The 57,671-nt window shown below is 38.1% G+C and carries 54 protein-coding genes, 1 tRNA gene, 1 riboswitch and 1 other annotated feature (2 of these 57 cut by a window edge); of the genes, 45 read left to right on the top strand and 10 right to left on the bottom strand.

Annotated features, from left to right (window positions below; all coding sequences use genetic code 11):
- Together ACIQZA_RS08450 and ACIQZA_RS08445 are read left to right on the top strand one after the other, a co-directional pair.
- Positions 1-607, top strand: the 3' portion of a protein-coding gene (locus ACIQZA_RS08450; protein ID WP_400932518.1) for a FecCD family ABC transporter permease. 395 nt of this gene lie to the left of the window's left edge; 607 of the gene's 1,002 nt are visible here — the last part of the coding sequence; its start codon lies off the left edge, out of view; the stop codon is at positions 605-607.
- Positions 604-1,425, top strand: a complete 822-nt coding sequence (locus tag ACIQZA_RS08445; protein ID WP_402883100.1) for an ABC transporter ATP-binding protein — start codon at positions 604-606, stop codon at positions 1,423-1,425. The genes ACIQZA_RS08450 and ACIQZA_RS08445 overlap by 4 nt, the downstream gene beginning before the upstream one ends.
- Before the next feature lie 55 nt (positions 1,426-1,480).
- Here ACIQZA_RS08445 and ACIQZA_RS08440 read toward each other — a convergent pair whose 3' ends face one another.
- Together ACIQZA_RS08440 and sspI are read right to left on the bottom strand one after the other, a co-directional pair.
- The gene (locus tag ACIQZA_RS08440) at positions 1,481-2,860 is read right to left on the bottom strand and encodes an FAD-binding oxidoreductase (protein ID WP_402883097.1); all 1,380 of its coding nucleotides are present in this window, start codon (positions 2,858-2,860) and stop codon (positions 1,481-1,483) included.
- 78 nt (positions 2,861-2,938) lie between these two features.
- Positions 2,939-3,148, bottom strand: coding sequence for a small acid-soluble spore protein SspI (sspI, locus tag ACIQZA_RS08435; RefSeq protein WP_132357157.1), 210 nt, complete (start codon positions 3,146-3,148; stop codon positions 2,939-2,941).
- 613 nt (positions 3,149-3,761) lie between these two features.
- Here sspI and ACIQZA_RS08430 point away from each other — a divergent pair.
- The 3 genes from ACIQZA_RS08430 (at position 3,762) to ACIQZA_RS08420 (ending at position 7,030) form a co-directional block, all read left to right on the top strand.
- Complete coding sequence (locus ACIQZA_RS08430) at positions 3,762-4,271, top strand: sigma-70 family RNA polymerase sigma factor (protein WP_400932522.1); 510 nt, start codon at positions 3,762-3,764, stop codon at positions 4,269-4,271.
- 194 nt (positions 4,272-4,465) lie between these two features.
- A complete protein-coding gene (locus ACIQZA_RS08425; RefSeq protein WP_402883095.1) occupies positions 4,466-6,628 on the top strand; it encodes a bifunctional diguanylate cyclase/phosphodiesterase in 2,163 nt (720 codons plus the stop codon).
- Positions 6,629-6,721: 93 nt separating this feature from the next.
- Entirely contained in the window at positions 6,722-7,030 is a 309-nt protein-coding gene (locus ACIQZA_RS08420; protein WP_402883093.1) for a hypothetical protein, read from the top strand.
- A 192-nt stretch (positions 7,031-7,222) separates the two neighbouring features.
- Here the strand turns inward: ACIQZA_RS08420 and ACIQZA_RS08415 are convergent, their stop codons facing one another.
- The 3 genes from ACIQZA_RS08415 to ACIQZA_RS08405 form a co-directional block, all read right to left on the bottom strand.
- Positions 7,223-7,414 (bottom strand): H-type small acid-soluble spore protein, encoded by a 192-nt coding sequence (locus ACIQZA_RS08415; RefSeq protein ID WP_142508842.1) that lies wholly within the window; start codon positions 7,412-7,414, stop codon positions 7,223-7,225.
- A 12-nt stretch (positions 7,415-7,426) separates the two neighbouring features.
- The gene (locus tag ACIQZA_RS08410; protein WP_142508843.1) at positions 7,427-7,588 is read right to left on the bottom strand and encodes a YfhD family protein; all 162 of its coding nucleotides are present in this window, start codon (positions 7,586-7,588) and stop codon (positions 7,427-7,429) included.
- Positions 7,589-7,854: 266 nt separating this feature from the next.
- Positions 7,855-9,270 (bottom strand): LysM peptidoglycan-binding domain-containing protein, encoded by a 1,416-nt coding sequence (locus ACIQZA_RS08405; protein WP_142508844.1) that lies wholly within the window; start codon positions 9,268-9,270, stop codon positions 7,855-7,857.
- A 168-nt stretch (positions 9,271-9,438) separates the two neighbouring features.
- On the opposite strand from ACIQZA_RS08405, the gene ACIQZA_RS08400 reads away from it, so the two are divergent.
- Positions 9,439-10,788 carry an FAD-binding oxidoreductase gene (locus tag ACIQZA_RS08400; protein ID WP_402883149.1) on the top strand — a complete coding sequence of 450 codons (1,350 nt, stop codon included), beginning with the start codon at positions 9,439-9,441 and terminating at the stop codon, positions 10,786-10,788.
- Between the two features lie 98 nt (positions 10,789-10,886).
- Here the strand turns inward: ACIQZA_RS08400 and ACIQZA_RS08395 are convergent, their stop codons facing one another.
- Positions 10,887-11,282, bottom strand: coding sequence for a (deoxy)nucleoside triphosphate pyrophosphohydrolase (locus ACIQZA_RS08395; protein ID WP_142508845.1), 396 nt, complete (start codon positions 11,280-11,282; stop codon positions 10,887-10,889).
- Positions 11,283-11,554: 272 nt separating this feature from the next.
- Between ACIQZA_RS08395 and ACIQZA_RS08390 the strand changes: the two genes are divergently transcribed.
- The 4 genes from ACIQZA_RS08390 to ACIQZA_RS08375 all read left to right on the top strand — a co-directional run bounded on the left by ACIQZA_RS08390 (position 11,555) and on the right by ACIQZA_RS08375 (position 18,920).
- Positions 11,555-12,319, top strand: coding sequence for a TrmH family RNA methyltransferase (locus ACIQZA_RS08390; RefSeq protein ID WP_142508846.1), 765 nt, complete (start codon positions 11,555-11,557; stop codon positions 12,317-12,319).
- Between the two features lie 820 nt (positions 12,320-13,139).
- On the top strand, positions 13,140-14,177 hold the full coding sequence (gene pheS / locus ACIQZA_RS08385; protein WP_402883090.1) for a phenylalanine--tRNA ligase subunit alpha: 1,038 nt from the start codon (positions 13,140-13,142) through the stop codon (positions 14,175-14,177).
- A gap of 12 nt (positions 14,178-14,189) precedes the next feature.
- Positions 14,190-16,607: a phenylalanine--tRNA ligase subunit beta gene (gene pheT, locus ACIQZA_RS08380; RefSeq protein ID WP_402883087.1), complete on the top strand. Its 2,418-nt coding sequence runs from the start codon at positions 14,190-14,192 to the stop codon at positions 16,605-16,607.
- Positions 16,608-16,952: 345 nt separating this feature from the next.
- Positions 16,953-18,920, top strand: a complete 1,968-nt coding sequence (locus ACIQZA_RS08375; protein ID WP_402883085.1) for a methyl-accepting chemotaxis protein — start codon at positions 16,953-16,955, stop codon at positions 18,918-18,920.
- A 129-nt stretch (positions 18,921-19,049) separates the two neighbouring features.
- Here ACIQZA_RS08375 and rnhC read toward each other — a convergent pair whose 3' ends face one another.
- Positions 19,050-19,976, bottom strand: coding sequence for a ribonuclease HIII (gene rnhC / locus ACIQZA_RS08370; RefSeq protein WP_400932535.1), 927 nt, complete (start codon positions 19,974-19,976; stop codon positions 19,050-19,052).
- A 134-nt stretch (positions 19,977-20,110) separates the two neighbouring features.
- Between rnhC and zapA the strand changes: the two genes are divergently transcribed.
- From zapA to ACIQZA_RS08295, 15 genes are all read left to right on the top strand, one after another.
- The gene (gene zapA, locus ACIQZA_RS08365; RefSeq protein WP_132357145.1) at positions 20,111-20,371 is read left to right on the top strand and encodes a cell division protein ZapA; all 261 of its coding nucleotides are present in this window, start codon (positions 20,111-20,113) and stop codon (positions 20,369-20,371) included.
- A 5-nt stretch (positions 20,372-20,376) separates the two neighbouring features.
- Positions 20,377-20,916: a CvpA family protein gene (locus ACIQZA_RS08360; protein ID WP_323653177.1), complete on the top strand. Its 540-nt coding sequence runs from the start codon at positions 20,377-20,379 to the stop codon at positions 20,914-20,916.
- Between the two features lie 59 nt (positions 20,917-20,975).
- The gene (polX, locus tag ACIQZA_RS08355; RefSeq protein ID WP_402883082.1) at positions 20,976-22,685 is read left to right on the top strand and encodes a DNA polymerase/3'-5' exonuclease PolX; all 1,710 of its coding nucleotides are present in this window, start codon (positions 20,976-20,978) and stop codon (positions 22,683-22,685) included.
- An 18-nt stretch (positions 22,686-22,703) separates the two neighbouring features.
- On the top strand, positions 22,704-25,070 hold the full coding sequence (locus ACIQZA_RS08350; RefSeq protein ID WP_402883079.1) for an endonuclease MutS2: 2,367 nt from the start codon (positions 22,704-22,706) through the stop codon (positions 25,068-25,070).
- A gap of 22 nt (positions 25,071-25,092) precedes the next feature.
- Positions 25,093-25,506 carry a DUF350 domain-containing protein gene (locus ACIQZA_RS08345; RefSeq protein ID WP_132357141.1) on the top strand — a complete coding sequence of 138 codons (414 nt, stop codon included), beginning with the start codon at positions 25,093-25,095 and terminating at the stop codon, positions 25,504-25,506.
- 559 nt (positions 25,507-26,065) lie between these two features.
- Positions 26,066-27,757, top strand: coding sequence for an AMP-binding protein (locus tag ACIQZA_RS08340; RefSeq protein ID WP_402883076.1), 1,692 nt, complete (start codon positions 26,066-26,068; stop codon positions 27,755-27,757).
- Positions 27,758-27,960: 203 nt separating this feature from the next.
- A complete protein-coding gene (locus tag ACIQZA_RS08335) occupies positions 27,961-28,542 on the top strand; it encodes a fatty acid metabolism transcriptional regulator FadR (RefSeq protein ID WP_402883074.1) in 582 nt (193 codons plus the stop codon).
- Between the two features lie 14 nt (positions 28,543-28,556).
- On the top strand, positions 28,557-29,330 hold the full coding sequence (locus ACIQZA_RS08330; protein ID WP_400932545.1) for an enoyl-CoA hydratase: 774 nt from the start codon (positions 28,557-28,559) through the stop codon (positions 29,328-29,330).
- A 117-nt stretch (positions 29,331-29,447) separates the two neighbouring features.
- Positions 29,448-30,221: an electron transfer flavoprotein subunit beta/FixA family protein gene (locus tag ACIQZA_RS08325; RefSeq protein ID WP_132357138.1), complete on the top strand. Its 774-nt coding sequence runs from the start codon at positions 29,448-29,450 to the stop codon at positions 30,219-30,221.
- Positions 30,222-30,272: 51 nt separating this feature from the next.
- On the top strand, positions 30,273-31,250 hold the full coding sequence (locus tag ACIQZA_RS08320) for an electron transfer flavoprotein subunit alpha/FixB family protein (RefSeq protein ID WP_402883070.1): 978 nt from the start codon (positions 30,273-30,275) through the stop codon (positions 31,248-31,250).
- 400 nt (positions 31,251-31,650) lie between these two features.
- Positions 31,651-31,884 (top strand) — a binding site (T-box leader).
- A 58-nt stretch (positions 31,885-31,942) separates the two neighbouring features.
- Positions 31,943-33,292 carry an amino acid permease gene (locus ACIQZA_RS08315; protein WP_402883069.1) on the top strand — a complete coding sequence of 450 codons (1,350 nt, stop codon included), beginning with the start codon at positions 31,943-31,945 and terminating at the stop codon, positions 33,290-33,292.
- A gap of 133 nt (positions 33,293-33,425) precedes the next feature.
- Complete coding sequence (trxA, locus tag ACIQZA_RS08310) at positions 33,426-33,737, top strand: thioredoxin (protein WP_400932551.1); 312 nt, start codon at positions 33,426-33,428, stop codon at positions 33,735-33,737.
- Between the two features lie 282 nt (positions 33,738-34,019).
- A complete protein-coding gene (uvrC, locus tag ACIQZA_RS08305) occupies positions 34,020-35,810 on the top strand; it encodes an excinuclease ABC subunit UvrC (RefSeq protein ID WP_402883067.1) in 1,791 nt (596 codons plus the stop codon).
- A gap of 399 nt (positions 35,811-36,209) precedes the next feature.
- A riboswitch (Lysine riboswitch) is annotated at positions 36,210-36,388 on the top strand.
- A 199-nt stretch (positions 36,389-36,587) separates the two neighbouring features.
- Positions 36,588-37,826 carry an aspartate kinase gene (locus tag ACIQZA_RS08300; protein ID WP_402883064.1) on the top strand — a complete coding sequence of 413 codons (1,239 nt, stop codon included), beginning with the start codon at positions 36,588-36,590 and terminating at the stop codon, positions 37,824-37,826.
- Positions 37,827-38,096: 270 nt separating this feature from the next.
- Complete coding sequence (locus ACIQZA_RS08295) at positions 38,097-39,362, top strand: methyl-accepting chemotaxis protein (RefSeq protein WP_402883062.1); 1,266 nt, start codon at positions 38,097-38,099, stop codon at positions 39,360-39,362.
- 197 nt (positions 39,363-39,559) lie between these two features.
- On the opposite strand, the gene ACIQZA_RS08290 is transcribed toward ACIQZA_RS08295, so the two are convergent.
- Complete coding sequence (locus ACIQZA_RS08290) at positions 39,560-39,994, bottom strand: YslB family protein (protein WP_132357132.1); 435 nt, start codon at positions 39,992-39,994, stop codon at positions 39,560-39,562.
- 272 nt (positions 39,995-40,266) lie between these two features.
- Here ACIQZA_RS08290 and ACIQZA_RS08285 point away from each other — a divergent pair, with 272 nt between their 5' ends.
- The 13 genes from ACIQZA_RS08285 to ACIQZA_RS08225 all read left to right on the top strand — a co-directional run bounded on the left by ACIQZA_RS08285 (position 40,267) and on the right by ACIQZA_RS08225 (position 51,724).
- Positions 40,267-40,875 (top strand): succinate dehydrogenase cytochrome b558 subunit, encoded by a 609-nt coding sequence (locus ACIQZA_RS08285; RefSeq protein ID WP_132357131.1) that lies wholly within the window; start codon positions 40,267-40,269, stop codon positions 40,873-40,875.
- A 67-nt stretch (positions 40,876-40,942) separates the two neighbouring features.
- Positions 40,943-42,697: a succinate dehydrogenase flavoprotein subunit gene (gene sdhA, locus ACIQZA_RS08280; protein ID WP_142508863.1), complete on the top strand. Its 1,755-nt coding sequence runs from the start codon at positions 40,943-40,945 to the stop codon at positions 42,695-42,697.
- A 5-nt stretch (positions 42,698-42,702) separates the two neighbouring features.
- On the top strand, positions 42,703-43,482 hold the full coding sequence (gene sdhB / locus ACIQZA_RS08275; RefSeq protein ID WP_142508864.1) for a succinate dehydrogenase iron-sulfur subunit: 780 nt from the start codon (positions 42,703-42,705) through the stop codon (positions 43,480-43,482).
- 370 nt (positions 43,483-43,852) lie between these two features.
- Positions 43,853-44,311, top strand: a complete 459-nt coding sequence (locus ACIQZA_RS08270) for an acyl-CoA thioesterase (RefSeq protein WP_400932563.1) — start codon at positions 43,853-43,855, stop codon at positions 44,309-44,311.
- Between the two features lie 394 nt (positions 44,312-44,705).
- Entirely contained in the window at positions 44,706-44,927 is a 222-nt protein-coding gene (locus ACIQZA_RS08265; protein ID WP_004226437.1) for a helix-turn-helix domain-containing protein, read from the top strand.
- Between the two features lie 75 nt (positions 44,928-45,002).
- Positions 45,003-45,455 carry a MarR family winged helix-turn-helix transcriptional regulator gene (locus tag ACIQZA_RS08260; RefSeq protein WP_323653188.1) on the top strand — a complete coding sequence of 151 codons (453 nt, stop codon included), beginning with the start codon at positions 45,003-45,005 and terminating at the stop codon, positions 45,453-45,455.
- 10 nt (positions 45,456-45,465) lie between these two features.
- Positions 45,466-46,263, top strand: coding sequence for a glutamate racemase (racE, locus tag ACIQZA_RS08255; RefSeq protein WP_142508867.1), 798 nt, complete (start codon positions 45,466-45,468; stop codon positions 46,261-46,263).
- Between the two features lie 132 nt (positions 46,264-46,395).
- Positions 46,396-47,145, top strand: coding sequence for a ribonuclease PH (rph, locus tag ACIQZA_RS08250; protein ID WP_132357125.1), 750 nt, complete (start codon positions 46,396-46,398; stop codon positions 47,143-47,145).
- Between the two features lies 1 nt (position 47,146).
- Positions 47,147-47,740, top strand: a complete 594-nt coding sequence (locus tag ACIQZA_RS08245; protein ID WP_402883057.1) for an XTP/dITP diphosphatase — start codon at positions 47,147-47,149, stop codon at positions 47,738-47,740.
- Between the two features lie 12 nt (positions 47,741-47,752).
- Entirely contained in the window at positions 47,753-48,256 is a 504-nt protein-coding gene (locus ACIQZA_RS08240; protein ID WP_402883054.1) for a metallophosphoesterase, read from the top strand.
- A 590-nt stretch (positions 48,257-48,846) separates the two neighbouring features.
- Positions 48,847-50,307, top strand: coding sequence for a protein adenylyltransferase SelO (locus tag ACIQZA_RS08235; protein ID WP_402883052.1), 1,461 nt, complete (start codon positions 48,847-48,849; stop codon positions 50,305-50,307).
- A 483-nt stretch (positions 50,308-50,790) separates the two neighbouring features.
- On the top strand, positions 50,791-50,964 hold the full coding sequence (locus ACIQZA_RS08230) for a DUF2639 domain-containing protein (protein WP_402883050.1): 174 nt from the start codon (positions 50,791-50,793) through the stop codon (positions 50,962-50,964).
- A gap of 61 nt (positions 50,965-51,025) precedes the next feature.
- The gene (locus ACIQZA_RS08225; protein ID WP_402883047.1) at positions 51,026-51,724 is read left to right on the top strand and encodes a YqjF family protein; all 699 of its coding nucleotides are present in this window, start codon (positions 51,026-51,028) and stop codon (positions 51,722-51,724) included.
- Positions 51,725-51,726: 2 nt separating this feature from the next.
- Here ACIQZA_RS08225 and ACIQZA_RS08220 read toward each other — a convergent pair whose 3' ends face one another.
- Positions 51,727-52,392, bottom strand: a complete 666-nt coding sequence (locus ACIQZA_RS08220) for a hypothetical protein (protein WP_402883044.1) — start codon at positions 52,390-52,392, stop codon at positions 51,727-51,729.
- Between the two features lie 724 nt (positions 52,393-53,116).
- Here ACIQZA_RS08220 and ACIQZA_RS08215 point away from each other — a divergent pair.
- The 6 genes from ACIQZA_RS08215 (at position 53,117) to ACIQZA_RS08190 (ending at position 56,873) form a co-directional block, all read left to right on the top strand.
- Positions 53,117-53,190, top strand: a tRNA-Arg gene (locus ACIQZA_RS08215).
- A gap of 123 nt (positions 53,191-53,313) precedes the next feature.
- Positions 53,314-54,306 (top strand): tyrosine-type recombinase/integrase, encoded by a 993-nt coding sequence (locus tag ACIQZA_RS08210; RefSeq protein WP_402883043.1) that lies wholly within the window; start codon positions 53,314-53,316, stop codon positions 54,304-54,306.
- Positions 54,307-55,030: 724 nt separating this feature from the next.
- Positions 55,031-55,450, top strand: a complete 420-nt coding sequence (locus ACIQZA_RS08205) for a hypothetical protein (RefSeq protein WP_402883041.1) — start codon at positions 55,031-55,033, stop codon at positions 55,448-55,450.
- A gap of 118 nt (positions 55,451-55,568) precedes the next feature.
- Complete coding sequence (locus ACIQZA_RS08200; protein WP_402883039.1) at positions 55,569-55,757, top strand: hypothetical protein; 189 nt, start codon at positions 55,569-55,571, stop codon at positions 55,755-55,757.
- Positions 55,754-56,287 carry a hypothetical protein gene (locus ACIQZA_RS08195; protein WP_402883037.1) on the top strand — a complete coding sequence of 178 codons (534 nt, stop codon included), beginning with the start codon at positions 55,754-55,756 and terminating at the stop codon, positions 56,285-56,287. Before ACIQZA_RS08200 ends, ACIQZA_RS08195 begins: the two co-directional genes overlap by 4 nt.
- Positions 56,288-56,450: 163 nt before the next feature.
- Complete coding sequence (locus tag ACIQZA_RS08190) at positions 56,451-56,873, top strand: hypothetical protein (RefSeq protein WP_402883035.1); 423 nt, start codon at positions 56,451-56,453, stop codon at positions 56,871-56,873.
- Positions 56,874-56,900: 27 nt separating this feature from the next.
- Here the strand turns inward: ACIQZA_RS08190 and ACIQZA_RS08185 are convergent, their stop codons facing one another.
- Entirely contained in the window at positions 56,901-57,251 is a 351-nt protein-coding gene (locus ACIQZA_RS08185; protein ID WP_402883033.1) for a helix-turn-helix domain-containing protein, read from the bottom strand.
- A 168-nt stretch (positions 57,252-57,419) separates the two neighbouring features.
- On the opposite strand from ACIQZA_RS08185, the gene ACIQZA_RS08180 reads away from it, so the two are divergent.
- A protein-coding gene (locus ACIQZA_RS08180) for a hypothetical protein (protein WP_402883032.1) crosses the window boundary here: on the top strand, positions 57,420-57,671 show its 5' portion. 168 nt of this gene lie beyond the right edge of the window; the window shows 252 of its 420 coding nt (coding positions 1-252); the start codon lies at positions 57,420-57,422; its stop codon lies beyond the right edge, outside the window.

Here is a 57,671-nt window from a genome sequence, read left to right as displayed (position 1 = left end):
TACGTATTTAATTGCAGGGGCAAAGAAAAATGCACCTATTTTTATGTTTGTCTTAGCTGGTGTTGTTACGTCAGCACTTTTTAATGCATTAATTTCCTTAACAAAATTTGTAGCCGATCCAGAGGAAAAACTTCCAGCCATCACTTATTGGTTAATGGGGAGTCTTGGTACAGCAACCTATAAGGAGTTGTATATTGGTGGTCCACTCATATTAATTGGAATTTTACTATTGTACTTACTACGATGGCGATTGAATATTTTAACATTGCCGGAGGACGAGGCAGAATCAATGGGAATTCCCGTTACACGTTTAAAGTGGTTCGTCATTTTCGGAGCAACTTTAATTACAGCTGCATCCGTAGCTGTTGCTGGAATTGTTGGTTGGGTTGGTTTAATTATTCCGCATGTTGCACGAATGCTAGTCGGTAATAATAATCAGTTTGTATTACCAGTATCTGTGGCTATAGGTAGTATTTATTTATTAATAATTGATGATTTAGCTCGTTCATTAACAGCAACGGAGATACCTTTATCTATTTTAACAGCAATTATTGGAGCGCCGTTCTTTGCTTATTTATTACGCCGTTCAGGAGGAGGCTGGGCATGAAAATTGAAGTGATAAACGGAAATTATCATTATGAAAAAAGACAAAAAAAATTACCTGATTTATATGCAAAAGACATCAATTTCTCATTGGAGCCTGGTGAAATAATGGCGATTCTAGGTCCGAACGGAGCAGGGAAAACGACGATGTTAAAATGTATAACGGGGTTACTTGAATGGAAAAAAGGCGAGACTTTAATAGATAGCAAACCACTTGCAGCATTAAATCGGAAAGAACTATGGAAACGCGTTGGTTATGTGCCCCAAGCGCATAAAATGGTATTTGGATTTTCTGTAGAAGAGCTTGTCGTTATGGGGAGAGCCCCGTATATTAGTACCTTAGCGCAGCCATCTGCGAAGGATTTGGAAGCGGCTCATCAAGCACTGAAGACGGTTGACATTTTACATCTTGCTAAAAAATCATGCAATGAAATTAGTGGTGGTGAGTTGCAGTTAGCTTTAATTGCAAGAACTCTTGTTTCTGAACCAGAAGTTTTGATTTTAGATGAACCAGAGTCGCATTTGGATATTCAAAAACAAATAGTTATTTTACAAACGATTAAGCGTTTATCGAAGGAACGCGGTATTTCATGCATAATCAATACCCATTACCCAAATCATGCGTTTTATCTAGCAGATCGAATCATGATGACTGCAAAAGAAAAAGGCGTCATCTATGGTAAAGTACAGGAGGTAATGACTGAAGCAAGGATGAAGGAATTTTTCGGTATTGAGTTGAAAAAAATAATATTTGAAGAAGGAGATTACCTTGTTGAAACGATGATACCAAGCGCATTAGGGACGGAGCGTAACAGTCGATAATCTCAAATGAAAAACACGGTCTCACCTTTCGTGGCGAGATCGTGTTTTATCTACATTACATGTTGAAAATTTTCCCTGGATTCATAATATTATGTGGATCAAGTGTTGCCTTGATGCTTTTCATCACTAATAGAGATGTTCCGTGCTCTGTAGATTGATATTTCATTTTTCCAATACCAACCCCATGTTCACCGGTACATGTGCCACCACGTAGTAAAGCAAATTGGACAATATGTTCATTGAAGCGGTCTGCTTTTGCCTGCTCCTCAGCATCGTTTGGATCTAACATTAACAAGGCATGGAAGTTACCGTCTCCAACATGACCTACAATTCCACCTGCAAGACCAACTTCCTCAAGCTGTTCACGAGCATATAAAACGGATTCAGCAAGCATAGATATTGGCACACAAACATCAGTCGACATAAGCTTTTTCCCTGGATATGCATGGATATATGCATAGGCCAATGAATGGCGCGCCTCCCAGAGCTTATTCCGTGCTGAATTGTCTTGTTCAAATTCAACAGAAAGACAGCCATAGTCCTCAAAAACTTCACTAGCAAAATCTATATCGGCATGCATACCTTCTTTATTTCCGTGAAATTCTAGAAATAGTGTCGGTTTTTCTTCATAGGATGTTTCATTATAAATATTTGCTTGTTTGATAGAGGCTTTATCGACCAGTTCAACACGGCCAATTGAAATGCCCGCTTGCAACAATGCGGTTACTGCACAGACAGCATCGCCAACTGTCGTAAAAACTGCACGTCCCGCCGTTACAAATTCGGGTATTCCATAGACTTGTAAAGTTAATTCTGTAAAGCAACCTAGCGTACCCTCAGAGCCAATGAAAAGGCCATTCAAGTGATAACCAGAAGAGGATTTTGCTGCTAAGCTACCGGTATGAATGACTGAACCGTCTGCAAGTACAACCTCTAAATCTCGTACTTGATCGCGCATAACACCATACCGCACTGCTGTTGTCCCGCTGGCATTCGTTGCTGCCATTCCACCAAGTGTAGCGTCAGCACCAGGGTCAACTGTGAATTGAAGTCCATGTTTTTTTAATTCTTTATTCAATTGAGCACGTGTTACACCCGGTTGTACTTTCACAAGCAGGTCATCTGGTCGAATTTCTAAAATAGCATTCATTTCAGAGAAATCGATAGAAATGCCATTTGCAATGGGAATTGCATTACCTTCCAAGCTTGAGCCAACACCAAAAGGTACGACTGGTACACGTTCCGCATGCGCAATTTTTAAGATGGCACTGACATCGGCCGTGGAACGAGGAAAGACAACGATATCTGGTAAGCTCATTGTATGATGAGATTCGTCCCTTCCATGTAGCTGCCGCACCGTTTCGTTTGTTGACACCTGTTCTTCAGATAAAATCTTTTTTAGTTGATTTACTATTAATTCTACAGCAACAGTCATTCCAATTCCTCCTAATTTTCTGATAAGTTAAACTTTATCATGCATTTATTGGAAAAGGAATGAACTGTCTATAAAAAGTTAGTGAGCAAAGGCTTTTTCAAGTTTTTGAACAAAAGCATCCTGCTCAGTGGGACTAGATTGCTGCCACCATTTTTCAAAAAACACACCAAGCCCTGGAAGTAAATGCTCTTCACCACGGCTAATTGCATCTTCGACAATATCCTTAAATTCGGCCGCTGATTGACCATGTACATTTGTCGTAATCGCATCTCTTATTTGAAAATTCATCTATTTCGCCTCCTTAGTAGTAATTTTGTCCAACCTTTTAAGAAATATGTATAGTGTGACAAATCAATTATGCCTCGGCATAATTCCGCTGTCGCTTAGATAAACAATGCGTCCGGAATCAGCTTTGTGCTTGCACGAAGATTTCCTTTCCGATTCTGTGACATCCGCCGGAGCTTTAGGCCAACAGATGTTTTTTTGCGCGAAAGCGTAATGCTACCGCATGATGTTGATCACTCAGTCGTTGTTGTTGCTGTCGCTCCGCTTTCGCACAGATAAAACCGTGTTGCTGTCGCTCCGCTTTCGCACAGATAAATTGCCGCAGGATGTGGTGCTCTTAGACTGGGTTCCTCTATCGGATGTCAGGACACCTGTTGAAAAGGAACTTAAACCAGCATTCATTTCACCACTTATAGAGGTAGGAGATGAATGCTGAAAGAAGTTAAAACATATGATTTTTGAAATATTATACTGTTGTTATGTATAAATATTAAAAAGGACTTATAAAAACTTTCTGATCATATTGACAAATGAGCGGTTCGACACCTCCTTGTATAGTAACTAAGATGAAGGTACCTAGGAATAATGGACTGTGCACAGTCGACAGGACAATAGGATGACAACACAGCATAATAAGCAAAAGTTATCACCTGAACAATCATTTGAGGAAGTATTAGAATTAGTCCAACCAATGATAACGTCGATTTTGTTAAGGTGCCGTATTTATAAAGATTTTGAGTATTATCGTCATATAGCATCCATAGCCGTGTGGGAGGCTTGGCGTAAAGCGGATCAATCAAAAGGGCTGTTTTCTGCTTATATTTATACAACCGTAAAAGGAGAAATTTTAAAAGAGCTTTCAAAGGAAAAGAGTTTTGAAAATATTCATACACCTATGGAAAATGACACGATAAATTATATTCGAGATCATGAAATGAATGAAAGCAGTCCAGTTTTTATAGAACGCATTATGTCTCATTTAAAATTTGAAGAAAGAAAAATATTACTACTTTTATATGTAGAAGGTTTTAGTTACTTTGAAATAGCAAAAGAACTAGGTATATCTGTGGACGCAGTTAAAAAAAGACGTACAAGAATAATGATTAAGCTTCGTGAGTTATTATAAATAGTACGATAAGCATCAAAGGTATGCTAATTTCATAACTGAACATTGGCATACTTTTTATATTTGCATACAAATTCCAATAAAAATGCTATGATTTGTAAGAAGTCAAAGAAAAATACAATTTTTAATGTTATTTTTCCTTTGGGTAGATCATATTACCTATCTAATTTGATTATTGGTATGGAGGGTTTCTGTTGGAGAATTGGTTGAAACAATTAGAGATAGAAAAGAAAGAGATTTGGTATATAGTATTGCCACTATTGCTAGTGTTGCCACTATTAGGTTTAAGTAATCAGGTATTTGGTTCTTTTGAGGAAGAAAGTTATATTTGTTTGAATTTGATTATACAAATACTAATTATTGTTTTTACAATGGCAATCGCTATTCAATCTTGGCTCGTTTTTTCACACTTATTATCGAGTCAAACATTATACATAGGTAATTTATTTTTTATCATCGCCTTGTTTGAATTAGTGAGCGTGGTTATCGCTCAATATCCAATGGCTGATACACTATATTTGGAAATATGGTTGGATTTAATCATGCGTTTATGCTTATCAATCGGTTTTGTTTTTATTATTTTAAAGCCAAAAAAACGCTTAACGATGAATGATCGTAATTATACATATTGCAGTTCCTTATTATTTGTCCTACTGAGCCTTTTTCTAGTGTATCTCTCTTCAAAATATTTTTTACTTGAAGAACAATTGTTGCTGAAAGCAAGCGCTATTGCTCATTTAATGTCTGCGGTCTTACAAGGTGTAACGATAGTGATTTTGAGTAAATATATAAAAAAGTTGCCAAAACGAGTTATATGGCTTATTAGCGCAGCAACTTATTTAATTATTAGTGATATTTTCTTTGCGTTCATCAAAGACTTGAAATCAATTTGGGGCTTTCCTGCATTAATTTATCAATTTTTTGCATTCTTCTTTTTCCTAAAAGCTATTTATTATACAACTGTTGAAAAACCATATACACAACTTTTAAAAATAAAGCGAGATCTTGAGCATTCGCAGCAGGAGCTTCATTTTCAAGCTTATCATGATGATATTACTAAGCTTCCAAATGAACATTTGTTATTGAAAACTTTAAAAGAGGAATTACATGACAATAGTCGTCAAAAAGCAATCATTGCAATCGAAATTGATCGCCTTGCTGCTATTCGTTCATCTATAGGTATTAGCTATTCTAATACAATGATGAAGCTCGTAGCTGAGAGAATTCAAGCTATATTACCCCCTCATTATTTTGCTACAAAGCTTCATGAGGGACAGTTTATTATTTATATTAATCATGTGAAGACAAGAGAAGAGTTGCTACAATTTTGCTTGAACTTGAAGAGTATTATGAAAAAACCATTACAAGTACAACTTTTTCCACTTAACGGAAATCTTAATATTGGCATTGCCCTGCATGAAGAAGATTGCTCAGGTGAAGAGCTTTTAATGCACGCTCAGTTAGCGATGAGAGAAGCGGGTCAAATACCTCAAAGAGTTCTTTTTTATAAGCCGTATATGTCAAATGGCATTGCTGATCGTATATTGATTGAGCAAGAGCTTCATAAAGCATTAGCTAATGAAGAATTTTACTTGGATTTTCAGCCTCAAGTAAATTTAAAAACGGGTAAAATCGAATCGGTGGAAGCGCTAGTACGTTGGCGTCATCCGACCCGTGGATTTGTTTCACCTGAGTTGTTTATCCCAATTGCAGAAGAATCTGGTCTAATTATTCCTTTAGGAAAATGGATTTTAGAAATGGCGTGCACTCAAGCGAAGACATGGAAGGAGCAAGGTTTGCCACCAATGAAGGTTGCTGTGAATGTATCCATTGGACAGTTATTCCAGCAAGATTTAGTGCATATGGTGCAAGAAATCTTACAACGTACAAATTTAGAACCTCAATATTTACAATTAGAAATTACAGAAAGTATGACGATGAACATTGATCAAATAACTCAGCTACTTCATGAGTTAAAGGCAATTGGTATACAAATTGCTGTTGATGACTTTGGGACAGGGTATTCGTCGCTTTCGTATTTAAAAGATTTTCCAATCGATTGTTTAAAAATTGATCGGGCGTTCGTTCGAAATATACAGCATAATTCAAATGATAAAGCGCTCGTTTCTATGATTTTATCAATGGCCAAGCATTTGAGATTAAAGGTTGTTGCTGAAGGAATTGAAGAAGTGGAGCAACTTGCTTTCCTGATTGACGGTGGTTGCGATTATATTCAGGGTTATTTGTTTAGTAAGCCGATTTCAGCAGAACAGATTTCCAATAACTTTAACGAGATATACAGTCGAGCAAGAGATATTTTAACAGAGTTAAAATATGAAGAGGATTTCGTCATTTAAAGTTGAGATTTTCAGTGGTGAAAAATAGAGCGATGGATAGAGCAACCAAAGCGATGGGGAGAAGAGCTGAAATGACGGATAGAGAAGTCAACAATGGATAGAGCAGTCAAAATGATGGAAAGAATAACTGAAGCGACGGAAAGAGCAGTCAAAGCGACGGAAAGAAGAACCAAAGCGACGGAAAGAACCGTCAAAATGATGGATAGAGCAGCCAAAATCATGGATAGAACCGTCAAAATGATGGATAGAGCAGCCAAAATCGTGGATAGAACCGTCAAAATGATGGATAGAGCAGCCAAAATCGTGGATAGAACCGTCAAAATGATGGATAGAACCATCAAAATGATGGATAGAGAAGCCAAAATCGTGGATAGAACCATCAAGGCGACGGATAGAAGTTAGAATGATGAAGTGGTTGATTGGAATCAAGGCTGGTCGACTCCTTGCGGCTCATCGGACGCCCCCAGAAATCGCCTAGTCGGAACGGAAATCAAACACTCGATTTGACGTAATAGGAATTTTATTGACATAATAAACATGAAAACTGCTTACTTCATCACAGGAAGTAAGCAGTTTTTTATTTGATGGTAAAGTTTAATGAACGAGGTACTCTTCTTTTAATTCTCCTATGTCCACTTCGGATCGTTCCTCTAAAGACCGACGTAAATGGACAGTTGCAGTTTTACCATCATCATGAAGTTTGTCAATCCAAATAGATACGCCATTATAGCTTACTTCATATTCTTTTGGTGAGGCGACAATTTCTTGTGCACGTGTAAATTCCACTTGAAGGCCCCCTTATTTTTTTGTCTTGCCTTCTTTAGTGACTGAATTTATCATGTTCATAAACTCTTGAGAAAACTCTTCACTAACTTTGTCAGGCGCTATTTTTTGGTTTTTTGGCGTTTGAGGCAATGACCCTTTATTGGCGCTTTTACCTTGCTTATTGTCTCTTCCCATGTTCAGTTTCTCCTTTCGTTTTGATATTTCTTAATATGGCTTTGAATTGATTTTTTTATCATGGGAAAAACTAGGGAAAGGTAAGCATTTATTGTATATATGTTTAGTGCTTTTTGTGTTAATAGATAAATGAGCATACTAAGCGTAAAAAGGTGCTAAACTCCAAGACCTATTTAACGACCTCATGATCAATCCTTTTGGACAAAGAGGTGTATTGAAAATCCTTTAGAACCGAAATCACCCTCACCATCACGATGAGTCTTTATTTATAATGAAATCTTTTTGATAGAAAAACCATTATTTAATAACGCCCAGTTTTGCGGGAAAGGGAAGCCTAACGCCCAATAGCTAATACCTCGAAGATTATATTCTTTCGTCATGTCAAACTTAGCTTGTGCACTTCTAGCATCTTCAAACCATACCTCATGATTTCTACCTTGTTTATCAACATAACGGAAATACGGTGACTGAGCAGTTCTATCATATTGAATGGTTGCGCCATGTTTTATAGCTCTGTTAAGGGCTTCTTGAGAGCTGAATGTTTCTGCCTCTTGGCCTTTAACATGCGGTAGAAGCCAATCGCGAGCATAAATTTGAAAGCCTAAAAATATTTTATTAGCAGGCATAACGGATAAAGCATATTCCACAACTTTTCTCATCTCGTTAATGGGTGAAATGGCTTGTGGTGGACCAAGTCGGTATCCCCACTCATATGTCATCAAAATGACAAAGTCTGCAATTCTTCCGTGTGCTTCATAATCATGTGCCTCATATAAAGTTCCTGCCTGCGTTGCGCTCGTTTTTGGCGCAAGTGCCGTTGATACTAGGAATCCTTTTGGATGAAGACGATCAACAGCTAATTGGAGGAAAGTGTTGTAATTCTCCCGATCTGCTGGAAGAACGTTTTCAAAATCAACGTTTAGAACTTTATAGCCCTTTTCCTGCATCACTTGCAAAGTATTGTTGATAACCTTTTCCCGTAAATCTGCACTAGATAAAATAACATGTGATAAGTTGGAACCGGCTTCTGTGGAAGAGAAATTCGTAAGGGTCAACATAGGTGTAATGTTCTTTGCAATAGCTGCATCGATCATTTCTTTATCCTTTATAGGCTGTAATGTCCCATCCTCCTTCACCATATAAGCAAAGGGACTAAAATAAGTTAGTAGATGACCGATTGCGTTAATCGACTGTACGGCTTCTTTAGGCTCTTGATACGTATAAGCATTTACTTCAATGGTAGGCTTTGCTCTCGGAATAATCAAATGCGCACCAGCATAAATCATGTTTGGATTGGAAATTCCATTTTCTAAAACAATTGCTTGAACAGTCGTTCCAAATTGTGTAGCAATTTGCGATAGAGTTTCTCCTGGCAGCACAATATGTGTAGTGGGTGGAATAATTAGTCTAGTTCCAGGTGTTAAAACATCTGGATTTGTTAAATGATTTTCTGTGATAACCGATTGCATAGTCACCCCGTAATGTTGGGAGATCGACCATAAGGTGTCACCCTTTTTTACAATATGGGTTGTGTAAGGGGAAGGGATAACGAGTGATTGCCCGATTACTAATTGATCTGGATTAGATAAAGCGTTTAATTGGATAATGGAATTGATAGGTACAGAATAGCTGTTTGCAATTTGCCAAAGTGTTTCACCAGCGCTCACAACATGAATAATCATAAGGACACCTCCTTAGTAGTTTCAATATAGCATCATATGTATGAATAAAGAGAATGAGCATTTATCTTTCATTTTTAAGCGATAAAAATTCCGATTTTCATATTCTTTCCAAGTGATAAGCATAGGATAAAACATATGTATTGCATCATTTGAGAGAGGAGCTGTATGTTGAAGAAAGTAAAGCTCACAGGAAGAATTGTTATCCCTAAAGATCCGGACTATGAGCAAGCAAGAACAAATAATAACTTAAATGATCCCAAATTTCCCGGTATCATTGTATTTTGTCGACATACGAAAGATGTTATCAATGCATTAAGATGGGCAAGAGAAAATAATGAATTATTTCGAATCAGAAGTGGAAGACATAACTATGAAAATTATTCATTATTAAATGAAGGTCTTGTTATAGATGTTAGTGATATGAATGACATAACCATTAACCGGCAAGATAGGACAGCAAGAATTGAAGCGGGCGCTAATTTAGGAAAAGTGTATCGGATATTATGGGAAAATGGTTTTACAATCCCGGCAGGAACTGAAGGTAGTGTAGGGGTTGTTGGTTTGACACTTGGTGGCGGAATTGGCATGCTATCGCGTCCGTTTGGGCTAACATGTGACAATTTACTTGAACTTGAAATGGTTGTTGCAAATGGTCATGAAGGGGCTGAAGTAATCCAAGCTGACAAGGAGAAAAATAGTGATTTATTTTGGGCAAGTTGTGGCGGGGGCGGTGGGAATTTTGGCATCGTTACAGCGCTTACATTTAAACTGCATCCTATTTCTAACGTATCGATTTTCTCCATTACATGGGGATGGGAAGATTTTGAACGAGCCTTTGACACATGGCAAAAATGGGCGCCATATACAGATGAACGCTTGACCTCACAGATTGAGCTTAAATCTAAGGAAGTGGGCGAAATTGTTGCTCAAGGTGAGTTTATAGGTACGGCATCTGAGTTAAAGAAACTACTACGTCCATTAAGGAAAACAGGTTCACCAACGAATATATGGATAAAGGAAGTACCGTATATTAAAGCTGTAGAATTTTTTGACTTACCGAGCGGTAACAAACCAGCCTTCCGTAAAAGGTCAGGATCCTTTATTGAAAGGCCATTCCCTCATGCTGCTATTGTAAAAATGAAAGAATTTTTAACGAACGCTCCAAATAGAGACACGACCATTTGGCAGCAATCTCTTAGAGGTGCGATAAGTCAAATTGCGTCAAACCGAACAGCTTATTATTATAGGAATGCTTTGATTGCTCAGGAGTATAATACTTCATGGAAAAAAGCTAAAGAAGAAGAAAAAAATATTCAGTGGGTGGAAAATTTAAGAAGGGCTTTGTCACCTTACACTGCTGGTGATTATGTGAATTTCCCAGATCGTTTTATAAAAGATTGGCCAACTGCCTATTATGGTCGTAATCTTAGAATGCTTAGAGAGGTAAAAGGAAAATACGATCCGTTTAATGTATTTCATTTTCCTCAAAGTATTCCGCCAAATAAAAAATGGCTTTAAATGAGGAAGATGAACTGCCCATAAAAGCCTGATTGTGAAGACTAATAATCAGTGGGGAGGAAAGAACCCCCACTGATTAAAGTTTCACTTTATCTCTACTATTTTTCTGCAAGTATTTTATTGATCGCTGGAATATCAGCGGGAGCAAAATTAAGATTTAGCAGCTCATTTCGAGGAACCCATCTAATTTCAGTATGTTCTAGCAGGACCGGCTCTCCTTTTGTAATTGACGCTTTAAATGTTTCTAAGCGTACGATAAATTTTTCATATTCATAAATGGTATCCTCAACCTTTTCGCCAACTTGTATAGAGCAATTAAATTCCTCTAATATTTCACGAATTAAGGCTTGATCAGGCGATTCGCCCTCTTCGATTTTACCACCAGGGAATTCCCAATAATTTGCTAGTACCATATTAGGATTTCTTAACGCACAAAAAATTTCGTGCTTATCATTTTCAATAATTGCACCGACTACATGTACATTTTTTTTCATTTATTTCACCCTCAAATTTATGTCTCTATTAGAAAAGCCATCACCCAAAATGGGAATTGTTTTGTATTTCTAAAATATTGAAAATTATAACATGTATTTTTGTGATTTTATATTTATTGGGGGTGATAATTACAATTCGATTCCTTAAAAGAACGTTGATTTTAAAAAAATGAGCTTTAACAATTAAACTGTTTTTTGCATGGCTATGTAATTTATCGTTTTCTACTGTATAATAATGAACAATATATAGGAAAAAGGCGGTACGAGGTACGATGAAAAGAATTGAATCTACGCAAAATGCGTTAGTGAAATATTGGAAGAAGCTTGCTACAACACGTAAAGAGCGTGAAAGATCTGGAGAATTCCTAGTAGAGGGATTCCACTTGGTGGAAGAAGCATTAAAAAATACGGAGCAGGTGATGCAACTAATTGTACGTGAAGGTGTAGAATTACCAATGCTTTGGCCGATTGATAATGTGGCCATCGTTGAGGTAACGGCGGCTGTTGCCAAGGAGTTTGCTGAAACGGAGACATCTCAAGGTGTATTTGCGGTTTGTAAGCAGCCTTTGTTAGACGAAGATGTAATGGCCACGTGGCGCAAGGTGCTACTAATTGATGCCGTGCAAGATCCAGGAAATATTGGGACGATGATTCGTACTGCAGATGCAGCTGGTTTGGATGCAGTCATACTCGGTAAGGGCTGTGCGGATTTATATAATCCTAAAACGCTTCGTTCTGCACAAGGCTCACATTTCCATATCCCGGTCATTCGTGGTGATTTAGAGGAATGGATTGAGCAGCTACAAAATAATGGTGTACCAGTATTTGGGACTGCTTTAGATGAGGATGCAGTTGTCTATAGTGATATTGAACATACTGGTGCATTCGCGATCATGATGGGGAATGAAGGTAGTGGTATTCATCCACAACTACTTTCGATGACAGATCAAAATATTATTATTCCAATTTTGGGGCAAGCAGAGTCTCTAAATGTAGCAGTGGCAACAGGAATCGTTTTATATGGATTTGTTAAGTAGGTAATAGAAGTGTTGCAACTGTACTAATCATCACAGTTGTGGGTGACATTTTTTAATATAGGCACTGATATTAGTTGATTGTAGTGGAGGCTGGGCGACTCCTTGGGGATCAGCGATAGAGGAACGAAGGCTAAAAGCATCACATCCTGTGATAACGCCTTCGTGACCAACATCGTGTTGGCCCGAGACCCTGCAGCGAAGCGAAGCGGTTCATCGGACGCCCCCAGGAAGCTTTGCTCTGTGCGAAAGCGAAGCGGCAGCAACAAATGTTTTCTGTAGCGAAAGCAAAGCGTCAGCAACAAATGTTTTCTGTAGCGAAAGCAAAGCGTCAGCTACAAATGTTTTCTGTGCGAAAGCGAAGCGGCAGCAACAAAGCGCCCAGTCGGAACGGAAATCAACCACACGTGATAAACTAAAATTGCCGATAAAGCCATTATATTGCTGTTAATAGGCACATGGCTCTTGATTTGAATTGGTATAGTATTGTATAATCACTGTTAAAATGTAAACGAAAATGCTTTGACCGGGAAGTAGTAAAGATTGTGAATGGACGACAGGGAGCGCAGGCCGAAGATTGAGAGCCAGTGCCGTACCAATGCAGTTTTGAATTCATCCTGCGAGCAGCTACCGGGACCAGCGAAACGCTGTAAAGGTATGCCGGCTTTAATCTAGTCGTTATGTCAATGAAGTGATTGTTAGGAATTTTCCTTGCAATAACTAGGGTGGTACCGCGAATATGTCCTCGTCCCTTTTTTTAGGGGCGAGTTTTTTTATGCCATCAACAAAATTGGCATGGATTTGAACAAGGAGGGTTTATTACATGGAAGAACAATTAAAACAATTAGAGCAAGAAGCACTTGCTAAAATTGAAGCGGCAGCAAATTTAAAGGAATTAAATGATGTGCGAGTAGCATATCTAGGGAAAAAAGGACCTATCACTGATTTATTAAAAGGTATGGGGAAATTATCAGCTGAGGAACGCCCAAAAATGGGTGCTTTAGTCAATACAGTTCGTGAAAATGTAACTGCTGTATTAGAGGAAAAGGTAACTGTGCTAGAGGAAGCAGCAATTGCTGAAAAATTAGCAAGTGAGTCGATTGATGTCACTTTACCTGGCCGTGAAATTAAAGTTGGCAATCGTCATCCATTAACACGTGTTATTGAAGAAATTGAAGATTTATTTATCGGTATGGGCTATGAAATTGCTGAAGGACCGGAAGTGGAAAAGGATCACTATAACTTCGAGGCACTAAACTTACCGAAGGGACATCCTGCTCGTGATATGCAAGATTCGTTCTATATTTCCGAGGAAATATTATTACGTACGCATACTTCTCCTGTGCAAGCTCGCACGATGGAAGAGAAGAAGGGTGAATCAATTCGCATTATTTGTCCAGGGAAAGTATTCCGTCGTGACAACGATGATGCTACACACTCTCACCAATTCATGCAAATTGAAGGGTTAGTGATTGGTGAAAATATTCGCATGAGTGACCTTAAAGGTACACTTGATACATTAGCGAAAAAAATGTTTGGTGCGGAGCGCGAAATTCGACTTCGCCCAAGCTTCTTCCCGTTCACAGAGCCATCTGTTGAAATGGATATTTCTTGCTTCAAATGTGGTGGTTCTGGCTGTAACGTATGTAAAGGTACAGGCTGGATTGAAATTTTAGGAGCTGGTATGGTGCATCCAAATGTACTTGAAATGGCAGGCTATGATCCGAAGAAAGTATCAGGCTTTGCATTCGGTATTGGTGCTGAACGTATCGCAATGTTGAAATATGGTGTCGACGATATTCGTCATTTCTATACAAGTGACACACGTTTCTTATCACAATTTGAGCGAACAGAAGCGTAAGGGGGATAACAAATGTTAGTATCATTAGATTGGTTAAAAGATTATGTAAGTACACAGGATTTAACACCTGAGGAGTTAGCTGAAAAAATTACGCGCTCTGGAATTGAAGTAGATGCAGTAATTGACCGTGCTAACGCAATGGATAAAGTTGTTGTCGGCTATGTCGTATCAAAGGAGAAACACCCTGAAGCAGATAAATTAAATATTTGCCAAGTGGATGTTGGTGAAGCTGAACCACAACAAATTATTTGTGGTGCTCCAAACGTTGATGCTGGTCAAAAAGTTATTGTCGCTCGTCCTGGTGCACATTTACCAGGCGGCATTAAAATAAAAAAAGCGAAACTTCGCGGACATGAATCAAACGGTATGATTTGTTCATTACAAGAGTTAGGAATCGAAGGGAAACTAGTTCCTAAAGCATATTCTGAAGGTATTTATGTGCTTCCTAAGGGTGCAGAGGTCGGTTCAGATGCCCTTGCTATTTTAGGTTTACGTGACACAGTATTAGAGCTTGGTTTAACACCAAACCGCTCAGATGCACTGTCAATGCTAGGTGTGGCGTATGAAGTTGGCGCAATTTTATCTGAAGAAGTGAAGTATCCAGAAATCGCCTACAGCACATCTTCTGAAAAAGCAGAAGACATGTTAAAGCTTCGAGTAGAAGATTTACAAGCGAACCCAATGTATGTAGCAAAAGTTGTGAAAAACGTAAAAATCGCGGAATCACCGATGTGGCTACAAAATCGCTTAATGGCAGCAGGTGTACGCCCTCATAATAATGTTGTCGATGTAACGAACTACATTTTAATGGAATACGGTCAACCGCTTCATGCCTTTGACTACGATAGTCTTGCAACAAATGAAATCGTAGTGCGTAAAGCAACAGAAGGCGAAAAAATTACTACTTTAGATGACCAAGAGCGTACATTAAAAGCAACAGATTTAGTCATTACAAATGGCAAAGAGCCAGTAGCTATCGCAGGTGTAATGGGTGGTGCAAACTCTGAAGTAAATGATTCTACAACAACGGTTGTGATCGAATCTGCTTATTTCGATGGTTTAACTGTACGTCAAACATCACGTCATCTTGGACTGCGTTCAGATGCTTCTGCTCGCTTTGAAAAGGGTGTTGACCCTAACCGTGTATTACCAGCTGCAGAACGTGCTGCAGCACTACTAGCTGAACTAGCTGGTGGTGAAGTGTTAGAGGGAACATGCATCGTGGATGAACTAGATAAATCACCGGCACGTGTTGTCGTTTCTCCAGATTTTATTAATGAACGTTTAGGTATGAAAATTTCATTAGAAGAAATGTTGACTATTTTAGAGCGTCTTAAATTTGGCGTAGAAGCAGCAAATGGTTTACTAATCGTTGATGCACCAACACGTCGTCAAGATATTAAAATTGAAGAAGATATTGTAGAAGAAATTGCTCGTTTATATGGCTATGATGAAATCCCGATGACTTTACCAGAGGGAGCAAACCAAGTAGGTCGTCTAACACCATATCAAGCAAATCGTCGTGTAGTTCGTAACTATATGGAAGGGGCAGGCCTTTACCAAGCTGTCACTTACTCATTAACTTCAGATGCATTGTCACAACGCTTTGCATTGAAAGCTGAGCCAGTAACACGTTTACTAATGCCGATGAGTGAGGACCGTTCAACACTACGTCAAAGTCTTATCCCACATTTAATTGAAGCTGCTGCATATAATGTTGCACGTAAAGCTGACAATGTGGCATTGTATGAAATCGGTTCAGTATTCCTTGGTCAATCAGAAGAGGGGCTACCATACGAGGAAGAGCATATGGCTGCAGTAGTTACAGGAAAATGGCTTGACCATGCTTGGCAAGGGGAGAAAAAAGCAGTAGATTTCTTCGTCTTAAAAGGCATTGTAGAAGGTGTTATCGGTAAGCTCGGTTTAGAGGACCGTATTTCATTTGTGAAAGCTGAAGTAGATGGATTACATCCAGGACGTACTGCTAGCATTCTTTTAGACGGTGAACAAGTGGGTATTATCGGTGGATTACATCCAGCAGAGCAAAAAGCATGGGGTGTAAAAGACACATATGTAATGGAAATGAATCTAGTAACATTATTAAATGCTAATGCAAAAGAAGCACCTCTTGGTTATACACCAGTGCCTCGCTTCCCAGCAATGTCTCGTGATATTGCACTTATCATGGACCGTACAACAACAGCTGGAGAGGTTATTGCTGCGATTCGCTCAGCAAGCGTGAAATTATTGAAAGACGTTCGTGTATTCGACGTATATGAAGGTGAAAAAATGGAGGCTGGTAAAAAATCAGTTGCATTCTCCCTAACATACTTCGATCCAGAACGTACTTTAACAGATGAAGAGGTTGTTGCAGCACATAACAAAGTGTTAAAAGCTATTGCAACAATTGAAGGTACAGAAGTACGCTAATTTTCAACTTCTTTCAGCATATATGTTTTGTACCGAACGCGTAGCGACAAGTACAGATGTACCTCTAAAGCGCTGAAAGAAGTTAAAGCGTCCGGACGCTATTATGCCGAGGTATTATTGATTATGTTTTTGTGAGCTGTCTTTTAATGAGGCAGCTTTTCGTTTTATTCACATCATTTTTATTGGAAGTGTGAGAGAAATAAAGCGCTAAAGAGAAGACTTTAAGTAAATTTACATGTTTAAGTATTTCGCAATATTTAGAAATAACAAAAAATAAATTTTTGATTTATATTTGTGTATAGTATAATTTGGATAGAAAATTTTACTATTGGGGTGGTAGTTATTATGAAAAATCATCGAAAAAGAAGAGGCTTTTCCATGCGAGCCCGATTAATATGGGCGTTTACCTTGACACTTTTAATCCCCAGTATTGCTATTGGTACGTTTTCATATTTGAAGGCTTCTGATCAATATGACAAGGAATTAAGTAATAGCTCGCGGGAAAATGTTGATTTATTAAATACACTAATTTCAAATGAGATATCACCTATTCAAAGTGATGTGGAGTATTTAGCTGCTTCTTTTAATAAAAATGTGCAAGATGTAGACGCTTTAAAGGAATTAGAAAAATATAACGCTTTACATAGTAATGTCTCTGTTGTCAATTTAGCAATTGAGGGGCACAAATTTATGCGTGAACCATATGCTAAATCCTCAGCCGATTATGATCCATTTACGCGACCATGGTACTTAAAGGCTATTGAATCACCAGGCAAAAACGTTATGGTTGATCCATATAAATCAACGATTACAGGTGAATTAATATTAGCAGTATCAGCTGGTTTACAGGATCGTTCAGGGGCTATTTCTATTGGTCTAAATTTAGACGGAATTTCCGAACTAGTGAAATCAGTGGAGATTGGTAATAACGGCTATGCTACATTAGTAAATGCCAATAATCTTATTATTGCTGATCCACAATTAGAAGTAGGATCGGAGCTCAAAAAGTCATATATAGAAAAGATACAAGGAAAAGAAGAAGGTAGTTTTACCATTGAAGAAGATGGGAAAAAGCATCGAGTGTTTTTTACTACCAATAAACTAACGGGATGGAAAATTATTGGTATTATGGATTTGGCAGACGTAGCAGCTATCACAAAACCAATATTAATAAACACGATGACCGTTATTGTCATTGCTCTAATCGTATTTGGAATCATTGGTGCTTTCATTATAAGAACAATCACTCAGCCATTAAATAAGTTGTCAACAGTAGCTGAGCAGGTAGGAGATGGTGATTTACGTAATTTAATTGACATTAAAAGACATGATGAGATAGGTAAATTGGCGGATATATTCAATAAAATGATTCTATCTTTACGTGGTGTAGTTGGTAACATTGGTGAGGAATCCAATCAGTTAGCAGCATCATCGGAGGAACTTACAGCAAGTACAGCAGAAAATAAACGAGCTACATCGCAAATTGTTGATTCCATTCAAACATTTGCTGAAACGGTTGATTTGCAAGCCGAAACAATTAATGATAGCACTAACGCTGTACTTGAAATGTCTTCATCCATTCAACAAATTGCCGTTAAGTCCGATACCGTTAATGAGATGTCGAATAAAGCAATGGAGGCTGTTGTGATAGGAGACCAAACTATTCAAACAGCAATTGGCCAAATGAAAATGATTCAAAGTACTGTCCAAGCACTTGAAAACACCGTACAAACACTAAGTGAACGTTCAAATGAAATCGGACGTATTGTAGAGGCTATTACGCAAATTGCTGATCAAACGAATCTTTTAGCTCTAAATGCTGCAATTGAAGCTGCTCGTGCAGGTGAGCATGGAAAAGGTTTTGCAGTTGTTGCTGATGAGGTGCGAAAGCTTGCTGAGCAATCCGCACAATCAACAATGCAAATAAAAGATATCATTGATTATATTCAAGCCGATACAAAACTAGCGGTTGAATCAATGGCTGCTGGTTCAGCCGAGGTATTAAAGGGAATTGATGTAACAAATATGGCAGGAAAGTCATTCAAAGAAATTAGTGATAATGTACAAAGTGTAACCTATGAAATAGGACAAATTTCAGAGACAGCAAAAGTTATTTCTGAACATTCCAATCAAGTGGCAATAGGAATTGAAAGTGTGCTTCAGCGAACAAATGAAAATACAGCAAGTGCACAAAATATTTCCGCCGCAACAGAGGAACAGCTTGCTTCTATGGAAGAAATCGCTGCATCGGCAGAAGCCCTTGCTAAAATGTCTGAAAATCTACAACAAACCATTAGACAGTTTAAATATTAGGCTAAACAAAAATCTGATCATAATAAGTTTTTGATATAAAGAATTTCGCTAACTACAATAGAGAACAAGTTGTGTATAACTTGTAATCTGCTGGAGTATAGCGAAATTTTTTTGTCTAATAGACCAATATTATTTCATCTTTTTAGCTTTCTCAGTATTCGCAAAATGCCATTTCGTTATGGAACGTAAAAATTCCTCACCTTGTTTCCGCCAGATGCGTGCTGCTAATGCATCTACTTTCGCTGAAGCTCCCTTCAACAACTCTATCCCAGCAATCTCGCTTAGACGGTCCATTTCTTTTAAAAATGCAGCACGAGCTAATATCGATGCAGTTGCTACGGAAAGATGTAGTTGCTCGGCCTTCGTAGAAAATAGCACATTCTCCCGAACAATATCTCGTTCATTTTTTAAGTAATTGTAATAAACGCCGCGTTCCGCAAACTGATCTATCAAAATATGTTCTGGTTTTTCGGGCGCCATTTTCGCCAGTGCATTTTTAAGTGCTCGATTGTGCATCATAGCTTTCATTTTACCTTGAGAGTAGCCTCGTGATTGAAATTCGTTATATTTTTCATTGCGTAGTACAAGTACACTATGGACACAAGCTGCACGTAAATCAGGGGCTATTTTACGCATGTAATCATCCGTTAGCATTTTTGAGTCCTTGACACCAAGTTCGTTTATAAGCGCAATTTTTGATGATGGGACATATACGGCTGCAACTGTTATTGGACCGAAATAATCACCAGTACCAGTTTCGTCTGAGCCTAGCACCGACATCGTAGCAAAACCTTCTGGAAGAACGTCGCCCTTTACTCCTAACGACGATGATTTTTGTGTATTTTTTACTTCTATGTTTCCCCAGCGAGCAGCTTCTCGCTCAGCTCCTCCCCCCTGGAACATTAATTTACCTGATTTGTACATCGTAATTGCTGTATCTGGGAGCTTTGCGGCAAAGATAACACCTGGAGCTTTACGCTCTATAAAATGGTTTGCATAGTATGACATCACCTCTTTTTGTATATTTGTTGATATGGAAAGTACAATATTTGACATTTGCTCGTTCCTTTCTGTCCTCATTGTTCACAATTTTATACCTTTCATGGTATGATAATAAATAGCTTTTTTGTGTAAGCGGCTCACAATAAAAAAATTCGTGAGCACAAAAATTTTTAAAGGAGGGTGCGACTATGGAAAATCAAGAAAAGAATAAAATTTCTGTGGAAATCTACGGTCATACATATAAAATGGTCGGCTCTGAATCCATGGGACATATGCGACTTGTCGCTTCAATTGTTGATGACCGTATGCGCGAAATGAATGTACATAATCCCTCTCTTGATAGCACAAAGCTCGCCGTTCTTACAGCAGTAAATACCGTTCATGATTATTTACTATTAAAAGAACAAATGGAAAAACTAGAAGAAGAATTGAAAAAATTAAAGGGTTGAAGTGAATGTTAGATTTAATCATATTAGTGGTGCTATTAGCCGGGCTCATCGTTGGTGCAAAACGTGGTTTCATTGTTCAGATGATGCATATCGTTAGCTTTATAGTTGCCCTAATAGTTGCGTATATCTATTATAAACCATTAGCACAAAAATTTGTGTTTTGGGTTCCGTATCCAGGTGTAACGGATTCAGGTAGTCTTGGAGTAGTTATTGATAGCCTGGATTTAGACCGCACTTTTTACCGTGTCATTGCATTTGCAGTTATTTTCTTTGCGGTGAAAATTACAATGCAAATTGTGGCATCGATTTTTGATTTTATAGCGTATTTACCTGTGTTAGGTACAGTGAATCGCTGGCTTGGAGCATTGTTTGGCATGATTGAAAACTATTTAATTATGTTTATTTTGCTGTACATTCTTGCTTTATTGCCAGTTGCTTCTATTCAAAGTTTAATGTCGAAGTCGTTGTTAAGTGGTCTCATTTTGGAACACACCCCAATTATTACAAGTATGTTTCAAAATTGGTGGTATATTTATATGCAATAGCAAACTGTGCACTTCTCTCGGTTTTGAGGGAAGTGTTTTTACGATAGGAGGAATTCCCAATGAACAAAAAAACAATTATTCGCACATTTGAAAAAATTGCATTGTATATGGAATTACAAGGGGAAAATCCATTCAAAGTGTCTGCCTTTCGAAAAGCTGCTGCCGCACTTGAGGGGGACGAGCGCTCGTTAAGTGAGATGGAAGATGTAACAAAGCTTAAGGGTATAGGTAAAGGTACAGCTGCGGTTATTGAGGATTTAATGACAAATGGTGAATCAAGCTTATTAAAAGAGTTAGAAGAAATTGTACCAAAAGGATTGCTCCCGCTATTAAAACTTCCAGGCTTAGGTGGTAAAAAAATTGCTAAGCTTCATCAAGAGTTAGGGGTTGATTCTGCGGAAAGTTTAAAGGTTGTTTGTGAGGAAGGTAAAGTTCGTGAGCTAGCAGGCTTTGCAGCTAAGACCGAAGAAAAAATTTTAAAGGAACTTGCAAATTTAGCAAATCGATCAGAACGTTTACCGATTTGGCAGCTGGAGCCAGTTGTTTTACAAATTGAAGCTCTTCTAGGTAGTATGGAAGAAGTAGAACGTTTTTCTGTTGCAGGAAGCTTCCGTCGTGCAGCTGAAACAAGTAAAGATATTGATTTTATTGTTGTAACTGAAGCAGTAGAAACTGTACGTGAAAAGTTACTGAATGAGCTTTCTGTACAAGAAGTCGTAGCAGCTGGTGATACAAAAATTTCAGTTATTTTAGATCTAGATGAGCCTGTAAGTGTAGATTTCCGATTAGTAAGAGATGTAGAATATGCAACAGCTTTGCATCATTTCACAGGCTCGAAAGATCACAATGTACGCATGCGTCAAATTGCTAAAGCCCGTGGTGAAAAAATTAGTGAATATGGTGTAGAGCAGGCTAATGGCACCGTATTAACGTTTAAGGATGAAGAAGAATTTTTTGCGCATTTTGATTTACCATTTATTCCACCGAGTTTGCGTACAGGAACATCGGAATTTGACAAAACGGATGACATTAAAAGTCTAGTGAAAATAGAAGATATTAAAGCAGATTTGCATATGCATACGACTTGGTCTGATGGTGCATACTCTATAGCTGAAATGGGCGAAGCATTGATTGCGTGTGGCTATCAGTATAGTGTTATTACTGACCATTCACAATTTTTAAAAGTAGCGAATGGTCTAACGCCAGAGCGCTTAACAAAGCAACGTGCTGAAATTGAGGCGTTTAATGAAGCACATCCTGATTTCCATTTATACGCGGGGACAGAAATGGATATTTTGCCGGATGGTTCCCTAGATTTTGAGGATGATGTGCTAAAAGAATTAGATTTCGTCATTGCCTCTATTCACTCTAGCTTTACACAATCGCAGGACAAAATTATGGCACGTTTACTTACGGCGATGCAAAATCCGTACGTTCATATGATTGCACATCCAACTGGTCGCATTATTGAGGATCGTAATGGCTATAATCCTGATATGGGACAATTAATTTCGTGGGCAAAGGAATATGGTAAAATTTTAGAGTTAAATGCGAATCCATATCGTCTTGATTTATGTGTTGAGCATTTAGAAATGGCAATGGCCGCTGGTGTGCCCGTAGCAATCAATACGGATGCCCATGATATTGCTCATTTACGCTTTATGGATATTGGGGTGCGCTATGCAAACAGAGCATGGTTAAAAAAGGATATGATTGTGAATACATGGACGCGAGAACAATTTGAAGCGTTTATTCGACGAAATAAATAGATTGAGGAGGTGTTCTCAGTGATCGCAGAACGCGCATTGAAAACACTAGAATATGATAAAGTACGTCAGCAAGTGGCTACATACTGTACTTCTTCAATCGGTAAATCAGCGGTTGATGAGCTTGTACCACAGACAGACTATGAAAAAGTTGTACAATTATTAGAAGAAATGGATGAAGGACTATCCATTTTACGTGTTAAAGGCAATGTGCCAATGGGTGGGATTTTTGATGTGCGACCAGCTGCAAGGCGTGCACAAATCGGTGGCATGCTTTCAGCGATGGAACTAATGGAAGTTTCAAGTACAATTCGAGCTAGTAGAATTCTTCGCAATTTTATCGAAGATATAGAATCAGAAGAAGTGATTGAGATTCCACATTTCATCGCCAAAAAGGAGTCAATGCCTGTTTTGACAGGCTTACAGCATGAAATTAATAACTGTATTGATGACAACGGCTCAGTGCTAGACTCTGCAAGTCAAACTTTGCGATCCATTCGCCAATCTTTCCGCGCTGAGGAAGCTAAAGTACGCTCTAAGCTGGAAAGCCTTATACGTGGGAGCAATGCTTCAAAAATGCTGTCAGATACACTCGTAACGATTCGTAATGATCGTTTCGTTATCCCTGTTAAGCAAGAGTATCGTCATCATTATGGTGGAATTGTGCATGACCAATCATCTTCTGGCCAAACATTATTTATCGAGCCAGATTCGATTGTACAAGCGAATAATGAGATTCATCGATTAAAAATGAAAGAGCAAGCTGAAATTGAACGTATCTTACTTGCCTTAAGTGCAATGGTAGAGGAAGTAGCTCCAGATTTATTTAATTTAGTAAAAGTACTAGGTGAGATTGACGTTATTTTAGCTAAAGGCAAATATGGTCAAGCGAACAAATGTACAATGCCTAAAATGAATAACGACGGCTATATTCGACTTGTTCGTGCACGTCATCCGCTTTTACCAATTGAAACAGCGGTTCCTAACGATATTGAATTTGGGAAAGATATTACGGCAATTGTGATTACAGGGCCAAACACGGGCGGTAAAACCGTCACTTTAAAAACAGTTGGACTTTGTACATTAATGGCACAGGCTGGGTTACCAGTGCCTGCACTTGATGGTTCAGAGCTTGCTGTTTTCAAGCAGCTTTTTGCAGATATTGGAGATGAACAGTCGATTGAACAATCACTGTCAACATTCTCCTCTCATATGGTCAACATAGTAGATATCTTACAAAAGTTTGATTTCGAATCACTCGTTCTATTTGATGAATTAGGTGCCGGGACAGATCCTCAGGAAGGGGCAGCTCTGGCCATCTCCATTTTAGATGAAGTACATGGTCGTGGCGCCCGCGTTATGGCAACAACGCACTATCCTGAGCTAAAAGCATATGGCTATAATCGTCCAGGGGTTGCCAATGCAAGTGTAGAATTTGATATTGAGACATTGAGTCCAACATATCGTCTACTTATTGGTGTACCAGGCCGCTCCAATGCATTTGAAATTTCAAGTCGTCTGGGCTTACCAGAATCGATTATTGACCGTGCGAAAAGCTTTACAGGTACAGATCGCCATGAGGTAGAGTCAATGATTGCTTCACTAGAAGAGACTCGTCGCCAATCCGAAGATGATGCAGAACGATCTCATGAGTTACTAATGGAGTCTGAAAAACTTCGTAAAGAGCTACAAGGAAAACTACAAGCTTACGAGGAACGCAAAGAAGCACTCGATAATAAAGCAAAAGAAAAGGCTCGTAAAATTGTTGATGAAGCAAAAAGAGAAGCAGAATCAATTATTGCTGAGCTTCGAGAAATGCGCAAAAATGCAGACCAAGTTGTCAAGGAGCATGAACTCATCGAAGCACGTAAACGATTGGAAGAAGCTACACCGTTTGAAAACAATAAAGTGTTGAAAAAAGCGGCACAAGTAAAGGCTCGTGCACAAAACTTAGTTGTCGGAGACGAGGTAAAGGTGTTAAGCTATGGACAACGGGGTACATTGCTTGAAAAAGTATCGGATACCGAATGGGTTGTCCAAATGGGTATTCTGAAAATGAAAATCTCGGATAGTGATCTAGAGTACATTAAACCCGAAAAAGAACCTGTTCAACGTATGGCTGGTGTAAAAAATCGCAATAGTCATGTAAAATTAGAATTAGATTTACGCGGCGAACGGTATGAAGATGCCATCATACGTACGGAAAAATATATTGATGATGCCTTGCTTGCTAACTATGGGCGTGTATCAATTATTCATGGTGTCGGCACAGGTGCATTACGTCAGGGAATTCAAAGTTATTTGAAAAAGCATAAGCGGGTAAAATCCTTCCGTTTTGGTGAAGCGGGTGAGGGAGGATTAGGTGTCACGGTTGTGGAATTGAAATAAGCAGTAAAGGGGACGGAGAAAAATGCTGAATTCTAGCTTTTGGCGATATCCAATTATCGAAACGGCAGGATATTTTAGTGTTGTTGTATTATGTTTAGTCGTCTCGATGGCATTGTTCGAAGTCGTTACGAAATATAAAAACTGGGAAGAAATTAAAAATGGTAATATCGCTGTGGCACTCGCAACAGGCGGGAAAATACTGGGGATCTGTAATATTTTTCGCTTTTCCATTGCGCGCCATAGCACTTTAAGTGAAATGATTGGCTGGGGCCTTTTTGGTTTTACATTACTAATTGTGGCGTATTTCTTATTCGAATTTATGACACCACGTTTTAATGTTGATCAAGAAATCGCTAACGATAATCGCTCAGTCGGTTTCATTTCCTTTACCATTTCACTCGGTCTATCGTTTGTTATTGGGGCAAGTATTGCATAGGAGTGTAATGACATGGAAAAATTAGCAAAAGTACTAATCGTTGTCTGCATCGCATTTTTGGCAGTCGGTGTCTATTATATGATGACCCTTTAAGCAAAAAACGCATCCTTTTTTGAGGATGCGTTTTTATATATATTGATAGGTAAAGGGAAGGAATGCTAAGGGAGCTAGCGACGGAAAGGAAAGACAAAGTGAAATAAAAAAACTAAAATACCCTCGAAAAAAATCGAAAGTTACATCATCCTCGTTTCAAACCATCATAAAAAACTACTAACATCTATTAATATTCCTTTAACTACCTAAAAAGCTATCATAAAAAATTATTTTTGAAATATAGAAATATTAACGCAGTCTTGTGCATAAAAAAAGATTGAATGAATGAGTATTCATACGCTCTATCGTTCCAAAACCTTAAGGAATACAGTTATATAAATGTTGTGAAATGCATAATAATTAATCGAAAATACATTTATTTTCTATTTTGTGTTTGAAAGAGTATTTCGTTTTCATTATAATTAAAATAAGAGTTTACAAATTTGGGGCAAAGGGGAGAGGACGTATGACAACAAAACCATGGCTAAAAAATTATCCTGAAGAAGTACCATCGTCTTTAACGTTTGAGGAAATTCCTGTGCAAGAGTTTTTGACACGTGCCTATAAAAAGAATCCATCTAAAGTTGCGATTCATTTTATGGGAAAGGATTTGACGTACACTGAGCTATATGAGTCAGCGCTAAGGTTCGCAAACTATTTACAAGCCCTTGGAGTAGAGAAGGGGGATCGAGTAGCTATTATGCTGCCAAACTCACCGCAAAGTGTAATCGCTTACTACGGGGCAATGTATGCTGGGGCGATAGTCGTACAAACAAACCCACTTTATACTGAGCGTGAACTTCAATATCAAATGGCTGATTCAGGTGCGAAAGTTATTTTATTGATGGATATTTTGTATCCACGTGTTATGAAAATCATAAAAGAAACTGCACTTGAAAATGTAATTGTCACGGCTATTAAAGATTATTTACCATTTCCTAAAAATTTGGTTTATCCCTATATCCAAAAAAAGCAGTACGGTTTTAGTGTAAAGGTTGAACATAGTGGTCAAAATCATTTATTTACAGAAATTATGCGCTCAGCGCCCATCAAAATGATTGATATTCCAGTTGATTTTGAAGAGGACGTAGCATTGCTTCAATATACAGGTGGAACGACTGGCTTCCCTAAAGGCGTAATGTTGACCCATAAAAACTTAATTGCAAATACAACAATGTGTGATGCGTGGATGTATAAATGTGTACATGGTGAGGAAACCATTATGGGCGTTCTGCCATTCTTCCATGTTTATGGTATGACGGCTGTTATTTTATTATCCGTATTTACGCAAAATAAGATGGTGTTATTACCAAAGTTTGATGCAGAGACAGCGTTGAAAACGATTGATAAGCAAAAACCAACACTATTCCCAGGTGCACCGACTTTATATATTGGTTTATTAAATCACCCGGATATTGCAAAGTACGACTTATCGTCCATCAAAGCATGCTTAAGTGGATCCGCTTCATTGCCGGTAGAGGTGCAGGAGAAATTTGAAGCGGTAACAGGGGGGAAACTTGTTGAGGGATTTGGATTAACAGAAACTTCTCCTGTTACACATGCTACACCTATTTGGGGTAAGCGTGTCATGGGCTCGATTGGTTTACCTTGGCCAAATACGGATTCAATAATTTTACGTACAGGGGATATAGAGGCGCTTCCAGTTGGTGAGGTTGGTGAAATAGCTGTAAAGGGTCCTCAGGTTATGAAAGGCTATTGGAATCGCCCTGAGGATACTGCAGCGGCGTTCGTAGATGGCTGGTTTTTAACAGGCGATCTTGGCTATATGGACGAAGAAGGTTATTTCTATGTAGTTGATCGTAAAAAAGATATAATTATTGCAGGTGGTTTTAATATTTATCCTCGTGAGGTAGAGGAAGTACTATATGAGCGTGAGGAAATCCAAGAATGCATAGTTGCGGGCATTCCTGACCCGTATCGTGGAGAAACCGTAAAAGCTTATATTGTTTTAAAAGAAGGATATTCGATTACGGAAGACGAATTAAATAAATATTGCCGTCAAAACTTAGCTGCTTTCAAAGTTCCCCGCTATTATGAGTTTAGAGATGAGCTACCGAAAACAGCAGTTGGGAAAATTTTGCGTCGTTCATTAGTAGACGAAGAAAAAACAAAATCGGTGAATAAAGAAGCAAAATAAATACGTGGTAAAGTATTGACAAGCAAAGATGTAAATTATAATATGAAAATATGAATGAATGACCATTCATATTTTCATATTTTTTTAGGTGATCACGTCATATCCTTAACAATCAGTTTGAGATGGCTGATATTGAAGGATGACATTCGTGTATTGAACATGAATTTAGACGTGTGCAAGTTTTTTTAGGTGGTGATATAGAAGTGAAACGTGATAAGCCAAAATATAAGCAAATTATTGATGCAGCTGTCATCGTTATTGCAGAAAATGGGTATCACCAAGCACAGGTATCGAAGATTGCTAAACAGGCAGGGGTGGCCGACGGAACAATCTATTTATATTTTAAAAATAAAGAAGATATATTAATTTCTGTCTTTAATGAAAAAATGGCTGTTTTTGTAGAGTCATTACAAGATATAATAGAAAATGGAAGTACGTCTAAGGACAAACTTTCACGAATGATCGAAAATCATTTTAATGTTCTAGTAACAGATCGATACCTAGCAACCGTTACACAATTGGAACTACGACAATCGAATAAAGATTTACGACTAAAGATTAATTCGGTGTTAAGAGAGTATTTACAATTACTTGATCAAATTTTAATCGAAGGTATGCTATCAGGTGAGTTCAGTCAAACGATGGATGTACGCTTGGCACGCCAAATGGTATTTGGAACAATTGACGAAACCATTACGTCGTGGGTGATGAATGAATATCGATATGATTTGATAGAACAGGTTCCAAAAGTTCAGGCATTAATCTTGAACGGCATTAAAGCTTAAAAGGATGTGGAGAAATGGAATTTCTAAGTTGGAAAGCAGAGGATGGAGTGGCGATTATTACAATTGCACGCCCACCAGCCAATGCATTATCTCGCGGAATCATTACCGAAGTAAATGCTGTGCTAGATGAAGTAGAAAATGATGACACTGTACGTGTCCTTGTACTTCATGGCGAAGGTCGTTTCTTCTCAGCTGGTGCAGACATTAAAGAATTTACAGAGGTTGGATCTGGTGATGAATTTTCAAAGCTAGCGAACAATGGTCAACAAGTTTTTGAACGAGTTGAATCGTTCTCTAAACCTATTATTGCTGCAATTCATGGTGCCGCACTAGGTGGGGGCCTTGAATTAGCGATGAGTTGTCATCTGCGCTTTGTGACAGAATCTGCAAAATTAGGACTACCTGAATTACAATTAGGTCTTATTCCAGGTTTTGGGGGTACACAACGCTTACCTCGATATGTAGGGGTGGCAAAAGCTGCGGAAATGATGTTTACGAGTGAGCCGATTTCTGGAACAGAAGCTGTACAATGGGGTTTAGCGAACCGTGCATTTACAGATGAAGCATTATTGGAAGAAACGCTAAAGGTAGCGAAGAAAATTGCGAAGAAGAGCCCGGTTGCTTTAAAAGCAGCTATTCAAACATTGCAATATGCAAAACATGCTTCGTTTTATGAAGGAATTGAGGCAGAAGCAAAATCCTTTGGCGCAGTATTCGTTTCGGAAGATGCAAAAGAGGGAATTCAAGCATTTATTGAAAAACGCGAGCCTGTGTTTACTGGTAAATAATATTCCATCAGTGTCGATAGCGACTTGAAAGAGTGTTATCGACGTTATCGACACTGAAAATATATAATATTTATAAGTTTACTTAGAAATAAAAAACGTTGCAGGAGGTATGGATATATGAATATTTTTGCATTAATTAAACGTACGTTTGATACAGAAGAAAAAATTGTTGTGTCGGGTGGTAAAATCCAAGAGGATGGCGCAGAGTTCATCATCAATCCTTACGATGAATATGCCATTGAAGAGGCAATCCAAGTACGTGACGCTGCTGGTGGTAAAGTAACAGTTGTGTCAATTGGTGGCGAAGATACAGAGAAGCAATTGCGTACAGCTCTTGCGATGGGAGCAGATGAAGCAGTTCTTATTAATACAGAAGACGATCTAGATGAACTGGATCAAAATGCAGCAGCATATATTTTAGCTGAATATTTAAAAGATAAAGATGCTGATTTAATTTTAACAGGAAACGTTGCAATTGACGGAGGCTCTGGTCAAGTAGGACCTCGTGTTGCAGATTTACTAGGTATTAACTGTGTAACAACAATTACAAAGCTTGAGATTGACGGAACATCTGCGAAAATTGTACGCGATATTGAGGGTGACTCAGAAGTTATTGAGACATCTTTACCACTTTTAATAACAGCTCAGCAAGGTTTAAATGAGCCACGTTACCCATCTTTACCAGGGATCATGAAAGCGAAGAAGAAACCGCTTGCAGAACTTGAGTTAGACGATTTAGATATCGATGAAGACGATGTAGAGGTTAAAGTAGAAACAGTTGATATTTTCTTACCAGCTCAAAAGGCAGCAGGCCGTATTCTAGAAGGCGAACTTTCTGCACAAGTAAAAGAGCTTGTAAACCTACTTCATACAGAGGCGAAAGTAGTTTAAGTCATCTGATGACACAAATCGAATCTTAAAGGGTAACGGAGGGAATATACTATGACAAAAAAAGTATTAGTATTAGGTGAAGTTCGTGAAGGAAGCTTACGTAATGTTTCTTTCGAAGCAATTGCAGCTGCAAAGCAAATCGCAGATGGTGGTGAGGTTGTTGGTGTTCTTTTAGGGGATGCTGTAGCAAACTTAACAGGTCCATTATTTGAATATGGGGCAGATCGTGTTGTAACAGTGGAGCATCCACATTTAAAACAATATACATCTGATGGCTATGGTCAAGCTTTATTAGCGGTAATTGAGGAAGAAAAGCCAACTGGTATCGTATTTGGTCATACTGCAAACGGTAAAGATTTATCACCAAAAATTGCAAGTAAATTACAAGCAGGTCTTGTATCCGATGTAACGTCAATTGAGGGTGCTGGCGATGATGTTGTATTCATCCGTCCAATTTACTCTGGTAAGGCTTTTGAAAAAGTTAAAGTAAAAGACGGTATGGTTTTAACTTCAGTTCGTCCAAATAATATTGCACCATTAGAAAAAGTAGCCGGTAAATCAGGTGACATCACTTCTATTACAGTAGATATTACAAACCTTCGTACAATCATTAAAGAGGTAGTACGTAAATCTTCAGAGGGTGTTGATCTTTCTGAGGCAAAAGTAGTTGTAGCAGGTGGTCGTGGCGTAAAATCTGAGGAAGGCTTTGAACCATTAAAAGCTCTAGCGGATTTACTTGGTGGTGCAGTTGGTGCTTCACGTGGTGCATGCGATGCTGAATATTGCGACTATTCACTTCAAATCGGTCAAACAGGTAAGGTAGTAACACCAGACCTTTACATTGCAGCGGGTATTTCAGGAGCGATTCAACACTTAGCTGGTATGTCAAACTCAAAAGTAATCGTTGCGATTAATAAAGATCCAGAAGCAAATATTTTCAAAGTTGCGGACTACGGTATCGTAGGTGATTTATTTGAGGTAGTGCCTCTTCTAATTGAAGAATTTAAAGCGTTAAAAGTGAATGCCTAATAAATGCGCGGGGAAGATGTGTCTTCCCCGCTTTTTTGTGTTAATTTTTTGACTTTTTGAAGTTATTGCAAAATAAAATGTTGACATAATTAATTTTAGAACGTATAGTGATGAATATTAATTTAACTTATTTCAGCAGATCAAACATCCGCTGAAATAGAGGAACTCAGTCTAAGAACGCCACGTCCTGTGGCAATTTATCTGTGCGAAAGCGAAGCGACAGCAACAACTGAGTGACCAACATCCCGTTGGCCCAAAGCCTCCGGCGGATGTCACGGAATCGGAAAGGAGCGTTAGCCTAAAATCATTGGTGATAACGGCTAACTGGCCTTCATCAGGCAGGTTAAGCACAAAGCCGATTCCAGACGCAATTATACCGAGGCATAATTAATTTTTATAAAGAAACGCAAAGATTAGGAGTAGTAAAAGCTCATTATTTGGTGAAGAGAGCTGCGGGTTGGTGCAACGCAGTCCAATAAGACTTTGAACTTGCCTAGGAGCGGTAAGATAGATGGAATTTACGAAATATTCTATTTGTTGAACGGTTAACCTTCGTTACTAGGTTTTTAAGCAGGGTTCTTAAAGAACCAATTAGAGTGGTACCGCGGTTTGCTTATGGCATATCGTCTCTTCTTTCATTTGATAATGAAGGAACTGACGATATGCCTTTTTTGATTTTAGGAGGTAAGGAAATGGAAAATGACAATCAGAGATTAAAAAGAACGATGACCTCACGGCATATTACGATGATGGCTCTAGGTGGTGCCATTGGTGCAGGGTTATTTAAAGGAAGTAGTGCAGCTATTGATATGGCAGGGCCATCAGTACTTATTGCGTACTTAATTGGCGGGATTATCTTGCTATTTGTTATGCAAGGTTTAGCAGAAATGGCAGTCCGTAATAGCGAAGCCAGAACATTTAGAGATTTAGTGCAAGCCGTTTTAGGAAAGTATCCAGCTTATTTCCTGGATTGGATCTATTGGAAAATGTGGGTGTTAAATATTGCTGCAGAATCTATAGTTGCGGCCATTTTTATTCAATATTGGTTGCCAGATTACCCGATCTGGATACTTGCATTATCTGTTTCGGTGTTAGTTACAGCTATTAATTTATTATCTGTGAAAGTTTTTGCTGAAACTGAATATTGGCTGGCGTTAATTAAAATTACTGTAATTGTGGTATTCATCATAGCCGGTTTAATTTTATTGCTTGTCACTTTTGGTAATCATACAGCTGTTGGTTTTTCTAATTTAACGGAGCATGGTGGTTTCTTCCCGAACGGATCAAAGGGATTGATTGCTGCAATGCTTGTAGTTATTTACTCTTATGGTGGTACTGAAATTATTGGTATTACATTAGCTGAAACGAAAAATCCTGAGAAAGTAGTGCCAAAAGCTGTTCGCAGTACATTAGTACGTATTGTGACTTTTTATTTAGTTCCTTTCTTTATTATCGTTAGCTTGATTCCTTGGAATGAAGTAAACGGAGTGCCAGAAAGTCCGTTTGTAATGGTCTTTAAAATGATTGGGATTCCTGGTGCTGACCATATTATGAACGCTGTTGTTTTACTAGCAATTATTTCATCAATGAACTCCGGGCTTTATGGTTCATCACGAGTTCTGTATACACAAGCTGTAGACGGACGTGTTCCTAAAATCTTTGCACATTTATCAAAAACGAAAGTTCCGGTATATGCCATATTAATGTGTACTTTAGCTTTATATATAGCTGTAATCTTTTCTTTATTTGCTGGAAGTAAAACATTTGATTTCCTAATGGGTTCGCTTGGATATACCGTGTTATTTATTTGGTTAATTATTGCGATTGCGCATCTGAAATCGCGTAAAATACAGCCGGAAAAAACAAGTTCCTATGCAGTGAAATGGTTCCCTTACACAACTTGGATCGCTATTATTGCGTTAAGTGCAATTCTAATTGGAATTATTTTCACAACATCGATTATCGTTACAGGTATCACATTATTTATTTATCTTTTTATTACGTTAACGTATGTCTATAAAGGTCGTTTTCATGAAAATTAAGCTGAATAGCAAAACAACTTAATGCCTTTTTCGACCTTAATTTTCATAAATTTCGCATACTAGGCAGATTGTTCGCTCAAGAGAATTTATCCATGCTATACTACAAGCATAGTAAGTTTAAGGAGGATTTCAAATGGCAATTGTACATGCAACAGATGCAACTTTCCAAGATGATATTAAAGAAGGGTTAGTACTAGTAGACTTTTGGGCTGCTTGGTGCGGACCTTGTAAAATGATTGGACCAGTTCTTGAAGAAATGGATGCTGCAGGTAGTGCGGCTAAAATTGTAAAAGTAGATGTAGATAACAACCAAGGTACTGCAGCGCAATACCAAATTATGTCTATCCCATCAATACTATTATTCAAAGACGGTGAATTAGTAGATAAAACAGTTGGTTTCCAACCAAAAGAAGCATTAGAAGCGTTTATCGCAAAACATGCTTAACTTCTTTCAGCAAATGTCTCCAAACACCCGCTGGAAGAAGTTAAAGCCTCCGGCGGATGTCACGGAATCGGAAAGGAGTTCTTTGTGCAAGCACAAAGCCGATTCCGGACGCAATTATGCCGAGGCATAATTGATTCTATAAGAAAAAAAGAGTCAAGCCATCAATAAGATGTGCTTGGCTTTTTTTCGTTATATAATATAGAGAAAAAGCGGAAGTTATCCTTAGAAATAGGAGAAAATAAAGGGACAAACGCTACTTTAAGAAAAAGGGGCAGGTAGGCGATGAATGTTTTAATTAAAAGAAAGCTTGAAATTTTACCAGATCAGCCTGGCTGCTATTTGATGAAAGATCGACAAGGAACCATTATTTATGTCGGGAAAGCTAAAGTGCTGAAAAATCGAGTACGCTCGTATTTTACTGGTTCGCATGAAGGGAAAACACAAAGGCTTGTAGGTGAAATAGAAGATTTTGAGTACATTGTGACATCCTCCAATATTGAAGCTTTAATTTTAGAGCTTAATCTTATAAAACTACATGACCCGAAGTACAATGTTATGCTGACGGATGATAAAACGTATCCGTATTTAAAAATTACAAATGAAAAACACCCGCGACTTATTACAACGCGAAAAGTGAAAAAGGATAAGGCAAAATATTTTGGTCCATATCCGAATGCGTATGCAGCAAGTGAGACAAAAAAGCTGTTAGATCGTTTATATCCTCTTCGAAAATGTGTACAACTCCCTACCAAGGTTTGTTTGTATTATCATATGGGGCAATGCTTAGCCCCTTGTGTGAAGGATATAGATGCAGAAATTTACCACAATATGATTGAGGATATGACAAAGTTTTTAAATGGTGGGGTTGAAGAAGTCAAAAAGGAGCTAGAGGTAAAAATGCTAGCGGCCGCAGAAAATTTAGAATTTGAGCGTGCAAAGGAATTTCGTGATCAAATTGCACATATTGATACAGTCATGCAAAAGCAAAAAATCGTATCGAGTGATACAACTAATCGCGATGTATTTGGCTATGCCGTCGAGAAGGGCTGGATGTGTGTTCAAGTTTTCTTTGTTCGTCAAGGAAAGCTCATTGAGCGAGATGTCTCGATTTTCCCGATTTATCAAGAGGCAGAAGAGGAATTTTTGACGTTCGTTGGACGATTTTACGACAAGCTAGAGCACATTAAGCCTAAGGAGATTTTTATCCCACAAACCATTGATGCAGAAATTTTAACGGAATTACTAGAAGTTAAGGTACTAACACCAAAACGAGGGCAAAAAAAAGAGCTAGTTGAATTAGCGACAAAAAATGCTGAAATTGCGGTAGCGGCGAAGTTCCAGCTTATTGAACGTCAAGAAGAACGCACAATAGGAGCATGTGAGGCGCTCGGTGAAGCTATGGGCATTTCTGCACCTTTACGGATTGAGGCTTTCGATAATAGTCATATGCATGGGACAGATGCTGTATCTGCAATGGTTGTATTTATCGATGGAAAACCTGCAAAGAAGGAGTATCGAAAATACAAAACACGTACAGCTGCCAAGCATGATGATTACGGGGCGATGCAAGAAGTAATTCGCCGTCGATACACACGCGTATTAAAAGATGGTCTACCTTTACCGGATTTAGTACTAATAGATGGTGGCAAGGGGCAAATGGAAGTCGCGCGAGAAGTATTAGAGGATGAACTCGGCCTTGTCATTCCAATTGCCGGATTAGCAAAAGATGAAAAGCATAATACGTCACAGCTTCTATTTGGTGATCCAGCTGAAGTAATTGCGTTAAAGCGAACAAGCGATGGATTCTACTTACTACAACGAATACAGGACGAAGTACACCGCTTTGCTATTACCTTCTTACGACAGCAGCATGAGAAACATGCTATACAATCTGTCCTCGATAATATAGAGGGCATTGGTCCGAAGCGAAAACAACAATTACTCAAGCATTTTGGCTCTGTCAAAAAAATTCGCGAGGCAAGTGTGCAAGCATTACAGGAAGCAGGGATGCCTGCTAATCTTGCTAGCATTATTTATGATTATTTTCATCCAGAAGAAAACTCCCACCTCTAAAGGTGGTGGGATGAGTGCAGATGGAATTCCTTTTCAATGGGTGTATAAACACCTACTTAAAATAGAGGAACTCAGTCTAAAAACGCCACGTACTGTGGCAACGACTGAGTGACCAACATCTTGCTGTTGCGCTGCCGCTTCGCTTTCGCGCAAAAAATATCTGCTGCTGCCGCTTCGCTTTCGCGCAAAAAATATCTGCTGGCCCAAAGCCTCCGAACTTAATTACGCCAAGGCAAAATTGATATTCAATAAGATACATTGTCAAAGGATTTGGCGTATGCTAAGGTTGTATATAACATAGCTTTTCAATATAGCAATGTTATATACTTTTTTAGTAGTTTCTATTTATTAAATTGGGAATTTCTTCACTAAGGTTCAAATTAAATACGATCACTATTTAGTGATGATAGAGGTGCAAGGTTCAAGAGTAGTACATACGAGGACGAACAAGTCCGGTGAAAATGTATGAAAGGGGAACTTGCCGAAGTGGAGCATCGTTGTTTCCGATGCTGTGCTGGTTTTACATTTAAGAGATGTAAGACTGTCGATTCTAAACGTTTCGGAGAGCTATCACACATGCGCAAGTTACTTTATTGTACATGTTATAGGCAGCTTTCACGTTATGTGAGAGCTGCCTTTTTAGATTTTCTCGAAACAACATTTTTTCAAGGCTGTTAGGCGCTATTTGCTTTTGTAGGGATATTTTTGTGAAAAGCTGCAAAAGTATAGCTACTTTATAACCAGCGAAATGATTGAATACGAAGGAGAATGATAAAGATGGCGAGAGTTGTGATGAAATTTGGTGGTGCTGCATTCGCATCAACAGAGCACATTCAAAATGTTGCGAAAAAGGCGATTGCAGAAAAGGAAAGAGGTTTTGATGTTGTCGTTGTCACTACAGCTATGAGGGGTATGGCTAAAGAATTAGCAAAGATGGCTCGTGATTTATCAGACAATGCATCTAAGCGTGAACTAGACGCACTATTTTCAACAAGCTCACAACTTACAAGTACATTAGTGGCAATTGCTATACAGGAGAAAGGATATGATGCCGTGTCATTAACGGGCTGGCAGGCAGGCATTGAAACCGATGCTATGTATAGTAATGCCCGTATTGATGAGATAGATGCTAGACGAATAGAAGAGCATTTTGTACAGGGAAAAATCGTTATCGTTGCTGGGGAACAAGGTATCGATAATTCACGAAATATTACGACGTTAGGTAAAGGTGGCGCGGAAACGTCGGCTATAGCAATTGCAGCAAAATTGAATGCGGAGCGAGTAGATATTTACACGAATGTGGATGGCGTCTATACAGCTGATCCAAGTCATGTTGCTGGGGCACAAAAACTAAAAGAAATTTCCTATGATGAAATGCTAGAGCTATCAAACTTAGGGTCACAAGTTTTACACCCGCGAGCTGTAGAGTTAGCAAAGAAGTTTCAAATCCCAGTTATCATTCGCTCGAGCGAAATAGATACAGTAGGTACTTTATTGAAGGAGGAAGTTGAAATGGAAAAAAATTTAATTGTACGTGGTGTTGCCTACGAGTCAGACGTTATTCGCTTAACAGTTGGTTATGATGCTTATTCTAATGCTTCTTTAGCAAATATGTTCACAATCCTTGCAGAAAATCGCATAAACGTCGATATAATCGTACAAGCAATAATTGATGATTTAAAGCCGACGGTATCATTTACTATTTTAAAAGAGGAGTTCGCTGAAGCATTACGTGTTCTAGAAGATAGTAAATTATCACTAGGGTTTAGTTTTGCTGATTTTGAAATTGGCTTAGCAAAGGTTTCTATTATTGGCTCGGGGATGGTATCTAATCCAGGGGTGGCTGCAAGGATGTTTGATCGTCTACGTCGTGAAAATATCCCTGTAAAAATGGTAAGTACTTCTGAAATAAAAGTGTCAGTTGTTGTACCTCAGGACGAAATGATTCGTGCAGCAAATGCATTACATGATGAATTTAATTTATTTCAGGAAGTGTCTTTTGTACCGAAAGCGTAGCGACAGGTATAGAAGTCTCTCAGGTGAGATGAATGCGGTTTTAAGTCACTTTTTAGCGGGGCGTGGATAGAGCAGCCAAAACGACGGGTAGAAATAAGAAAGTGACAGAATGCAAGGGATAATTGAACAAGCGCTTTACATATAATATTGAAAAGGATGTGCCAGTAAAAGGCACATCTTTTTTGTTCACATCAATTTAATATTTTATCCAATTCTATTGTTATATAATAAAATGTGACATGTTTTACCAAGGGGAAGGTGGAAGTTTGTATGGGGTTATTCGGTTTATTTCAAAAGCCAATGGATGAAAGTGTTGAGATGCACAACGATTTAGAAATACAAATATTAAAAAAGCGAATTCTGGAATTGGAACTTGAGCAGGAAAGCATTGATGTGAAAAATGCGATTTTAGATTTTGTACTAGCGCATATGGAGTTAATTAATTTTCAAACGGCTTTAAAGGTTCAAAATGTCTCTAAGAGTGTAGGGGATATTTCAGCAATGAGTGAAGAAATGTCGTCAAATACAGAGGAGATGCTTGCGGTTGAGCAAAATGTTAATGCAAACATTCAAGAAATAAAACAGCATTCATTACTACTTGTAGAAGAAATGGAATCATCCATTTCAAAAGGTGAAATGGTTCAGGAGTTGTTGGCCAAAGGAGCTCATTCAACAGAGCAGCTGAAGAATGAAATGACCAAAATAGATGATATTGGTAAGGGTGTAACCGGGATTGCCGATCAAACACAACTTTTATCCTTAAATGCCTCTATTGAAGCCGCACGTGCTGGTGAGCATGGAAATGGCTTTAATGTTGTCGCGATGGAGGTAGGGAAGTTAGCCAACAGTTCGAAAGGTTCATTGCAAGAAATGACAAAGATTCGATCAGTCATTGATAAGAAATTACATAATACAATAACAAATATTAATCAAGTCGAACATTATTTAACTGACTTTTTAAGTATCATGAAGGACAATATTGCTAATCTGACTATAACAAGTAGAAATATTGAAGAAGCAGCACATGGTATTCATCAAATAACAGCTGCATCAGAAGAAAATGTAATAGCTGTAGGTCGTTTAGCGGAAACAACGACGGAATTATCACTTACTAGTGATTTCTCAGATCTAATACAAAATCAAGTATCTGAAATGTTAAAAGCTATTGCACCGACAATCAGAAAGCCATCAGAGCAAACGGTAGTTAGCCAATTGGCAGCAAGGTTAATGGATCATGCTAGCTTTTTACGAAATGCTATTCGAAAGGCTGGTCAAAAAGAAACGATAAAAACGCATCATCAATGTATGTTTGGAAAATGGTATTACGGACATTTCGAGGAATACCAGAACTTACCAGAATATCGTCATATTGAACAACCACATGAATTAGTACATATGGCCGCCCAAAAATTAGTGAATGAACTGTCAATTAATAACATAGAAGAAATGATTCAACACTCACTTAATATTTTGGAGGCATTTATTTCGTTCATAGATGTACTTTTAAAAAAAAGACATGCTCAATTATCAATATAAAAAGGATTCGTGAGCATAACGAGAGATTGATTTCCGTTCCGACAGTGCACCTTCCTGGGGGCGTCCGATGAGCTGCTTCGCTTGTCGCATCTATGACGCTAATCCAAGGAGTTGCCTAGTCTCCGCGGTGAATAACTTCTATATTATATATAAAAAGGATTGCCATCCATAAATTAGGGGTGGCAATCCTTTTCGTTTTATTCTGTAGGAACGGTGTTCATGATTCTTTCTTTAACGTCCCATTTTACTGTGAACGTAACATTTTGTTGCTTTTCACGTTTTTCATCATAGCATTCTGTTAAATAACCTTTTGCTTGCTGGATTTGCTCAGCTATAAATCCTGCTTCAAGTCTAAAGCTACGAAGACCGATTTGTAACAGTTCTGGATCATTTGTCAACTGGAATATGCGTCCATCCTTCGACTCTTTGATAAGCTCTAAATTACCCCAACAGGCATCTGCGAAAAATGCGATAAGTTCATCTTGACTTGTACATGGGAACTTCCGAGCTAGATCTTTTCCCGCCCAGTAAAGTACATCACCTTCGTGTTTACCAAGAATGGAAGATAAAATATAATCGCGAATTATCTCATAGCCAAAAGCTGAGATTGTAGGAGATGAAGTGTTTAACATTGAAAGCCTTCTTTCTTAGAATTTTCTTAAAATTCGACACTGATAAAGTAAAGATAGATTTTTCGAGAAAAAACGATGCGTCATGTACTAGATTGCTTCTTTAATAAGGACTATGAAAAACTTTAAGTTGCCTTGACGCTCGTAGCTCTTGAGAGTACAATAAACATGTCATAATATTGTACCATGATGAAATACACAGTCAATGAAGTATCAGTTACAAAATGATGACTTCTTTAGTTGTGCTATTTTAAGTACTAAGGGGGGTAACAGTCTTGTCGAAAGATCGAGAGTTTTTATGGCGTCGCTTACATTCTCTACTTGGTATCATTCCAGTAGGTCTGTTTTTAACGATGCACCTGTTCATTAACTTTACAGCAACAGGCGGAGCAGAAAGTTACAACGCAGCTACCGCTAATATGGAAAAGATTCCATTCCTTATCCTAGTTGAATGGATTGTCATCTATATTCCATTAATGTTCCACGCATTTTATGGTGTCTACATTGCATTCACTGCTACACCAAATACAGGACGTTTCAGCACATACCGTAACTGGATGTTCTCATTACAACGTTTCACGGGTGTATTCTTAGTGATCTTCATTGCATGGCATATTTTCCAAACTCGTATTCAAAAAGCACTTGGTACAGAAGTTGATTACGACATGATGGCAAATATCGTTTCTAATCCATTCATGCTTGGATTCTACATTGTTGGTATTATATCAGCAACTTTCCACTTATCTAACGGTTTATGGGCATTCCTAGTAAGCTGGGGTATTACACAATCTCCTCAGTCTCAAAAGATTGCTACTTATGTAACAAACATTATTTTCGTAATTCTAAGTGTAGTTGGTGTGGCTGCTATTTTAGCTTTTGCTTAATGTAATAGAAGCTACTATAGAGCATATGGCAATCATTGCAATTTTTTAAGAGGAGTGAGAAATAATCATGGCGAAAAGCAAAATAATTGTTGTCGGCGGCGGTCTTGCTGGTCTGATGGCAACGATTAAAGCAGCTGAAGTTGGTACTGAAGTTGATTTATTCTCATTAGTTCCTGTAAAACGCTCACACTCTGTATGTGCGCAGGGCGGAATTAATGGTGCGGTAAATACAAAAGGTGAAGGGGATTCTCCTTGGATTCACTTCGATGATACAGTATACGGTGGGGACTTCTTAGCGAACCAACCACCAGTTAAGGGTATGTGTGATGCAGCCCCTGGTATTATTCATTTAATGGATCGTATGGGTGTAATGTTCAACCGTACACCAGAAGGTCTTCTTGATTTCCGTCGTTTCGGTGGTACTTTAATGCACCGTACAGCCTTCTCGGGTGCAACAACGGGTCAACAATTACTATACGCACTAGACGAGCAAGTTCGTTCTCACGAAGTAGCTGGTTTAGTGAACAAATATGAGCACTGGGAATTCCTTGGTGCAGTAGTCGATCCTGACGGCGTTTGTCGTGGTATCGTAGCGCAAGATATGCGTACAGAAGAAATTAAATCATTCCGTGCAGATGCTGTTATTATGGCGACTGGTGGCCCTGGTATTATCTTCGGTAAAACAACAAACTCTGTAATTAATACAGGTTCTGCTGCTTCTATCGTTTACCAACAAGGTGCTTCTTACGCGAATGGTGAGTTCATTCAAATTCACCCAACAGCTATTCCTGGAGATGACAAAAACCGTCTAATGTCAGAATCAGCTCGTGGTGAAGGTGGCCGTATTTGGACTTATAAAGACGGTAAACCATGGTACTTCTTAGAAGAGAAATACCCAGCATATGGTAACTTAGTACCACGTGATATTGCTACACGTGAAATTTTCGACGTTTGTGTGAACCAAAAACTAGGTATTAACGGTGAAAACATGGTATACCTAGATCTTTCTCATAAAGATCCACATGAATTAGATGTAAAACTTGGTGGTATTATTGAAATCTACGAAAAATTCGTAGGTGATGATCCACGTAAATTACCAATGAAAATTTTCCCAGCAGTTCACTACTCAATGGGTGGATTATGGGTTGACTACAACCAAATGACTGAAATTCCTGGTTTATTTGCAGCAGGTGAATGTGATTATTCTCAACATGGTGCAAACCGTCTTGGTGCGAACTCATTATTATCTGCTATTTATGGTGGTATGGTTGCTGGTCCAAACGCAGTAGACTATGTTAAACATCTTAAAAAGCATGCGGAAGATCTTCCACAAGAAATCTATGATGCACGCGTTCAAGAAGAACAAGCTAAGTGGGATGCTGTCATGAAAATGGACGGCACAGAAAACGCTTACTTACTTCATAAAGAGCTTGGTGAAATGATGACAGCTACTATGACAGTAGTACGTTACAACGACCAACTTCAAGATACATTAAATAAACTTGATGAATTCCAAAAACGTTGGGAAAACATTAACATCAACGATACACAAAAATGGAGTAACCAAGGTGCTCACTTTACGCGTCAGTTGAAAAATATGATTTACCTTGCGAAAGTAATGACAAAAGGTGCATTATTACGTAACGAATCTCGTGGTGCACACTATAAGCCAGATTTCCCGAACCGTGATGATGAGCAGTTCTTAAAAACTACTATGGCGAAATTTGACCCAACTACTGGTGATCCAATTATCACGTACCAAGAAGTCGACGTTTCATTAATTCCACCACGTAAACGTGATTACTCTGCGAAAGGAGACTAAGAATTATGAATATCGCAGCTAATACTGGAAGAATGGTCAAAATTGAAATTTTACGTCAAGATACAAAAGGTGGCAATGGCTACTGGCAAAAATTCCAAGTGCCTTACCGTCATGGTATGAACGTAATTTCTATTTTAATGGAAATTCAAAAAAATCCTGTTACTGAAAATGGTGAAAACACTACTCCAGTAGCATGGGATATGAACTGTCTTGAAGAAGTTTGTGGTGCATGTTCAATGGTTATCAATGGCCGCCCACGTCAATCATGTTCAACTCTTGTTGACCAATTGACTGAGCCAATTAAAATTGAGCCTATGAAAACTTTCCCAGTTATTCGTGACTTACAAGTTGACCGTGAACGTATGTTCAATGCACTTAAAAAAGTTAAAGCATGGGTTCCAATCGATGGTACTTATGATTTAGGTGAAGGTCCACGTATGCCAGAAGGTAAACGTCAATGGGCTTATGAATTATCTAAATGTATGACTTGTGGTGTATGTATGGAAGCATGTCCAAACGTGTCTGAAAAAGCTTCATTCATCGGACCAGCACCATTATCACAAGTACGTCTATTCAACACTCACCCAACTGGTGCAATGATTAAAGACGAACGTTTAAATGCAATCATGGGTGATGGAGGCCTTGCAAACTGCGGTAACTCACAAAACTGTGTAGCTGCTTGTCCAAAAGGTATTCCTTTAACAACATCTATCGCATCATTAAACCGTGCAACTACAGTGCAAATGTTCCGTAACTTCTTCGGTTCTGACCACTACGTTGACTAATAGTACAAGCTTTACTCCCAAACTCCCTTACACTGAATGTGTGAGGGAGTTTTTTTCTATGAAAAATAAAAAATAATTTTGTAGAATAAAACTTAATCCAACTCGCCATTAAAGTTTCGTACAATAGGGAGTTCGGATAGGGGCATTTTCAAGAAAGAGTAATAAACTAAATATGATGTCTTCATTACAGCATAAAAAGATCGAATTACGCAAGAAGGGTGTACAGAAAGTGAGTTTTAACGAGTGAAAATGTGAATTTTCTATGATAATATAGTGTTTTCCTTTATAATGAATCTATATTCATTTATGACTTGCTAATTCCATTTGTTGTTTTGGGAAGAAGCGAATGAAAACTAGGGGGATGGCTAAGATGAAAGCAAATTATATCGGAGATTATCAGGAATGGGCAAAGGATTTTGCATTTTTTATTGAGGTTCGTGTACGTTTTTCAGAAACGGATATGTACGGTCATATGAACAATACAGTTAGCTTTACATATTTTGAACAAGCACGAATTGATTATTTTCGTCATTTAGATGTTCTAATGCCATCAGCAATTGATGAACATGTAGAGGGTATTCCGATTGTAGCCGACTTACAGTGTGATTACGTGAAACAGGTTTTCTTTGATGATGTGCTAAGAATCTATACGAAAGTAGCGACAGTAGGGAACTCATCATTGGATATTCATTACTTAGCGAAAAACCAGCATGATGAAGTTTGCTTTACGGGTCGTGGTACGGTAGTGCAAATGAACCCTCGAACTGGCAAGAGTGTACCATTATCTGAAAAAGAAAAAACTCACTTAGCAAGCTTGGTGTTCCTATAGTATTGGTAACGGATTGCGAAAAAGCCCTATCGAGGAAAGAAGTATAAACAATGATCTTGACGATTGAAATTGCATTTTTACGGCTCATCCCATCACAAAAGGTTGTGGATGACATTTGTTTAATGTATGCAATATTAAGTTGATTGGAGTGGAGACTGGGCGACTCCTTGGGGATCAGCGTCTCATCGGACGGCCCGCAGGAAAGCGCCCAGTCGGAACGGAAATCAACCACTCGATATGGTGATGATCCACTTTTACATAAAATTCATTAATGAGTGGAAGTAATTTCCGAATTTTTTTAGGAAACACGAGATATTCATGAAAATAGCCGTCACCGCTCCTCATTCCTTAACATAAGTTACAATACGTGCGGGGGAGGAGGGTGTAACTGAAAATGAATGGCTCTCATCATCGTTCTCTTTTAACGAACCGAGAACGTGAAATATTTGCGCTTTTATTAGCTGAAAAAACAACGAGGGATATTGCAGAGCAACTTGGTATTAGTGAAAAAACAGTGCGAAATCACATTTCCAATACAATTCAAAAGTTAGGTGTAACGAATCGATCTCAGGCGTTAATTGAGCTGTTACGCTTAGAAGAATTTAAATTAGACTAATTGGACACTTGCTATTTCAGAAAAAAAACGACAAAATAGAACTATTCAACGTATTTTTAGGAGTGGAATAGTTATATGTCGGATGAAGTAACAAAGCACTCACCTGAAACCGTTGCTACGGTTGAAAAGGAATTACGCTATATAGCGGCGATTGTGAAGCAAAAGGGAAGAGAGATTGTTTCACAATATGCGATTACGCCGCCACAATTTGTTGCATTACAGTGGTTAGAAGAGCTTGGAGATATTACAATTGGCGACCTGTCAAATCGATTATACTTAGCTTTTAGTACAACAACAGATCTAGTGGACCGAATGGAGAAAAATGAATTAGTCAAGCGAATGCGTGACGAAAACGACCGTCGTGTCGTTGTTGTTCATCTTCTCGAGAAGGGCGAACGCATTATTCAAGAGGTTATTGAAAAAAGACAGCAATATTTGCAAGAGAAGCTTGTTGGTTTTAATGAACAAGAAGTCGCGCAATTATCAAGCTATTTAGAAAAACTACATGTACACATGAAACAGGATTGAGGCGGAAAGTATGAATGCCCCGATAGGCGTTATTGATTCAGGAGTAGGCGGTTTAACCGTAGCAAAAGAAATAATGAAGCTATTACCAAACGAAACAATCTATTATATTGGTGATACAGCAAGATGTCCGTATGGTCCAAGAAGTCGTCAGGAAGTACGAAACTTCACTTGGCAAATGGCAAAAGCACTAGAGAAAATGAATATCAAAATGCTCGTCATTGCTTGTAATACAGCGACTGCAGTAGCACTCGAAAGTTTACAAAGAAATATGCCTTTTCCGGTACTAGGCGTTATTAATGCTGGCGCACGTGCAGCTGTAAAGAAAACGAAGCGACATGAAGTCGTTGTGCTTGCAACAGAAGGAACAATTAAAAGCGGGGCGTATGAGGAAGCCTTATTATCATTGAATACGTCGACTCATATTATTCCGCTTGCTTGTCCAACATTCGTACCACTTGTAGAAAGTGGCGAATATAAAGGTGAATTTGCAAATAAATTAATTGCGGAAGGCTTAAAGCCGTTGAAAAATGAACAATTTGATACGGTCATACTAGGATGCACGCACTATCCTATTCTGCAAAAACAAATTGAAGCTGTTGTAGGAGAAGAAGTTTTTGTGCTTTCTTCTGCAGAGGAAACAGCAAAGGATGTTCAAGAAATGCTTGAATATAATGGCACATTGGCTGACCCAGACGCTGTGCCTGCCCATAAATTTTATGCAACTGGTTCAGTGCCTATTTTCCGTTCAATTGCTGAAAGTTGGCTTGAGCAAGGTACTCTCCAAATAAAACGTTTGACATTAAAATAAAAAATCAGCTTAGCTATGGGCTAGGCTGATTTTTGCCGTTTTTAGCATTGTACATAAGGGACCGAGCACTTTTTTGAAGGTGAAAATTATGTTAAGATGAGTGCGCGAAAGATTTTAGGAGGAACGAAAATTATGACAAGATTTGATGGAAGAAATGTAGATGCGCTGCGTCCTGTGAAAATAGATAGTGAGTATTTATTGCACCCAGAAGGCTCAGTGTTAATTCAAGTAGGCAATACAAAAGTAATTTGCACAGCAACGATTGAGGATAAGGTTCCTGGATTTTTACGTGGACAAGGCAAAGGGTGGATCACTGCAGAATACTCGATGCTCCCTCGTGCAACAGCACAGCGTACAGCACGTGAGTCATCTCGCGGCAAAGTCAACGGCCGCACAATGGAGATTCAACGATTAATCGGTCGTGCATTACGTGCTGTCGTTGATTTAGAAGCACTTGGTGAGCGTACTGTGTGGATTGACTGTGACGTGATTCAAGCAGACGGAGGAACACGTACAGCATCAATAACAGGAGCATTTGTAGCGATGACACAAGCAGTTGCAAAGCTCGCAGAAGAAAAACAATTAGCAAAATTCCCAATCACAGACTATTTAGCTGCAACAAGTGTTGGTATTGTAGAGGATCACGGAGCAATTTTAGATTTAAACTACGTTGAAGATGTCGCTGCTGCTGTAGATATGAATATCGTCATGACAGGAGCAGGACGCTTTGTTGAGCTACAAGGGACAGGTGAAGAAGCAACCTTTTCTCGTGAAGAGTTAAATGAACTGCTGGCGTTAGGTGAAGCAGGCATTCAACAATTGATTGCACTTCAAAAAGAGACACTAGGTGAATTGGCTAACAAAGTGGGAGGAAATGAATAACATGAAACAAGTAGTCATTGCAACTAAAAATAAAGGAAAAGCAAAAGATTTCGAAGCGCTATTTGGTCCACTTGGTTATGAAGTAGTAACGATGTTTGATGTTGCCCCACAGATGGAAATAGAAGAAACAGGCACTACCTTTGAGGAAAATGCAATTTTAAAGGCAGAAGCATTGGCAAAAGAGTTAAACACAATTGTTATTGCTGATGATAGTGGCTTATCTGTTGATGCATTAAATGGTGAACCAGGTGTTTATTCCGCACGTTATGCTGGTGATCATGATGATGAAGCAAACATGGTTAAACTGTTAGAAAACCTAAAAAATATCGAGGATGAAAAACGTACAGCACGCTTCTGCTGCTGCATCGCTATCGCAGGACCTGGTTTTGAAACGACAACAGTTTTTGGGACTTGTGAAGGTGTCATTGCACACGAAAAACGTGGTACAAACGGATTTGGTTATGATCCAGTCTTCTTTGTCCCAAGCTTAAATCGTATGATGGCAGAGCTAGCAGCAGATGAAAAAGGAGCAATTTCACACCGTGGGAATGCTATTCGTAAGTTGAAGGAACAATTACCTAATCTTATAAAATAAGAGGTGATATCCATGCAAATACTGGTCATGAGTGATACACATGGCGATAGTAATGTAATTGAAAAAGTTCGTAGCTTTTACCCAAATGCCGATGCTTTCATTCATTGTGGAGATAGTGAGCTTCCTTTCTCGCATAAAGCATTGGCTGGCATGAAGAAAGTACGCGGAAATTGTGATATCGATAAAGCCTTCCCTAATGAGGCAGACTTCGATTTAGAGGGTGTCACAGTCTTTGTAACACACGGCCATTTATTCAATGTTAAAAATTCAATTTTATCATTATCATATCGTGCCAAAGAGGTAGGCGCGCAAATTGCGTGCTTTGGTCACTCTCATATCCTTGGGGCAGAAATGATTGATGATGTGTTATTTTTAAATCCAGGGAGCTTATTAAAACCACGTGGTCGTAAAGAAAAAAGCTTTGCTCTTGTAGAGGTGGAAGATATGTATTTTGAAGTAAAGTTCTTCACGGATAATAATAACTTTATTTCTACCCACAAGTTTATGCGAAAATGATGTAGCAAAAACGCTTAAGTTTTAGAAAACTAAGCGTTTTTTGTTTTATCCCACAATCAATTATGCCTCGGCATAATTGCGTCCTGAATCGGCTTTGTACTTAGGCCAATAAATGTTTTTTGCGCGAAAGCGTAGTGCTAACGCAGCGTCAGCAACGTGTTTTTTGCCTGTGCGAAAGCGAAGCGTCAGCAAGAGGACTTTATCTGCGCGAAAGCGAAGCGGCAGCAGCAACAGCACCGATGTTCGTCACTCAGTCGTTGTTGCTGTCGCACAGATAACTTGCCTCAGGACGTGACGTTCTTAGACTGGGTTCCTCTATTTTAGCGATGTTTGGACACAAGCTGAAAAGTAGCTTAAATCTGCATTCATCTAGAGGTGGGAGAATTCTATAATTGCCGTTTCACTTACGTTATAAAAAACATCTGTACCTGTCGCTACGCTTTCTGTACAGAAAAATGATTGTAGCTGACGCTTTACTTTCGCTACAGAAAACAATTGCTGAAAGAAGTTAATTGCAAATGGTAAAAATGGCTATGAATTGTTTATGATGAAGTAGAAAAAATAAAGATAAACGTAACGAAGGAGAAAACATGGAAAATACACTAAGATGGAATTTTGATAACAGTTATGCCCGTTTACCAAATATTTTTTATACATCAATCAATTTAAATCCAGTTCGTTCACCAAAGTTAATAATGGTAAATGAATCAGTTGCCAATTCACTTGGGTTAAACGTCGATGCGTTACAAAGCGAGGAAGCGGTAGCGATTTTTGCAGGTAACGACAATCCGACTGGTGGCATGCCCATTGCACAAGCATACGCAGGTCATCAATTTGGTCACTTTAATATGCTCGGAGACGGCAGGGCACTGTTATTAGGTGAACAACTAACACCAACTTATGAACGCTTGGATATCGCACTAAAAGGCTCAGGAAGAACTCCTTATTCCAGGGGCGGAGATGGCAGGGCAGCACTTGGTCCAATGCTTCGTGAATATATTATTAGTGAAGCCATGTATGCACTTGGCATTCCAACCTCTCGAAGTTTAGCTGTTGTGACGACAGGCGAAATGATCCTTCGTGAAACAGAGCTTCCAGGGGCAGTTCTAACCCGTATTGCAAGCAGTCATTTGCGAGTAGGGACCTTCCAATATGCAGCGAACTTTGGAACGGAGGATGAGCTAAAAGCTTTGGCTGATTATGCTTTGGACCGTCATTTTCCTAATGCTGAAGTAACTCAAAATCGTTATCTGACCCTTCTACAGGAAGTTATAAAGAAACAAGCATCTCTCATCGCAAAATGGCAGTTAGTTGGTTTTATTCATGGCGTCATGAATACAGATAATATGACCATTAGTGGTGAGACGATTGATTATGGTCCTTGTGCATTCATGGATACTTATGATCCAGCGACAGTATTTAGCTCTATTGATCGACAAGGTCGCTATGCTTATGGAAACCAGCCTAATATCGGAGGGTGGAATTTAACACGACTAGCTGAATCATTAATACCGTTAATTCATGAAAATCAGGAAGCTGCCATACATTTAGCTCAAGAGACTTTAAAGCAATATCCTCAGCTGTATTATGCAAACTGGCTAACAGGTATGAGGGCAAAGCTTGGGATATTTAACGAAGAAGATCAGGACGCTGCACTCATTGAAGAGCTTCTGAAGTTAACGCATCAACATCAAGCAGACTATACGAATACATTTATCGCATTAACCTTCGATAAATTTGATGACTCACCGTTATTTAATACAAATGAATTTAAAGAATGGTATAAGAATTGGCTCGCAAGGCTAGAAAGACAGCAAGAAACAAAAGACATGTCTCAACAATTAATGCGCAATCATAATCCAGCAGTTATTCCGCGAAATCACCGTGTAGAAGAGGCATTAGAGGCTGCTGTTGAGCAGGGAGACTATAGCGTAATGGAGCGATTAATGGATGCTCTTGCTCAACCTTTTGCACATTGTGTGGAGCAGCAGGAATATGCGACATTACCAACGCCATCTAACCAACCATATCGAACGTTTTGTGGCACATAAGTTGAAAATTATTGTGTCAATGAAATTAATGCGAAAATATAACCCTTCGGCAAAACGAAGGGTTGATTTCCGTTCTGATTGAACGCTTTCCTAGGGGCGCCCGATGAACCGCTTGGGGCAACAGATGTTTTTTGGGCGAAAGCGTAGTATAACGTAGCGGCAGCAACAGGATGTTTTTTGTGTGAAAGCGTTATTCACAGGACGTGATCGTTTTAGCTTTCGTTCCCTTATATACTCGCTGATGGTCTTATCTGTGACGCTTATCCCCAAGGAGCCGGGTAGTCTCCGTTCTAATCGACCAATCACAAAGTATGGTATCTTATGTATGAAAGCGAGTGGCCTGGAACGTGATCCTCATTTAAAGAACAACAACATTTACCAACAGTTTGAAAACGAAGGATAAATTCTTCGTTTTTTATTTTGAAAAAATGTCACTACACAAATTCCTGAGCATACGCTATGTTATGAATAGTAGTGAAGGGAATGTGTAAAGTGCATAAGTATTCAAAAGGTTGGTTTGTGAAACAACTTCGAGATCATGGTATTTTGGTGCATCCACAATATAAAAGTCATTTAGGCAGTTATAAAGAATCCGAACTACGCAGTTTATACTACCGATATGTTGCAATAGAAACATTAGATTCAGAACAAAAATAATCATTTTCGTTTGAATAACTCCTTTGTAGGAAAGAATTTAACTACAGAAAGGAGTTATTTTATGTGGAGTAAACCGTGGATTTTAACGCAAATATGGCAAGATGTGTTGTTTCTACATTGGCCAGTATCACCTAAGGATTTAGAGCAGTATATTCCGCAAGAGTTGCAACTGGATCTCTATGAAAATAACGCTTGGCTTAGTGTTGTCCTTTTTCAAGTAAAAGGACAACGACTAAGATTTCTACCACCATTCCCAGGAGTAGGTTCCCATTTGCAGCTTAATGTCCGGACTTATGTTACATATAAAGGCATGAAAGGAGTCTATTTCTTTAATTCAGATGTTACGAATCGTTTTATTGTTCAAATAGCTACAAAGGGCAGTTTATCATATCGTCATTCAAAAATAGCTTTACAACAAAAAGAGAATAATTTTTCTTTTACAAGTTTATATCATGGTGCACAGGATGAAAGGTTGAAAATTTCGTATCAACCGATTGCCGGTGAAATAAGTAGTTCTACCTTTGAAAAATGGTTAGTGGAACGTTATCATTCTTGGTCAAAATGTAAGAGTTCTCTAGTTCGCATAGATATAAATCATATGCCATGGCAGTTGCAGCGAGTTCATTTTAACATTGAAAGCAACACATTAGCTCCATTTGTAAAGGAGTCTATACAAGGCATTCAACCGATTGCTCATTATTCGAAAAGTAAACAGGCTAAAATTTTTCCACCAATTTTGGAAAACAAAAAGATTTATTAATGTTAATAAAAGAGATAACAAAATTGCATTACAATGGCGCTTGCAATCATATCCGACATAGCAAGTGCCTCAGCTTCAATGTCATCAAAAACTTGAATATCCTCTTGATAGTTTTTCTGAATCATAGTTACGGCTTCTTTTTTTGTTAAAGCTAAATGTGTGTAGAACATTTTTTGTACTTCCTCAATACTCAAGTATGGATTAATTCGATTCAAAAATATTGCAATGTCGTCTGCATTACGATACCATTCCTTTTCCTTTGCATCCGCTGTTGCAGTATCTCCTTTGGCAGCTGCAGTTACTAACTGCGCAGCAATTAGAAGATGTTCTTTAATCAGTTCAGCATAACGATCAGCAATTTGGTCGCCGTAAAATGGACGTAGACAATTGCCTAAGTCCGTTGCATTTTGTAACAGCCGTTCTTGCACAAATGGCAAATCAGGTAAGCCAAACACAATACTTATAATCGTCATCCTCGTCCAATTGACATGCTCCATCCATAATATACGATTCATTGCCATAAAATCCGATTCAGCCTTACTGATACAGTGACGATAATCGTTCTGCGGCTGTAAAAAATGGCGAATAGGTGCAGTATACTGTGTGTAAGAGGCATTATAGAGCTTGCTTAAGGGACTTACGTATTTTCCGTTTGAATATGGGTACAATGTATTTCCACTCCTTCTAATTTTCTTCCTAATGTAGAATACTCCAAGGTATTTCTGTAAATGAAAAGAACAATTTTTGTAAAAGGAGTAAATATGGCTTTTCTTCATACATCATTTTTTTTATTCATCCCACCATCCACTGTTAGATAAATGTCTGTAACGAAATTATTTGTTGGGCTGATTAATTATGCCTTAGCAAAATTCCATGACATCTGCTGAAAGAAGTTGAATTTGTTTGAATCATATCATTTCATTCATCCAATGTTATGTCTTAAAAAGATTTATGTTGAAATTTCACTGCATTATTAATTAAAATATGGATAGTAGCAAAAATGATCAACCACTTTTTGTATTAAAGAAACGATGCCCTGTTTTTTCGTAACTTCTTCTGTTTGAACAAGAAGAACAGAATAACCTAGCAAAAGTAAATCTTTTCCTACGAAGCACTAATTCTTTATTTACATCAGCAATAACAATATAGGCACTATTTCGTACATACGTAAGTACAATGCCTTTACCTATTCCTTGCGCACCGCGAGTTTTATGGCTTTTCAATATTTTAGCAAAAGTAGAGATGAGGAGGGCATAATGGGGTTTTGGAAATCATATAATATTAATATGAGGCAAACCTTGCCTTCATAGTTAAATTAATGTTGACATTATGATAAAAAGCACATATAATAAATATTGTCCTTGATATGGACTACATATAAAATAACATTATGTCTCAGTAGCTCAGCAGGATAGAGCAACGGCCTTCTAAGCCGTCGGTCGGGGGTTCGAATCCCTCCTGGGACGTCATTATTGCGGTATAAACCGCGTCAAATCAACCTTCTAGCGTAGTTTTATAGCGGTCAATGAAGCGGTCTAACTGCGGAAATTGAAACGCCTTCTAACTAAACGTTAGGAGGTTTTTTTGCGTTGTCTAAAAAAAGAAACGGTTTAAATGTAAGTACGGATTTAAACGGAATATTCAGCGTGGAGGATAGCAGGAACCCGATCGTTGTTAATCCGAAGTCTGCGCTATCTATCGAAAAAGCGTTAGAAATTATCGTAAAACAGATGCGAGCGAGCGGATTGCGTGAGCGTACTGTTCATGATTATGAAACGTACGTAAACGATTTTGTTCGTAAGACAGATGTTGAATACTTGCTTGCTATTGATGCTGATGCCATTTACGAATGGTTAGGGCAAATGAAAGTAAAGGATACGACAAAGCGCGTTCGTTTGAAGTGCTTCTGCGCGTTTCTCGGCAAGTGTTTTAATAACGGTTGGCTTAACGATATGTTTTGGAGGAATATCAATATTCGCGTGAACGAGCCTATTAAGCTTGGCGCAACGGAAGATGATGTATTTAACGTTTTACGCCAGCTCGACCTATCTAATTTTATTGAGTTGAGGGATGCTGCGGCGATATTAACGATGTATCAAACAGGTATCCGACTTGCGACATTATCTGCATTAGAGGAACGCCATGTAGATTTAGAAAATCGTTTACTCCGTATTGATGGCGCACTATTAAAGAATCGGAAAGTTATATTATTGCCATTTGATATGAGGCTGCAGAAAATATTCGAAGTTTTGTTCAATCAAAATATGATTATTCGTGAAGAAAAGGGATTAGAGAATAAGTTTGTATTTCTAACGCATCAAGGTAAAGGCATCGTTAATGACGAGTCGCCTAAGTCTAATGCGATTGCTAAGCGATTGAATTATTATAAACGGAAATATGGTATCGAAAATATCAATCCGCACGCACTACGCAGAGGTTTTGCGAAAGATATTTATAAGCGTAGTAACGGAGATTTAGCGTTAGTTTCTAAAGCGTTAGGTCACAGTGACTTTGCTGTAACTGCACGTTATTTGCATCTTGATCCGGAGGAAGTAGCGGACAAGCTACGTGAATTTAGATAAAAGAAAAAGCCTAGCGCTCGCAACGCTAGACCTTAACTTAATACGATTACACTAAAGTTTCTGACGCCATAGTGTATTTATAACCTTACTTTAGCATTTTGTAAAAAAATGTTCAAGTCCGAGGTCTATTAAGTGCACCATTTTTTAGTGGAATCCGACGAGGATTTGCCAACCAATTCGTCGTTAATCTAACCTTGGAAGGTTATCGCTTAGCCGTTGCAATAATTAAGCGTAGGCTGCAGATTACGAGTTCCCTATTCCTCGTTGCGGCTGAACGTTGAAAGCTACCGATAAGTGCTGAATGAAGGATACCGATTGCTCTACGGAGCAGTAGCGTATTTCATGCTTAACGTGTCGTAGCCCGACAATATGATCGGAACGGCGGCTTAAATGTGCAACGTAAGATTGCGTTTGCAAGCGTTATAGCTCGCTCAAGGGATTGGTGAGAGTTAAAGAAATGCGGAGAGAAATCTCGTAATTGAATAGGGCGGCACACTCAACGCGACGGTGACGTCAGCCAAACCGGACTATCTATCTTGTTCCTTAACATCGCTATTTCAGCCTTGTTTTGCGAACAAGGTAGATAATTTTGCGGTCAGCCTTCCGCTCTAGTTCAGTCAGCCAAAATTATAATAAAAAGTAAATAGATTTATACCAAAAATGTAAGAAAAATAGAATCTATAATTAACAAAAGAAGATACTATATTATAATGGGGGTGATTTCGTGGAGAAATGGAATGAAGAAGTTGTTGAGTTACTTGTAGATTTAAATAGTCTAAAAATGGCGGAAAGAAGTGGTTCTGAAAGTATAACTAATGTTTTATTTTCATGGGTCGAAGGTTATTTTAGTCAAAATAACTTCGAAGGTAGTTTAGTATTAAATTACACTAAGACTTCGAAAAAATATATTAGGATAACGGTACTACAAAAGAAGTTATTAATTTCGGTAGATGGATTTGCTGATGTTATAAAGATAAATACATTAGAAAATAATCAAGAAGTAAATACTGTCGAAGAATTTTATATTGGGACATTTATAAGTGAAAAAAACAACTTATTAAGCAGAAAAGTTATGTTTAATATTTTAGATGATTTTACAAAGCTAGCAGTTGAAAGTTATATTAAGGAAAAAATTTATTTATAATTAACAATGCGCTTTAATTTTTAGAGGATTTTAGCAGTAATGAAATATTTAATTCGGCATTAATTTGAAAGTAAGTTATAATTTGTATGTTAGAATAATGTAGGAAGGAGGGAGTATAATGAAAGAAAAAAATACCTATCAAAATAATCGAGAACAAAAGCGAGATTATAGGGAAGATTATAGGGAACATTTAAATGAAAAAATCGAAAAAGGCAGTCATAATTATGAAGCATTAAGAGAACACGATAATAGTAGTCTTGTAAGTTTATTGAGCCAAATTGAGTCTGAAAAAGATAAGAAAAAATGAGTGAGATTATCGGGTTAATTGGAAATTTAAGTGGTTTTGTATCTTTAGTATTGGCAGGAGTAATAGCTACAATTGGTATTATTCAATCTAAAAAGAAAGACACCGATAGGTTTTACGAATATTTAGAAATAATGATTAATTTGAAAATAGAGCTTGAACTTGCATTAGCTACATATGTCAGTTCTCAAAATGACTTAGAAGCTTATAACAATTTAAATACAAGATACACAGCTTTTGTAAACTACTTAGATTATTTTTCGGCGAAAATAATAAATCAGAATTTATTTAATAACAAAGCATTTAAACAATTTCAAGGTGAAACCCATCAGGGTTTAAAAGAATGGGCGATAATACAGTTAAGAATTTATGGAATAATAGAAGAATTGAAATTTAATAAATTTGAAATAACTACATCTTCAACTACAAGAAAATCTAATCTAAAGAACACTTATAAACTCTTGAAGCTTACTCTTCCTACTAAGGACTATGAGGAGATGCAAGAATCATGTAGGAAGTATGGGTTATTATAAATTGAATTACTTGAGACTTTTTTAGAATTATACTAGCTATCATAAAATACTATAATCTATATAAAAAGCACTTGCCAAATAGTCGACCTGCGCTTTCAACGAAGTTAATTATTATTGAAAAATCGTAGGCTGTAAATGCAATATTTGTGAAGGAGTTAATAAAATGGAAAAAGATAATTGGGTTGAAAAGCTTAGCGAAAAAGTAATAGATGCAAACAGAGTTGATGAATTTTCGAATGTTCAAAACGTTGTAAGTTATGTAGACGAAATAATCCAGTCTACATTTAATATTGATGAATTAGAAGGTAAAAACTTTGGGTATAGTAAAAATAATAAATCTATACAGTTAAAAATCTTTGATAAACAGTTGAGTATATTTGCTCAAGAATTTGAAGAGTTGGTAGCAATAAAGGTAGAGAGTGTAAGTAATCCTAATGACATAAAAGTTGTTGGTGTAATCACTATGTCTGATGGTAACTTCAATTATCCAGAGGGTATTAAAAAAGAAAGATTTAATAAATGGCATATAGAAACAATATTAAAGGAAAACTTTCAATTAAGAGAAGAAGTATTTAGTTTTGAATAAAATTATTTAAACGCCTAGTTTAATTTACTAGGCGTTTTTTTCATCGTTTTCGAAAACAATATCATAAGGGTTACCACCAGACATGATTTCACTTTCCGGTAAAAATGATAATAACTGTGTTATATCAGTTATATTCATCGCTGCGGCAATTTTTTCTAGAGTTGGTATGTGTAGTCGCTCGATATTGCCTCGACATAACTGACTAATAGTAGCTTGTCGAACTCCACTTATATCAGCAAGCTGCTGTTGAGTTAATCCACGTTCTTTCATACGGGCCTTTAAATGAAAAATAATATGAACCGGATCATATTCTGGCTCATCATTATCATCTTGTGCATATAAGGCTTTTAATGCTTCTTCACCTGTTAAATCACTCACTTTTATCACCTCAATTAAAGTTTATCATACTTTTATACGTTTATGCGAATAAAATGTTGACACGCAATATTTTTAAAGTTATTATACTCTTAGGCGTATGAAAAGACGCATATTTTTTTTAACAATTATACTCTTAAACGTATAAAAGGATATCAGGAGGTTGGTAAAATGTTCAAAATTTTAAAAGAAGGTCACTGGTTATCTGAAAATGGTTTATGGGGCATTGAATATCGTGTAGTGCTGATCAGAAAAACTGGTACGTATTCACAAGAAATATGGGTAACTCGACGCAATACTAAAGGGAAACACGTTCGTACAAAGAAAACAGTTCCTCGCTATGTTAAAGAAATGATCGATAAATATAGCCGAAAGTGCAAAGAGTTTGTTGCTCGATTAGTTGAGGACAGAGAAGCTCAGATA

Source organism: Lysinibacillus sp. NPDC096382 (genome assembly GCF_044762845.1).
Taxonomy (GTDB): domain Bacteria; phylum Bacillota; class Bacilli; order Bacillales_A; family Planococcaceae; genus Lysinibacillus.
Note: the sequence above shows the minus strand (reverse complement) of the source record. Positions and strands in the feature narration are given on the sequence as shown.

Coding starts and splice junctions, on each gene's coding strand:
- ACIQZA_RS08265 (WP_004226437.1), top strand. CDS start 44,706: ATGAATGGCTCTCATCATCGTTCTCTTTTAACGAACCGAGAACGTGAA.
- sdhB (WP_142508864.1), top strand. CDS start 42,703: ATGAATATCGCAGCTAATACTGGAAGAATGGTCAAAATTGAAATTTTA.
- sspI (WP_132357157.1), bottom strand. CDS start 3,148: ATGAATTTTCAAATAAGAGATGCGATTACGACAAATGTACATGGTCAA.
- uvrC (WP_402883067.1), top strand. CDS start 34,020: ATGAATGTTTTAATTAAAAGAAAGCTTGAAATTTTACCAGATCAGCCT.
- ACIQZA_RS08245 (WP_402883057.1), top strand. CDS start 47,147: ATGAAACAAGTAGTCATTGCAACTAAAAATAAAGGAAAAGCAAAAGAT.
- zapA (WP_132357145.1), top strand. CDS start 20,111: ATGGAAAATCAAGAAAAGAATAAAATTTCTGTGGAAATCTACGGTCAT.
- rnhC (WP_400932535.1), bottom strand. CDS start 19,976: ATGTCAAATATTGTACTTTCCATATCAACAAATATACAAAAAGAGGTG.
- ACIQZA_RS08200 (WP_402883039.1), top strand. CDS start 55,569: ATGAAAGAAAAAAATACCTATCAAAATAATCGAGAACAAAAGCGAGAT.
- ACIQZA_RS08195 (WP_402883037.1), top strand. CDS start 55,754: ATGAGTGAGATTATCGGGTTAATTGGAAATTTAAGTGGTTTTGTATCT.
- ACIQZA_RS08295 (WP_402883062.1), top strand. CDS start 38,097: ATGGGGTTATTCGGTTTATTTCAAAAGCCAATGGATGAAAGTGTTGAG.
- ACIQZA_RS08445 (WP_402883100.1), top strand. CDS start 604: ATGAAAATTGAAGTGATAAACGGAAATTATCATTATGAAAAAAGACAA.
- ACIQZA_RS08395 (WP_142508845.1), bottom strand. CDS start 11,282: ATGAAAAAAAATGTACATGTAGTCGGTGCAATTATTGAAAATGATAAG.
- ACIQZA_RS08345 (WP_132357141.1), top strand. CDS start 25,093: ATGCTGAATTCTAGCTTTTGGCGATATCCAATTATCGAAACGGCAGGA.
- ACIQZA_RS08190 (WP_402883035.1), top strand. CDS start 56,451: ATGGAAAAAGATAATTGGGTTGAAAAGCTTAGCGAAAAAGTAATAGAT.
- ACIQZA_RS08420 (WP_402883093.1), top strand. CDS start 6,722: ATGGATAGAGCAGTCAAAATGATGGAAAGAATAACTGAAGCGACGGAA.
- ACIQZA_RS08290 (WP_132357132.1), bottom strand. CDS start 39,994: ATGTTAAACACTTCATCTCCTACAATCTCAGCTTTTGGCTATGAGATA.
- ACIQZA_RS08340 (WP_402883076.1), top strand. CDS start 26,066: ATGACAACAAAACCATGGCTAAAAAATTATCCTGAAGAAGTACCATCG.
- ACIQZA_RS08235 (WP_402883052.1), top strand. CDS start 48,847: ATGGAAAATACACTAAGATGGAATTTTGATAACAGTTATGCCCGTTTA.
- ACIQZA_RS08260 (WP_323653188.1), top strand. CDS start 45,003: ATGTCGGATGAAGTAACAAAGCACTCACCTGAAACCGTTGCTACGGTT.
- ACIQZA_RS08430 (WP_400932522.1), top strand. CDS start 3,762: ATGACAACACAGCATAATAAGCAAAAGTTATCACCTGAACAATCATTT.
- ACIQZA_RS08405 (WP_142508844.1), bottom strand. CDS start 9,270: ATGATTATTCATGTTGTGAGCGCTGGTGAAACACTTTGGCAAATTGCA.
- ACIQZA_RS08230 (WP_402883050.1), top strand. CDS start 50,791: ATGTGTAAAGTGCATAAGTATTCAAAAGGTTGGTTTGTGAAACAACTT.
- rph (WP_132357125.1), top strand. CDS start 46,396: ATGACAAGATTTGATGGAAGAAATGTAGATGCGCTGCGTCCTGTGAAA.
- pheT (WP_402883087.1), top strand. CDS start 14,190: ATGTTAGTATCATTAGATTGGTTAAAAGATTATGTAAGTACACAGGAT.
- ACIQZA_RS08410 (WP_142508843.1), bottom strand. CDS start 7,588: ATGGGAAGAGACAATAAGCAAGGTAAAAGCGCCAATAAAGGGTCATTG.
- ACIQZA_RS08330 (WP_400932545.1), top strand. CDS start 28,557: ATGGAATTTCTAAGTTGGAAAGCAGAGGATGGAGTGGCGATTATTACA.
- ACIQZA_RS08325 (WP_132357138.1), top strand. CDS start 29,448: ATGAATATTTTTGCATTAATTAAACGTACGTTTGATACAGAAGAAAAA.
- ACIQZA_RS08320 (WP_402883070.1), top strand. CDS start 30,273: ATGACAAAAAAAGTATTAGTATTAGGTGAAGTTCGTGAAGGAAGCTTA.
- ACIQZA_RS08270 (WP_400932563.1), top strand. CDS start 43,853: ATGAAAGCAAATTATATCGGAGATTATCAGGAATGGGCAAAGGATTTT.
- polX (WP_402883082.1), top strand. CDS start 20,976: ATGAACAAAAAAACAATTATTCGCACATTTGAAAAAATTGCATTGTAT.
- trxA (WP_400932551.1), top strand. CDS start 33,426: ATGGCAATTGTACATGCAACAGATGCAACTTTCCAAGATGATATTAAA.
- ACIQZA_RS08240 (WP_402883054.1), top strand. CDS start 47,753: ATGCAAATACTGGTCATGAGTGATACACATGGCGATAGTAATGTAATT.
- ACIQZA_RS08225 (WP_402883047.1), top strand. CDS start 51,026: ATGTGGAGTAAACCGTGGATTTTAACGCAAATATGGCAAGATGTGTTG.
- sdhA (WP_142508863.1), top strand. CDS start 40,943: ATGGCGAAAAGCAAAATAATTGTTGTCGGCGGCGGTCTTGCTGGTCTG.
- pheS (WP_402883090.1), top strand. CDS start 13,140: ATGGAAGAACAATTAAAACAATTAGAGCAAGAAGCACTTGCTAAAATT.
- ACIQZA_RS08390 (WP_142508846.1), top strand. CDS start 11,555: ATGAAAAGAATTGAATCTACGCAAAATGCGTTAGTGAAATATTGGAAG.
- racE (WP_142508867.1), top strand. CDS start 45,466: ATGAATGCCCCGATAGGCGTTATTGATTCAGGAGTAGGCGGTTTAACC.
- ACIQZA_RS08315 (WP_402883069.1), top strand. CDS start 31,943: ATGGAAAATGACAATCAGAGATTAAAAAGAACGATGACCTCACGGCAT.
- ACIQZA_RS08360 (WP_323653177.1), top strand. CDS start 20,377: ATGTTAGATTTAATCATATTAGTGGTGCTATTAGCCGGGCTCATCGTT.
- ACIQZA_RS08375 (WP_402883085.1), top strand. CDS start 16,953: ATGAAAAATCATCGAAAAAGAAGAGGCTTTTCCATGCGAGCCCGATTA.
- ACIQZA_RS08440 (WP_402883097.1), bottom strand. CDS start 2,860: ATGACTGTTGCTGTAGAATTAATAGTAAATCAACTAAAAAAGATTTTA.
- ACIQZA_RS08300 (WP_402883064.1), top strand. CDS start 36,588: ATGGCGAGAGTTGTGATGAAATTTGGTGGTGCTGCATTCGCATCAACA.